This is a genomic window from Geomonas sp. Red276 (genome assembly GCF_054784495.1).
Genome location: NZ_BLXW01000021.1, coordinates 1 through 57671 on the forward strand (window position 1 = coordinate 1; position 57671 = coordinate 57671).

Annotated in this window: 51 protein-coding genes and 1 tRNA gene (1 of these 52 running past the window's edge); 11 read left to right on the forward strand and 41 right to left on the reverse strand. The window is 56.3% G+C overall.

Features of this window, described 5'->3' with window-relative positions; genetic code table 11:
- Positions 1-526: 526 nt before the first annotated feature.
- The 3 genes from ACYVL5_RS14850 to ACYVL5_RS14860 form a co-directional block, all read right to left on the reverse strand.
- Positions 527-1411 carry an ArdC family protein gene (locus tag ACYVL5_RS14850; RefSeq protein ID WP_460596359.1) on the reverse strand — a complete coding sequence of 295 codons (885 nt, stop codon included), beginning with the start codon at positions 1409-1411 and terminating at the stop codon, positions 527-529.
- Between the two features lie 217 nt (positions 1412-1628).
- Entirely contained in the window at positions 1629-2729 is a 1101-nt protein-coding gene (locus ACYVL5_RS14855) for a hypothetical protein (protein ID WP_460596360.1), read from the reverse strand.
- Positions 2730-2800: 71 nt separating this feature from the next.
- Complete coding sequence (locus ACYVL5_RS14860) at positions 2801-3127, reverse strand: hypothetical protein (RefSeq protein WP_460596361.1); 327 nt, start codon at positions 3125-3127, stop codon at positions 2801-2803.
- A gap of 137 nt (positions 3128-3264) precedes the next feature.
- Between ACYVL5_RS14860 and ACYVL5_RS14865 the strand changes: the two genes are divergently transcribed.
- On the forward strand, positions 3265-3600 hold the full coding sequence (locus tag ACYVL5_RS14865; RefSeq protein ID WP_460596362.1) for a helix-turn-helix domain-containing protein: 336 nt from the start codon (positions 3265-3267) through the stop codon (positions 3598-3600).
- Positions 3601-3649: 49 nt separating this feature from the next.
- On the opposite strand, the gene ACYVL5_RS14870 is transcribed toward ACYVL5_RS14865, so the two are convergent.
- From ACYVL5_RS14870 to ACYVL5_RS14880, 3 genes are all read right to left on the reverse strand, one after another.
- A complete protein-coding gene (locus ACYVL5_RS14870) occupies positions 3650-4765 on the reverse strand; it encodes a hypothetical protein (RefSeq protein WP_460596363.1) in 1116 nt (371 codons plus the stop codon).
- On the reverse strand, positions 4758-6206 hold the full coding sequence (locus ACYVL5_RS14875) for a DUF5677 domain-containing protein (protein ID WP_460596364.1): 1449 nt from the start codon (positions 6204-6206) through the stop codon (positions 4758-4760). The genes ACYVL5_RS14870 and ACYVL5_RS14875 overlap by 8 nt, the downstream gene beginning before the upstream one ends.
- Positions 6207-6684: 478 nt before the next feature.
- Positions 6685-8946: a hypothetical protein gene (locus tag ACYVL5_RS14880; RefSeq protein ID WP_460596365.1), complete on the reverse strand. Its 2262-nt coding sequence runs from the start codon at positions 8944-8946 to the stop codon at positions 6685-6687.
- 192 nt (positions 8947-9138) lie between these two features.
- On the opposite strand from ACYVL5_RS14880, the gene ACYVL5_RS14885 reads away from it, so the two are divergent.
- Positions 9139-9915 carry a ParB/RepB/Spo0J family partition protein gene (locus ACYVL5_RS14885; protein WP_460596366.1) on the forward strand — a complete coding sequence of 259 codons (777 nt, stop codon included), beginning with the start codon at positions 9139-9141 and terminating at the stop codon, positions 9913-9915.
- Between the two features lie 82 nt (positions 9916-9997).
- Here the strand turns inward: ACYVL5_RS14885 and ACYVL5_RS14890 are convergent, their stop codons facing one another.
- The 22 genes from ACYVL5_RS14890 to ACYVL5_RS14995 all read right to left on the reverse strand — a co-directional run bounded on the left by ACYVL5_RS14890 (position 9998) and on the right by ACYVL5_RS14995 (position 32840).
- Positions 9998-10537 carry a hypothetical protein gene (locus ACYVL5_RS14890; RefSeq protein WP_460596367.1) on the reverse strand — a complete coding sequence of 180 codons (540 nt, stop codon included), beginning with the start codon at positions 10535-10537 and terminating at the stop codon, positions 9998-10000.
- 47 nt (positions 10538-10584) lie between these two features.
- Positions 10585-11607 (reverse strand): hypothetical protein, encoded by a 1023-nt coding sequence (locus ACYVL5_RS14895; protein ID WP_460596368.1) that lies wholly within the window; start codon positions 11605-11607, stop codon positions 10585-10587.
- 513 nt (positions 11608-12120) lie between these two features.
- Positions 12121-12642, reverse strand: a complete 522-nt coding sequence (locus ACYVL5_RS14900; protein ID WP_460596369.1) for a hypothetical protein — start codon at positions 12640-12642, stop codon at positions 12121-12123.
- A 371-nt stretch (positions 12643-13013) separates the two neighbouring features.
- Positions 13014-13532 carry an HNH endonuclease signature motif containing protein gene (locus ACYVL5_RS14905; protein ID WP_460596370.1) on the reverse strand — a complete coding sequence of 173 codons (519 nt, stop codon included), beginning with the start codon at positions 13530-13532 and terminating at the stop codon, positions 13014-13016.
- 1019 nt (positions 13533-14551) lie between these two features.
- Positions 14552-16003 carry a DNA primase family protein gene (locus ACYVL5_RS14910; protein ID WP_460596371.1) on the reverse strand — a complete coding sequence of 484 codons (1452 nt, stop codon included), beginning with the start codon at positions 16001-16003 and terminating at the stop codon, positions 14552-14554.
- 61 nt (positions 16004-16064) lie between these two features.
- Positions 16065-16760: a hypothetical protein gene (locus ACYVL5_RS14915; RefSeq protein ID WP_460596372.1), complete on the reverse strand. Its 696-nt coding sequence runs from the start codon at positions 16758-16760 to the stop codon at positions 16065-16067.
- A gap of 161 nt (positions 16761-16921) precedes the next feature.
- Positions 16922-17917, reverse strand: coding sequence for a hypothetical protein (locus tag ACYVL5_RS14920; protein ID WP_460596373.1), 996 nt, complete (start codon positions 17915-17917; stop codon positions 16922-16924).
- A gap of 723 nt (positions 17918-18640) precedes the next feature.
- Positions 18641-19291 (reverse strand): hypothetical protein, encoded by a 651-nt coding sequence (locus tag ACYVL5_RS14925; protein WP_460596374.1) that lies wholly within the window; start codon positions 19289-19291, stop codon positions 18641-18643.
- A 271-nt stretch (positions 19292-19562) separates the two neighbouring features.
- Positions 19563-19649 (reverse strand) — tRNA-Leu (locus ACYVL5_RS14930).
- Positions 19650-19671: 22 nt separating this feature from the next.
- Positions 19672-19953, reverse strand: coding sequence for an integration host factor subunit beta (locus ACYVL5_RS14935; protein ID WP_250678456.1), 282 nt, complete (start codon positions 19951-19953; stop codon positions 19672-19674).
- Between the two features lie 52 nt (positions 19954-20005).
- The gene (locus ACYVL5_RS14940) at positions 20006-21760 is read right to left on the reverse strand and encodes a 30S ribosomal protein S1 (RefSeq protein ID WP_460596375.1); all 1755 of its coding nucleotides are present in this window, start codon (positions 21758-21760) and stop codon (positions 20006-20008) included.
- A gap of 68 nt (positions 21761-21828) precedes the next feature.
- Positions 21829-22674, reverse strand: coding sequence for a 4-hydroxy-3-methylbut-2-enyl diphosphate reductase (locus ACYVL5_RS14945; protein WP_460596376.1), 846 nt, complete (start codon positions 22672-22674; stop codon positions 21829-21831).
- 29 nt (positions 22675-22703) lie between these two features.
- The gene (gene cmk, locus ACYVL5_RS14950; protein WP_460596377.1) at positions 22704-23408 is read right to left on the reverse strand and encodes a (d)CMP kinase; all 705 of its coding nucleotides are present in this window, start codon (positions 23406-23408) and stop codon (positions 22704-22706) included.
- Positions 23405-24694, reverse strand: a complete 1290-nt coding sequence (gene aroA / locus ACYVL5_RS14955; RefSeq protein ID WP_460596378.1) for a 3-phosphoshikimate 1-carboxyvinyltransferase — start codon at positions 24692-24694, stop codon at positions 23405-23407. Before aroA ends, cmk begins: the two co-directional genes overlap by 4 nt.
- Positions 24691-25551 carry a prephenate dehydrogenase gene (locus ACYVL5_RS14960; RefSeq protein ID WP_460596379.1) on the reverse strand — a complete coding sequence of 287 codons (861 nt, stop codon included), beginning with the start codon at positions 25549-25551 and terminating at the stop codon, positions 24691-24693. Before ACYVL5_RS14960 ends, aroA begins: the two co-directional genes overlap by 4 nt.
- A 12-nt stretch (positions 25552-25563) precedes the next feature.
- Entirely contained in the window at positions 25564-26643 is a 1080-nt protein-coding gene (gene pheA, locus ACYVL5_RS14965; RefSeq protein WP_460596380.1) for a bifunctional chorismate mutase/prephenate dehydratase, read from the reverse strand.
- 95 nt (positions 26644-26738) lie between these two features.
- Positions 26739-27482, reverse strand: a complete 744-nt coding sequence (locus tag ACYVL5_RS14970; RefSeq protein WP_460596381.1) for a hypothetical protein — start codon at positions 27480-27482, stop codon at positions 26739-26741.
- A 350-nt stretch (positions 27483-27832) separates the two neighbouring features.
- Positions 27833-28990 carry an ABC transporter permease gene (locus ACYVL5_RS14975; RefSeq protein ID WP_460596382.1) on the reverse strand — a complete coding sequence of 386 codons (1158 nt, stop codon included), beginning with the start codon at positions 28988-28990 and terminating at the stop codon, positions 27833-27835.
- A 324-nt stretch (positions 28991-29314) separates the two neighbouring features.
- On the reverse strand, positions 29315-30481 hold the full coding sequence (locus ACYVL5_RS14980) for an ABC transporter permease (protein WP_460596383.1): 1167 nt from the start codon (positions 30479-30481) through the stop codon (positions 29315-29317).
- Entirely contained in the window at positions 30481-31170 is a 690-nt protein-coding gene (locus tag ACYVL5_RS14985; protein WP_460596384.1) for an ABC transporter ATP-binding protein, read from the reverse strand. The genes ACYVL5_RS14980 and ACYVL5_RS14985 overlap by 1 nt, the downstream gene beginning before the upstream one ends.
- 2 nt (positions 31171-31172) lie before the next feature.
- On the reverse strand, positions 31173-32387 hold the full coding sequence (locus tag ACYVL5_RS14990; RefSeq protein ID WP_460596385.1) for an efflux RND transporter periplasmic adaptor subunit: 1215 nt from the start codon (positions 32385-32387) through the stop codon (positions 31173-31175).
- Positions 32388-32558: 171 nt separating this feature from the next.
- A complete protein-coding gene (locus tag ACYVL5_RS14995) occupies positions 32559-32840 on the reverse strand; it encodes a DUF503 domain-containing protein (RefSeq protein WP_460596386.1) in 282 nt (93 codons plus the stop codon).
- Between the two features lie 131 nt (positions 32841-32971).
- Here ACYVL5_RS14995 and ACYVL5_RS15000 point away from each other — a divergent pair, with 131 nt between their 5' ends.
- The 4 genes from ACYVL5_RS15000 (at position 32972) to ACYVL5_RS15015 (ending at position 37843) form a co-directional block, all read left to right on the forward strand.
- Positions 32972-34114 (forward strand): hypothetical protein, encoded by a 1143-nt coding sequence (locus tag ACYVL5_RS15000; protein ID WP_460596387.1) that lies wholly within the window; start codon positions 32972-32974, stop codon positions 34112-34114.
- Complete coding sequence (locus tag ACYVL5_RS15005; RefSeq protein ID WP_460596388.1) at positions 34111-35388, forward strand: multiheme c-type cytochrome; 1278 nt, start codon at positions 34111-34113, stop codon at positions 35386-35388. The genes ACYVL5_RS15000 and ACYVL5_RS15005 overlap by 4 nt, the downstream gene beginning before the upstream one ends.
- Before the next feature lie 90 nt (positions 35389-35478).
- A complete protein-coding gene (gene rdgC, locus ACYVL5_RS15010; protein WP_460596389.1) occupies positions 35479-36669 on the forward strand; it encodes a recombination-associated protein RdgC in 1191 nt (396 codons plus the stop codon).
- Between the two features lie 343 nt (positions 36670-37012).
- Positions 37013-37843, forward strand: a complete 831-nt coding sequence (locus ACYVL5_RS15015; protein ID WP_460596390.1) for an HDOD domain-containing protein — start codon at positions 37013-37015, stop codon at positions 37841-37843.
- 226 nt (positions 37844-38069) lie between these two features.
- On the opposite strand, the gene ACYVL5_RS15020 is transcribed toward ACYVL5_RS15015, so the two are convergent.
- Genes ACYVL5_RS15020 through ACYVL5_RS15030 form a run of 3 tightly spaced genes read right to left on the reverse strand, consistent with a single transcriptional unit; the run spans position 38070 to position 42483 of the window.
- On the reverse strand, positions 38070-38504 hold the full coding sequence (locus tag ACYVL5_RS15020; protein WP_460596391.1) for a (deoxy)nucleoside triphosphate pyrophosphohydrolase: 435 nt from the start codon (positions 38502-38504) through the stop codon (positions 38070-38072).
- Positions 38501-39649 (reverse strand): hybrid sensor histidine kinase/response regulator, encoded by a 1149-nt coding sequence (locus ACYVL5_RS15025; protein ID WP_460596392.1) that lies wholly within the window; start codon positions 39647-39649, stop codon positions 38501-38503. The genes ACYVL5_RS15020 and ACYVL5_RS15025 overlap by 4 nt, the downstream gene beginning before the upstream one ends.
- Positions 39646-42483 (reverse strand): PAS domain S-box protein, encoded by a 2838-nt coding sequence (locus tag ACYVL5_RS15030; protein ID WP_460596393.1) that lies wholly within the window; start codon positions 42481-42483, stop codon positions 39646-39648. Before ACYVL5_RS15030 ends, ACYVL5_RS15025 begins: the two co-directional genes overlap by 4 nt.
- Positions 42484-42865: 382 nt before the next feature.
- Here ACYVL5_RS15030 and ACYVL5_RS15035 point away from each other — a divergent pair, with 382 nt between their 5' ends.
- Both ACYVL5_RS15035 and htpX read left to right on the forward strand, forming a co-directional pair.
- Entirely contained in the window at positions 42866-43438 is a 573-nt protein-coding gene (locus ACYVL5_RS15035) for an ANTAR domain-containing response regulator (protein WP_460596394.1), read from the forward strand.
- Between the two features lie 239 nt (positions 43439-43677).
- Positions 43678-44523 carry a zinc metalloprotease HtpX gene (gene htpX, locus ACYVL5_RS15040; protein WP_460596395.1) on the forward strand — a complete coding sequence of 282 codons (846 nt, stop codon included), beginning with the start codon at positions 43678-43680 and terminating at the stop codon, positions 44521-44523.
- A gap of 16 nt (positions 44524-44539) precedes the next feature.
- On the opposite strand, the gene ACYVL5_RS15045 is transcribed toward htpX, so the two are convergent.
- From ACYVL5_RS15045 to ACYVL5_RS15080, 8 genes are all read right to left on the reverse strand, one after another.
- Positions 44540-45856 carry a hemolysin family protein gene (locus ACYVL5_RS15045; protein WP_460596396.1) on the reverse strand — a complete coding sequence of 439 codons (1317 nt, stop codon included), beginning with the start codon at positions 45854-45856 and terminating at the stop codon, positions 44540-44542.
- A 240-nt stretch (positions 45857-46096) separates the two neighbouring features.
- Positions 46097-46597, reverse strand: a complete 501-nt coding sequence (locus ACYVL5_RS15050; protein ID WP_460596397.1) for a chemotaxis protein CheX — start codon at positions 46595-46597, stop codon at positions 46097-46099.
- 117 nt (positions 46598-46714) lie between these two features.
- Entirely contained in the window at positions 46715-47920 is a 1206-nt protein-coding gene (locus ACYVL5_RS15055; RefSeq protein WP_460596398.1) for a methionine adenosyltransferase, read from the reverse strand.
- Positions 47921-48071: 151 nt separating this feature from the next.
- Positions 48072-48470, reverse strand: coding sequence for an FxsA family protein (locus ACYVL5_RS15060; protein ID WP_460596399.1), 399 nt, complete (start codon positions 48468-48470; stop codon positions 48072-48074).
- A gap of 7 nt (positions 48471-48477) precedes the next feature.
- Positions 48478-49854 carry a sigma-54-dependent transcriptional regulator gene (locus tag ACYVL5_RS15065; protein WP_460596400.1) on the reverse strand — a complete coding sequence of 459 codons (1377 nt, stop codon included), beginning with the start codon at positions 49852-49854 and terminating at the stop codon, positions 48478-48480.
- 48 nt (positions 49855-49902) lie between these two features.
- The gene (locus tag ACYVL5_RS15070; RefSeq protein WP_460596401.1) at positions 49903-51096 is read right to left on the reverse strand and encodes a pyridoxal phosphate-dependent aminotransferase; all 1194 of its coding nucleotides are present in this window, start codon (positions 51094-51096) and stop codon (positions 49903-49905) included.
- A 155-nt stretch (positions 51097-51251) separates the two neighbouring features.
- Entirely contained in the window at positions 51252-51740 is a 489-nt protein-coding gene (locus tag ACYVL5_RS15075; protein ID WP_460596402.1) for a YchJ family protein, read from the reverse strand.
- Positions 51741-51791: 51 nt separating this feature from the next.
- Positions 51792-52082 (reverse strand): Dabb family protein, encoded by a 291-nt coding sequence (locus tag ACYVL5_RS15080; protein WP_460596403.1) that lies wholly within the window; start codon positions 52080-52082, stop codon positions 51792-51794.
- A gap of 191 nt (positions 52083-52273) precedes the next feature.
- On the opposite strand from ACYVL5_RS15080, the gene ACYVL5_RS15085 reads away from it, so the two are divergent.
- Positions 52274-53020, forward strand: a complete 747-nt coding sequence (locus ACYVL5_RS15085; protein ID WP_460596404.1) for a DUF4350 domain-containing protein — start codon at positions 52274-52276, stop codon at positions 53018-53020.
- A 21-nt stretch (positions 53021-53041) separates the two neighbouring features.
- Complete coding sequence (locus ACYVL5_RS15090; RefSeq protein ID WP_460596405.1) at positions 53042-53416, forward strand: desulfoferrodoxin; 375 nt, start codon at positions 53042-53044, stop codon at positions 53414-53416.
- Positions 53417-53705: 289 nt separating this feature from the next.
- Here the strand turns inward: ACYVL5_RS15090 and ACYVL5_RS15095 are convergent, their stop codons facing one another.
- The gene (locus ACYVL5_RS15095) at positions 53706-55283 is read right to left on the reverse strand and encodes a DEAD/DEAH box helicase (protein WP_460596406.1); all 1578 of its coding nucleotides are present in this window, start codon (positions 55281-55283) and stop codon (positions 53706-53708) included.
- 132 nt (positions 55284-55415) lie between these two features.
- The gene (locus tag ACYVL5_RS15100) at positions 55416-56006 is read right to left on the reverse strand and encodes a hypothetical protein (RefSeq protein WP_460596407.1); all 591 of its coding nucleotides are present in this window, start codon (positions 56004-56006) and stop codon (positions 55416-55418) included.
- A 240-nt stretch (positions 56007-56246) separates the two neighbouring features.
- Between ACYVL5_RS15100 and ACYVL5_RS15105 the strand changes: the two genes are divergently transcribed.
- Positions 56247-57671, forward strand: partial view of a sensor histidine kinase gene (locus tag ACYVL5_RS15105; RefSeq protein ID WP_460596408.1) — the 5' portion only. Its footprint extends 90 nt past the window's final position; only the first 1425 of its 1515 coding nucleotides appear in the window; the start codon lies at positions 56247-56249; the stop codon falls past the right edge of the window.

A 57671-nucleotide genomic window follows, 5' to 3' on the forward strand; every position in this document is an offset into this window, starting at 1 on the left:
GGGGGAGTCATACCGCAGGAGGAGCCGCCCTCAGAAGACCACGACAACTTAACTCAGGAACTCCCGCTGACCGCTTAAACTGGAAAATAACTTTGGCGACGGGGGTGGCAAATAACCTTGGCGGTTGACAAATGGGTTTGTCTAGGTCCAACAAAGAAAAGACTCTGTAGGGCAAATGTGGAGTTTGAAGGATGGTCTGTTGTTACGTGGTGCTGTGGATTCGTGCGGGATATAACAGGTGGGAGGTACTTGCTTTATAGGATAATCGGTGAATTGGAGTGTAAGCCTTTAAAGGATGGCAACTTGTTAGAACTACATAACAAATCAGAAAATCCTCTGGGTAATGGTATGGCATACGTACCAACCAGAGTAAACAGTCACAAAGATTACAACTATTACCATTCAGAGATACTACTCAATCTCAAACTTCTTACGCAAATACAGGTAATTACATTCAGAACATCGGCGCGCCGATCTCTTTGGAAGGAATACTACTGGGAGACTTCGGAGATATTTGGTGGGATAATCATACTTCTGCGGTTTGTTCTTCCTCTCTTTTTCTGTTCAATATGTAATCGCTGGCCTTCTGAGCCTGGGCTGCGGCATGGATCAATAGGGTACGGTCACCACGAAGAGCCTTAAGCCAACCACTGATATAGGCAGCACTATTCTCAATGGTCCCATTCTCGATACCGGCGACTCCAGACAGGAAGGCAGCACCCATCTCAGCTACAAGCTCTTCCTTGGAGTAACTGTGGCTTCCAAAGTACGATGGCTCCAGTATCCCTTTCCGCCCCACCCTGCTGGCATGACCGGTACTATGGGACAGCTCATGGAATAAGGTCGAGTAGTATTCTTGAGGGGACACAAAGGCTTCTGGGGCTGGTATCTTGACGTAATCCAGGACAGGGGAGTAAGAGGGCTGATTACCTCCATGGTTGATCCTCGGCTTAAGAGGCATACCGGCTATGATCTGCTCTGCTCGTTCTATGGGAGTGAATGGGTTGGTGATAGCCTCGGTTGTCAGCGGTGAAGGTATCCGTTCTACCTGTTCCCAGTTGAAGACGTTGTAGTATCGCAAGATCGGGACCTTACCCTTGCCATTAGTCTCTTCACTATCAGCAGCATCGGTATCCTTGCGGTCCACCCACTTCCAGAAGATCACCGGCATCGACTTCTCACCCTTGCGGACATGGCCACCTCTTTCCTGCACCTGTTTAAAGCTCAACCAGAACGGTGAGGCATAGGGCATACAGCCAAGCATGAAGACATTGATACCTCTGTACTCTTTGCCACTTACCATGTTCTTCGGGGTGTTGGTCTCCACGTTCCATGTCTTCCTCCATGGGATAGTCCCATTCTCCAGCAGCTCCATGATCCGAGAGTTGACAACATCGTAGACCTTACACATAGTTACTCCTCCTTTTACTGGCTTACCGTAAGGTCCGACTTCTTCGATAGGTCTGACTGGTAGCCTTAAACGCAAAAAGAGCCACATCTGCGATAGACATGGCTCTCTTAATTTGGGGGGTGGGGTGGCGATTACCAACAGTTCGACTTCTACATATTCATTCTATCCTTTGGTCTGAATAAATTAAACTCAATCCTTACAAGGAACATAATGTTAATTATTGCTTGTAACGTTTCTTCAAATTCTTGCAGTAATTGCTTTGTTCTGATGCACCTTCTCCGTTTGGATTATATGTAACTGCTTCTCTGACGCATTTACCGTCTACATACTCGTTATTATTGACCAGAACAACTACATCTGGTTTCTTACCTAATATTTCCTGCAATTCAGCATTTAAAAGCAATACAGATGTATCATGGCTTATTTCTCTTTCGCCCAAATTTAAAATTCCATCTGACCTAAAAGTATATTGCGGATCAGATGTAAGAAAGTCTTTCTTATGCGCTGCATTTAAAATTCCAATTTTAATCTCCTTACATGACCACTTATCTCCCTGCTTGCATGACATATTCATATATGTGTCAGCTAAATCCAAATAATTAGGGTTATGTGTAGACATGTATTTATAAAGGTAACAATAAGATATTATTTTTGTTGAACGTTGGAAGACTATTTCACCTTCCTTGGGATAATCCAGCGCCCACCTTCGCAGTAAATCTAATCCTTTAATAGCATCATCATATTCGCCAACTATAAAATTTTGCCTACCCACCTCAAAACCATCCGCCATTATCGAGATATGCTTCTTATATTCAGGTGACTTGGTATCACTGTTTTTAGCAGGTTTACCACTCCCATCTCTGAGTTGTTTTTTCATTATATCGAAATGCTCAACCTTTTTAGAGTAGTTAAGTTCATCCTTGTATGAACAAGCAGCAGAAGAGCCTCTAGTACACGCAATGCTGACCTCTTTGAGCCCTTTGTTATATACTTTTTTGTTTTTAGCTTTGTTAGACTTACGAATATATAGCTTACCTAAATATTCATGGGCACGCACATTAGCCGAAAGAATCCGTTCGTTGAAGGTATTACCTTCGGTCACCATCATCCTTCCCTTGGAAGAAAAAAACCTGTTAACATCATTTTCAGTTAACTTTATAACTTCCTCAAAATCAGTTATTGCCAAATCGATATAGCCACTCTTTGCATTTTGAACACCACCATCGAACCTATTTCCAATCTCATCAGCTGTGGCACAGGTTATCCCACCAACACATAAGGTAAGAATAGCAAAACAAATAATGACTTTGGATTTCATCAAACTACCTCCAATATATTAAATTCTAGCTATCACCGTAGGAAACAACGGCACAGGCTTCAGGTGGCAATTTAAAATTTCCGAAGCGCCCATGTCCCAAAGAAAAGCAAGCCCATTGCACAGAAATAAGGAACACTCAGGCTAGGGGAAATTAAAAACAGAACAATTCCAACTAAAGTAGCGATGCCACCTAAACAGCCCGAAGGTGTAACATTGCCTTTCCTAGACGTATCATTTAGGTCACATGCCGGACCATCTCCATCAACCATCGATCCATCATCGCAACCCTCTTTTGATACATCTGCCGTCTTTACGTCGAGTGGACACCCACAACCAACGCAAATTGATGCCTTATCGGATATCTCCCTTCCACACTCATGACACTTGATGATCGCCACATCACCCTCCAAGCTCTTCAATTGCAAATGCCGAGGATACTACAACTCTGGTTAGAACTTTTCAAGATATATCTAATCCTCATTGGTAGTCCACCACAACCCTTAGTTGTATTGTCCCCCAAAGGGGAACAGCGGCTATGGCTAACATATTGAGCAGTAAGGAAATAGGCGAGAAGATCAGGTTGTTACGGAAGCATGCAGGTATGAGCCAAGAGCGTTTGGCGGAGATGGTGGAAGTGAGCTACCAACAAATCCAGAAATATGAAGCAGGATCTACAATGTTAAACGTAGACAAGCTTCAACGGGTAGCCAATGCGCTCAAGGTTCCACCGTCTGCCTTCTTTGAGGAAGACACCTATGATAGGCCACCTCTATCTGATCGGGAGAAGAAGCTGATTAAGGCTTTTAGGGGAATTGGGGATGAGGACATACAGGAGGGATTGATAAAGCTGTTGGTAAGGGCAGGAGAGTAGATAAGAACACAAAGAAGGGATTTAAGCCAACCTTACAATAGTACCATTATCATGAGAGATTAAGATCGGATTGTATCATCTCTAGGATTGGTTTTACTGCCTCAGATATATCCGATGGCTTATATCTCATCACACCGGAATGACCACATCGAAGAGTTTCGAGCAATTTAGAGTATGGTTGCTTCTCGTCTATATACTTACTGTAGTCTTCAAAGCTGACATTATTAACGCTTAAACGATCAATACCGTTTGCTAAAAAGTAGGCAGCGTTGGTCTTGGCAATGAAATCGATAAAACCTTCGTTATCTATAAAATTTTGCATCAAGAGGTAAAAATATCTAACGGGGACATCTCCACGATAAAATGGATACAACCCGGACGACAAACAGGAGAGTATAGGGTCCATTGCTTGAGAAAACATGCAAAATAAGGCCAGTACAAACCGGTTATACTCATTCCCTGCTGTCACCTTATCACTTACAGCACGTTGCACCCTTACAAACGCTTCCACCCTTTCCCCAAGGGATATATCAGCATCATCTGAGCTATTAAAATGCAGTACAACACGTGACCAGGGCAATAGCCTTTTTTCTATCAAATCATAGGTTGGATATTTAGCAGGCAATACACTTGAATCATCCTCCTCGAACAAATGCTTTATAAAACCATCGAAGCCAGCATTTATTATCTCCATTTTATCCTCTTCCGAAGGCCAAACTAGTTCCATATTTATAAAGTGAAAATCTGACGGGAATTCCCTTAAAATGCTTAGGGTATCCTGCATTATATACCTAAACTGGGTCTCAACTTCCTCAGTGTTAACAGCTCCATATGGCGCTCTCAACAAGCCTTCCAACCTTAAAAACGGATCATGCAAAACCTGGTAGTCACCTATTGCTCTAAACGCGTAATGGTTATTTTTGTCAATTTTCAAATTTAAGGCTGCCGATAAAATGAAACAATCGTTATCATCAACAACCCTGCTCCAGATGTGCCTTAATATTTCCTTGCGTTCAAGCCAAAAACCACATAACTCATCAACAAACCATAAACACTTCTCGTGAGAAAAGTAATTTAAGTTCAATACCTCAAACCCATGCATTACCAGGTCATGATAACCATACTGGATTTGTGCTAACTCATCAGAAAAAAAGGTTTTATTCATAGTTGTGCTTCTCCCAAAACCACTGGGGAAGGGAATACTGATCAGACAGCACCATAAGCGACCGCTTCATAAGCTTGACCATATCAGGGATAACGTCGGAACAGTTTTGCTTCAACGAAAGATCCGGGACGCTGTGAAACCTATGAGCAGGGTTCTCACATTTTACCATGGCTGCTTCTCTAACGGCCCCCCACAGCCCGTGCGCATAGCTTGAATCATAGTCATACAACAAGTCAAATAACTCCTTTTCGTCTACAAAGATACTTTTCTCTCTTATTCCCATTTGATCGAAATACCTGAGATCAACATCGATAAACTCTTCCCATGTTTCTTCATTCACAAGCACTTCAATTATCCCCGGCACTACATGAGAATCTGGGTCAACTTCAACCTCTCTACTTTTTAGCAATACTAATTTATATTTTCCTATGCCATATTGTTGGTATTCACTCCAGATGTTGGGTTTTTCCTGTGACATTTTTATAAGATACTTTAGCATAATGAAAACTTCAGCAATGATTCTCACTGAGGATCTAGCTGAAATTGATTTACCCATTTTGCTTGTGACCACCTCATGTAAAATTTTGTAACAGTAGGTAGTCAATGACATCATTACGGTAAGCTTTTCATTACTCAATATCTCAACCTTACTCTTGCACCACACATAATCTAGTGCATCGGCAGTATCTTCGAGAAAGGAATCATAATTCATATCAACATCCTCATGCTCTATGAAAAACAGCTTACATTCTGTCCGCGCGCAAACAACCCGCCAAAACCTCTCTAAATATTCTTTATTACTTTCTCCCATTTGCATTTCACTCGCCCGAACCATTGGGCGATAGGAGCGCATTTTTTCGTCTTCATGGCTTGTAATCGGATACTCTGTCAACGCCTCAATTGTCGCCGAGCAGTCGCTGCCGAATTTGATCCTCTTCTGATAGATCATATTCCATACAACTAAAAACCTAACATCCGTGGCTGCATTAGATTGATGGAAATAGTTGTCTTTTAAAATTGATTGTAATTTTGAAAGCTTTTCTTCCAAGGAGTATTTTAAAATATAGAAATATGACCAAAACACTTCGTTCTTTTCCCCATCTATTACGGCTGTCAAGGGGGACAAAACCTCCTTACTTATATTTCTCAAAATCGATTTATATATTTTTTCTTGCTCTTTAACAGGCAGCGATAGTATCTTCGACAATCTTGGTGTGTCCAATGATTCTTCATAAGTTGAAATATCATGTAGAATCGCAGCAGTTAATTCCAATCCGCGCTCTCTTCCGTAATAGTCCAAAATTAGGGCAAGCCAAAGGTATTCAGGAAGCCTATTTAAGGCCCAAGAAGAGAGCTTCATCGTTTTGCCCAGGTTAAAGTTCCAAGGTGAAATCACCCTGCCACTTCTTACTTTGTGATCTTTTATCCGACTTACAGTCATCGTTAAACAATCTCTCCTTGGTGGTCACCTAGCCATCTGATCAGTCGGACATGACTTTAAACACAACACTGGGCATTTGTTCTTAAACACCTATCAGACAAAGCACTTAGCCAATTTGTAAATGGCACACAACGCAACGAAAAAGACCAACACTGCTGCGATCACTATCAGGTGATTAAATGGTTTAAGCGGAATCCTTGCTAGGTTTAACTTGATGTCATACTTACTTAATTTAACTAATATATAGTATCTATCCTCTGGAAAAATTACGTGACGGATATATCCATTTTCGAGCAATGAACCGTTTTGAATGATTGGAGGCAATATTGTGTTATTGTATAAAACAACTTTCATCTTCGGATAGACTTTAATATCCAGGCGCCGATGAGTTTGGTATTTGTAGTAATTACTTGACTGTAAAACCAAAAGATAGATGTAAGCCTTATCTATATAAAATGTTGCCAATTTAAAAAAGGGTTCAGACCATGCCTTTAACTTGGGCCAAAAGGTTTTCATATCTAGTGGTATCCTTAAAGTTTTTTACAATACCTGCAATCCCAATCATTTTCCCTCTTAATTTTTCAGGGAACCGCGCAGGCAAAGCGAACATCACCCGTTCATTGGGGGATATTCTCCTAATTTCATCATTATGCCTGGTTAGAATATGCCTTATAAATACCAGCGATGCTAAGATGCAATTTTCGGGATAGTATTCCCACATTCGAGGAACATTGCTATGGATATCAATATAATTTTTACCGCCTTTATCTGAGAACCTAGTATTCATGGGCGTGTCCAGCGCCAAATTATACATAATATTAAGGTCGTTAAAAATATATTTTATAGTGAATTGAGCTTTTTCGGTGGCTACATAATAGAGATCATTAGAATCCTGAACAAACACACAGTCAATCAAGCCAAAGTTCATCAGATTAAACAATATTTCTTCTATCAGATTCTTATCGTACATAAAATGCTTAGAGAGATACTCCGTAACCTCTTTAACAGTTCGTTTGGTTTTTACGAACTGAAGGATTCGCAGTCCGCACAGCCCGTGCCATGCGTCAACATCTCTATTCTCATCAAAGTAGAAAATATTAGGTATACACTTACCGAAGACCGACATGTTGTTTAGTGAATCCAGATACAACATGCCATTGAGGAATTGGCCTTCAATAATGACATATCCTCTTTCGCTTGAAATTTTAGGTTTATTGTCCTTAAAAAACATTTTATACAGTAATATGTTAACAAAATTATTCAAAAACAATCTCAAGTTATTGTTGTACACCTTTCGAAGGAGGGTTATTTCGTTTATGTTATTTTCTTTGTCATCAATACTTGAATTTATTGCATTTTTTATATTCGTAATAAATCTGTCAGCCTCCTCTATAAATTCAGCAAAGTACTGAGACATTAATTCATCTGTGTTATTTTGCGGTTCATAACCCGGTATTATTTTTTTACGTTCTTGTTGCACCACATCTAGGTAAAGGCGAATTTTTTCCTTTGTATCATTTCTTTTTGAACTAAAATGTTTATTAGCAGCATCAGAAATAGCACTCGCTTTCTTCTGTAATACCTTTAATAGGTTGTGCTCCTTAATTCTATACTCAACCGGTGCATAGTTATTAAAATGCTCCTTTGCCTTATACCTAAGATGGGCGTAGGTTTCATCTCTCATCGAGAGCAACAAATTATATTCATTATTTACAAACTTGTCATCCCTGAAAGCATACAACGAAATTTCGTCTATCATTCGTTCATATACTACTCTGTCCTTATGGTACTTAATATTATCTAAACTATCTACTATAATCAATGTCCTAAACCCACTCGACTCTAAATACTCTATAATTGCCTCAGCCAACAGTCTACAGGTCAAAAATAAATTGTTTGATTCAGCAAATTCATAAATCTTACCTTTCGACAGTTTACGCCTAGATTCTGTTTTCAGAGCATTTGCCACAAAAGCTTTGAACTCATGAAGCAGATCGTCGGGAGCCTTAAACTTCTCCCTGTACTCTTTGTTTTGGTTCCATTTTTCGAATAATAGTTTTATTATTTTTTTGTTCTTCTGGCTCCATATTTCTTTAAAAACAGAATGAGAATTCCGATATTTAAACGTTACATATACAATTTGAACATATATATAATCCTTCACTGTATAAGTCTGCTTTATTTTTATCTTATGTTCATAGACCTTCGCCAAATCCGCTCGATACCAAATAATTCCTTTATCATAGAGGTCAGAAGTGTAGTTATTCAGAATGTAATTTAGATAAAATGTTTTTCCCGACCCCTTCGGAGCCACAAGAAAAATCGGCAATAGGTTTTTCTTTGATATCTCCATTAAAAAACTGGAATGACCTTCTATTGTATTGACAAGATTATAACTGTCTGGCTCTTCTCTTTCACTCCATTCATATACTGATTTAATAGCTTCCCCGAGATTTTTTTTGGTCGGATTAGCCTCTATCCAGCCTATAATGGCTCGAAAAAACTCAAAAATATACTGTATTTCATGTTTACACTTTTTCTCTATAAAACGCTCAACGCCGAGGTGTTCCTGCCCTATAACTGTTCTAGAAGGGGCTTCAAAAGGAGGATTCAGATAAATATCTTTAGAAAACAACTCTGTCAACCGCTCCTCAAACTCTAAATCTGGCTGATTTAAAAGACCATCATCATTCGATAGATTCACCGTAACCACCTCATAACTAGATCTGATCTTTTCCAAACGCAACACCTGCGATCTTATACCACAACAATTCGCTACAATGAAAGCACATTCACACAGCCATGCCTCCATATTTGCCACACAAGCCGACTTTCCTTGCAGACCCAGCCTTACCCATCTAATACTTGCGAATATATAATAAACCGAGTATATTCCTGCAACATTTTTACATCTCAGTTTGGAGGGTGCTCGATGACTGCCGAGAACAAAGAACCCATCTACAAGAAAGGTAAGCTCTACTCTGTCCCTATCAGCGACCTCCACCGAGATCCAGACCAGCCACGCAAAAACATAGAGGTATCGGACATTGATGAATTTAAAACTTCAATTGAGGCACATGGCCAGCTAACCCCTATCCTCTTCAGGAAGGACCAGGACGGACAACTCATTCTTGTTGCTGGCGAAAGGAGATACAGGGCATGTTGCGCTTTAGGCCATACCCACATTAACGGTATTTTCATTGAGAGTGCCAAGTACGATGAAATTGCCTTGGTGGACAACATACAGAGGGTAGATCTTCATCCGATAGATGAAGCGGAGGCCATCTTCAACCTCAAGGAGAAACACGGATATACCCAAGAGCAATTAGGCGACATCATTGGCAAGGCACAAAACACTATCTCGATCATCCTTGATTTGATGAAGATCAAAGAAGAGGTAAGGAATCAAGCTCGGCACAACAAGGATCTGAGTCGGAATGCTTTGCTTGAGATTGCAAAGATAAAGAGCATTAAGGCTCAACAGAAAGCCTACGATGCTTTGATTGCCAAATTGTCTGCACCTAAGAAATCCATCAAGAGGCCCCGCCTTAAGGACACTGAGAAGACTATAAAGGTGGCTGACAGCACAATGGAGCATATCAAGGGGATTAAGGTTGAAGCCCTTGGTGAGGATAGGGAGGCAGTGGTGTCGAAGTTACAGCAACTTTTGCAAGAGATTCAAGATAAGCTTGCAAGTATAGGTAGTTAGCCATATCAGTGCATTGATAGTCGTGGATGTTGATGCAAGAGAAGCCCTATCCTTTGTTTGGGTGATAGGGCTTTCCTTTAAATCATATGCCAATATGGGCCTTTAGGTACTCTTCTATTTGCATCAATCTCAATACAGGGGACCTTAACTCTTCTGTTTTTTGTTTAGCATAAGCCCTTAACTCGCCCATACATTCATAGAATTTCTCATTTACAATACATTCAAGTTCTACCTCATGTTCTTTAAAGATCATACTCTGTAACTCTTCTAAATCTCTACTTTGATTATGCTTGGAGCCTTCCTTGGAACTCTTTACAATTGGTGACCACAACATAAAATGCATATCATAGCCGGGAAAAAATTTCTTAGTATACTTTATGTCTTTCGAGAATTTTTCAAACAGCTTGTTCACATTATTAGGTTGTTTTTCCTTTACGTATCTGAGTCCAGTTGTTAAATGAACGGCAACCTCGCAAACATAAATAGACTTAGGATTGTCAAGCTTAATCCCAATGACGTCTATTTCTCCTTGCACATCTGGAGTATAAACATTTTGTTGGATAAAGTTACACCCCTCAATATGCTCCAAGTATGTAGCGACTAATTCCTCACCTAAATTCATAATTTATATTCCTCTATATTTGGTGCACTTTTCATATGTTTCTACCACTATGAAAGTTCAAGCTTCTGTTTACTAGTCCGAATTAGGGGAATAAAAGATTGGCCATTCACAGACAGTTCCAGGCCCCATATTTGCTGCGGAAACAACGGCTTGCTGTGGTTAAAAACTTCTTCTGACCACGATCTTTCCTCGTTGAATGGGATCTTCATCTCATTCGCTTGAAGAAAACCCAGGTACACTAGTATAACTGGGTAACCTAACTGTGTCAGTTTCCAGGCCCATGCAAATCTATTTGCCATCTGATAATGCGAATCACGAGAAAGATTCCAACATTGTTTAGTTGCGTAGGATAACTCTTTTGATGCTACATCAATACAGATCCCAATATTTTTATGATTTAGCTTACTATTCGGTGAAGCATTAGATTCTAGTTGTTTACCTTTCACTTCATTTTTCAGCTCATTAACATGAGCCTTAGCCTCAATGAGCAAAAAACCTTTTTTACCATTGACGGTGCATGTACTGACAATATCCCAGTTAGGAGTCCTCGTTTTTGGACCACCGGCCTTCAGCCACCAGTTTCGCAGTTCATCTCGGTGTTCTTTACCAAGAAGGTTTTCAGCCTTATCTAACTCAGCCTCAGTTATTTCATCGAAACCTACTGGCATCCATCTGTCTGTGCAGTTGACTGTACCAACGCCTGTGATTAACTGAGCTAACCGCTGTGCAACCTCCCTTTTGCCCCCATGCGTTAAAAGGTGACAACGAGGTTTACTCCCTTCCTGAGCTTTGGCACCTAACTTAAGAAAGTGATCAGAAATCGACATGAAACCATCTCCCTTTATCCGAGGGTTGTTAGGTGGATGCAAACCTTTAAGGTAGGCTTCGTAATCAACTCCTGCCTCAGACAAAAGGTTGTAAAATGCCATGAGTGCACCGCTCTTACTGCCATTTGCTTCTCTGAGCGCCGCTTCCCATATTTGCTTCCCATTGGGAATTTGTTCAGCAATGCGTTTAGCTCGCATTATTTGTAGCCAATCAGCGTTATCCGGGTTCGAATCAATGTTCATAACTCCTCCTCCCGTTTAGGGCGCGGACATTCAAACACTTTACCAATTGTCAAACAAGGAGACGGATTCCTGTTATTTTTTTCTGGTAGAGTATCATGGTGATGCTCCTGGTCTGGCATGGATAGGGTCTTATTGCACAAAGGGATACCTCAAGGGCTGGGCCTAGCAATACAAATATTACTACAAGCCTTATTTTGCATCACCAGACTTGAAACCTTCCACGACCCACGCTATACCCCTTACCAGAAAGTAGGGACCGAAGAAAGTGATGCCTAATCCAAACACCGCGACAAACAAATCGTCATATCCAATGGGCGTCCTGCGCAGAGCGTCCGTCACGAGAACTATGGCAAAAATAGCCCACAGGACACAGCAAATAGTTCCAATAAGCAGTGACAGCCTTCGAACGCCCTCTGATTTCATAGTTTTCTCCGGTATCGGGTGATTATCCCTTCACTGAAGTGGGATCACCAAATTTTACCTATATTTCGAGTGGTGATAGTCAATTAAAGGTTATGACAACCTTGCCTTGGTGAGGTCCATGCAACGGTCATCTACTTTTGAACCGGCAATCCCTTTTCCTGACATATATCTTTTTTGTCTATCTTCACTTATCATTCTTAATTCAACTTGGCCCATGAAATCAGCAAGCATATTACGAATTCGAACAAGGAGAAATTCAGGCTCATCTTGGGCCTTTAAAGCCGCAATTTTGGCGTTAATTCTTTCTAGGTCTTCGAAGTACAATTCTTCTAACTCAATTGAATATTGGCACTGCGTATCCATGTATTTTGTGTTATTTTTTACCGCAACAATATGAGCATATTCCATATCCTCCAAAGCAACTCGTTCACGGTGCAACTGATCTAGAAGGTTAGCGCGCTTCCCCTCTCTACATTCGCCCATCCTTCTTATTTCCAAGGATAATCTCACTAATCTTTTCCGTTGCGATGCTATAAGCAACCTTAGGTCTAGAATATCTTGATCTGACAGTTGGATGTCTGCTGTGAAATCATTTGGCTCTCGTCCATACATTGAACACCTCCTTAGCCTCAACCTATCTTAGCGAATTAAATAAGACCCTCTCATCTTCATTGTGGCCTCTTATATCACAAAGAGATTGCTCTTGGAAGAGGAATGGTCTTAGGTTTATGCTGGAGTCTTTCGTTGATTATAATGGTTCTGCCCTATTCCAAGAGTGAGGCACCATCAAGCTTCCATATTTGACTTCTAGCAGATCTTTACCTGCCCAGCCACACCAAGGCTGGGGTTCGGTTTGGCAACTAGTGGAGCCAACATATGGAATCTGGCTATTGGTCTGACTTGATGGGTTCTTATCGCTATTAGGAACATTATGTTAAACGAAAAGAGGTGGGGATTTTGCTCCACACCTCCTCACGATCTGGCTATGCTGCCAGCCTTAACTGCGCCACTCTAAAGCGGCTAACTAGCGTATAAACACTATTAGGTTTAAGCCCATATATCTCTGCTACCTTTTTTACTGGAACACCTTTAACCACCATATCATAAACATCTTTCTTCTGAGACGGGTGAATCTTCTGCATTGGATATAACCCCAACTCAAACGCATGAAGCCTATTCTCCTCACCAGTTACCCATTCAAGATTTTCCACCCTATTGTCCGTCTTGACCCCATTTTTATGATTTACCATGGGTTTATTTAGTGGATTGGGAATATAAGCTTCGGCTACCAGCCTGTGTACGTAGACCAATTCGTTTTTGCCATTTTTGCTAAGGGCAACCCTGAGGTAATCAGCCTTCATATTCGCGATTGGCTTCATCAGGCGAGGTTTCTTTACCCCTTTTCTTGGTAGGCTATACACCACTCCGTTTTTGGTTATTGCGTACCCTTCATAATCTTTGACTTTCTTCGCTGCATCTGTGATTTGTACTACTTCGTTCATTTTTGTTACCAACCTTATTTATGGATTTCTGATCATTGACCAGTTACCTGTTAATAAGGGGCAATACTGCTCTAGATGAAAAACTGCTCTGGTTGGACACTTGGTCGGGTCTTTCTTCTACATTTACTCAAAGATCCGTGAAATCAATCATCATTTATTGATTCATTTCCCAGCAGCCCAAATTGTTTTCTGGGCCTTAAAACGTAAGACGATTTACAATTTTCACTTCTTTTTTTGCAGGTAGTTATTAACATAACAAGAGAGCGAGCATGGGCAAGGGAACGCGTAGTATGGATATAGGGCATCAGCCTTGAGGAGAAGCACCACCATAGAGGTCAGCGTCGGAGCTGACGTTCCATATCGGGAATAACGACGAAAGGCTATTAGCTCTGACCCGTATAGAGGGCAGCCTCAACGCTGCCAAATCTCCTAGGGATCAGGACAGAGGGAGGATCAAAGTCAGTCCTATCGGTTGCACCCAGGGGGAGAACAGAGAAGGATAGCCATTACCGTAAGAGCATGACTGGTAGCGGCCAAGATGGGCGTAATGGCGATACTAGACCAGGGATAAAGAATGCTCCGGGTTGAACCAGTATTTTGAACTCAGAGCATGGGGTTTTGGAGTAACCATAATTAATAGCAATTTCTGACTTGGCAATATCTCGGTGATATTGCTTTTCCCATTTATGGGACTAGCGAATGTTACATAATAGCTGTTAGCGCAAAAGTTCAAGTTGGGAATAATTCTCAACAATCGCAATATTTGTGGATATTGCTCTCTCAGGGATTATCGCTATCGGGAGAAACAGTATTGGACCCAGGCACTCTTCCGTGAAGGCTGTGAAGGGAATAACTTAAAATTTTAAAAAATTATTACTTCATATAAAAAAATATATTTTTTTCTGACTTTAGCCTTCACAGGGTTCACATAGAGATCAGTAGTACCGGTTGAACAATGAGAAAAGGCTCCGTTGGGGGAGCCTTCTTGTTATCAGCTCTAAGATTTAGCATCCCGGCTGTTACCGTTGGGCTTCTTTTACTGCTGGCTTAAGATCAATACCCACTCGGTAATTGCCATCTCTATCATGCCCAACGGGGATACCTAACCGGCTTAGTTCTGTCCCCATCGCGCTGCTCGCTAAAGGCTGAGTCCCATCACCGATGGTCTGGTGGTACAAGAGATACGTCCTATAGAGATCCGCGTGGGAGACAGTCAGGTTGGCTCCATGGTCACAGCATGTCGCGAGAAATCCCTCTACGCTACATACTAGCTGGACCCCTCCCTCCGGTATTGCCTCAGTTGGAACAGGCCCCAGGCCTTCATTTTGCCACATCAAGCACCCCTTTACGGCCCACGCCAGGATACCATCCGCCTGCTCCATTAGTTTGTCAAATAGCGTCCTGTCCTGTTCTTCTTTCGGGATGGTCACATCAAAGGGGATCATCTTCAATCGGCTATCAAAAGCTCTATCGGTCTTATCGAACCTCGGCATCCGATTGGTCGCAATGACTATCTTCCCAACTGGCGTAAAAGTTATGTAGTCCTTGTACAATGCTCTCGCCGTGATCGGGTCGCTACCGGTCAACCTCTTCACCAGAGCTTCATCAAAGTTGTACTGCCTGTTGGCTTCGGAGCACGATATAAACCGCGCACCTTTAAGTCGAACAATATCATTGCTCTGACTACCAGGCTTCTTCTGCAACAACGTATCAATCGGCATGTTAGTCCCGTACTCCGACAACAGCGACATCAGGACATTTATAAAAACCGTCTTGCCATTATCCCCATTCTCCCCGAGGAGGACAAAGAAGCACTTCTCGCTAACATCCCCGGTCAAACAATACCCAACCATCTTCTGCACAAAACGAATCAGGTCAACATTCCCGGCAAAGATCCGGTCCAAGAAATCCAACCAAACAGGGCTGACAGCATCCTCATGGTACTCAACCTTAGTTATCTTACTGTTAAGATCCTCCCGCCTATGGGGTAAGCGTTTGCCGGCCTTCAAGTCCACCGTCCCGTTGCCAACGTTCAAAAGCCACCCATGAGTATCAAACTGTTCAGATGAAACCGGTAAATGGACATTTGCTGACAGGAGCATCTTCTTTAGTTTGGCATTATCGAGACTCTTCCGTCCCCACTTCTGGAGATCTGATTTATACTTTGGGTCCTTCTGTTTTTCCACTTCAGCGAAGATGCTCTTTGCCGTGAGCTGGGCGTACACCTCGATCTGCTTGTTCTTGTCCGACTGCCACGTCTTTCCGTTCCAGATGTACCATGAGTTCTCTTGGTTGCAAAACAGCACTTTCTCGCCGTGTTGGTGGATAAACCGTTGACCATTCCCATAATCGGTCATGGACTCGTCCTCAGACAGCACGAGCGGTTTAGTTTTTGTTGTAGGTCCCAGTTGCTTCACTTTGTAACCGTCCATTGACGGTATGCCCAACTCGATCAATTTCGAGATGTCCATTTAAATCTCCTATAAAAAGAGAGGAGCAAAATGCTCCCCTCTCCCGTTCCTTATGGATGTTCTACTCCTCGCCAGCATCTCCCGCTTCACCGAATTCCTTTGCTTTTTCAGTTAAAGCTTCGAGGGTTGGCGTTGCTAGAAAGTCGTAATCGAGCGAAAGATACGCCTTGATGTCGGCTTCGGTAACTTGAACTTTTTTCCCTTCAGGAGTACTGGGCTTCTTCAAACCGTAGATGATCAAGTAGGCCAGCACATCCTCATCAGGCGCAATCGCGTCGCAATCAACCCTTCTTAGGACAAGAGTATTTCGCCTTGAAGTGACATCTTGGCCATAAGGTTTACTCAGTTTCGTGATTCTACGGTTACGCTTGTTTGCTTTCCAATCGAGGAAATCATCAGCATCGTCATCAGTCAGTGTTATGACTTGTGTTGCTGCCGTGTTCACTTGGACCACGACTTCGGCGACAGTGGCTGCCGATGCTACTAAATCCGTGATTGGGAGTTGAAGATCATCTTCTTTGGATTCAGGCTGATCTGCCTCTTTCTGTTCCAAACCCTGATGGTCAGGTGAACCTGTGCTTTCGATGCAGTCCTGCTCCTTAAGCTTTTGCAGCTGCTCCTCAAGGGCTACGATCACCACTTTGTCGGTGGGGTCCGTTGATCCCTTCAAGGCATCAAGCTTTTCTTCGATGTCGGCGATCTGGTTTGCGATGGTGGTGGTGCCTACTGCGGGGATGTTGTGTTTTGCGTCATTCATTGTTTACTGCCTCCTGTGGTTTGATTGCTGGCTAACCAGCTTCGTATGAAGGCAGAGTATATTTTTGGAAGGGGTCTGTACGGGGAATTGAGTCTCGGAAGACTGAGTTCCAGCTCAGCGGTCTTAGACGGCATTTGGAAAGGTGGGAATGGGAATGTTCCTTATTCTATATGCGGGAAAGTACCACTCTCAACAGCGGCAATGTAACGCCTTGCATAGCCTAAGTACGACTTAATAATTTTATCACTATCTGACACCACCTTGCTGCCATGGAGTCTCTTGTATATTTCCTCTAGCGACACGCCGCTTTCATTGTAATCATAAGCATCAAGATAACGCTGCCAGGTCTCGAACAATTTTTGAAGATTTTTACGATACTTAAACCTACCATCCACATCCTTGGGGTAGTCTATAAGCGCACCTAAATACTCGAGTTTTTTCATACAAGCTGCATGGCACTCCATAAATAGTTCCAAATCAGCCTTGAAGGCTTCCACTTCTTTGAGAGAAATCTCTAGTGGTTTCAGTGGGTTAAAGTTAAACGTGAAAGGTATAGCTTTTGTAAATAACATATCATTTACAATAGAATCAATATTTTTTGGATCTGCGAGTTGAGTGTAAACTCCTAGTTGCTGACCGGTTATGTTCTTTGTTCGCAAAGCAAACTCAAGCTGGTACTTAAATACATGTTTCAGATAATACAAATATTCATCATTAACATCACCAATTGAATTATGAACAGATGAGTCACCTTCGTTTGTACCAGTTACGAGGGCTAGCTCACTTTCTACCAACATATTGACATGATTTTCCACATCCTTTCGTATTACGTTTATATACTTTTCTTCTTTCCACCTCATAACATCTTTGAATGAAGCTTTGAGCTTTCCTTTTATCGGAATAATATTATCAACATAATTGTATTTTTCTACCAATTCATTAGATTCGAACTTAATCTCACCAAGTTTTTCTATTGACAAAGGAATTGACGATGGCTTTTGCATCAAAGATCTTATCATAAAAGTATATGTAAACTTACGTTTTATAGAGTTTACGTCTTCAATACTATGGTATAAAAACTCACCTGGTTGCAGATCCATTCTAGCTACCAACAAATCCTTTAGCACCTCTTGTATGATCTTATTGTTATCTTTCACTGACATCACCTATTCACAATATAAATAAAGAAGGGAGTATATATCCCTTACAACCAACATAATATCAGGTACTTAACTTCACCTGACGCGAACATTGACGCAAAACCAACCACCTTTCCACAATAATCGCCTACCAGAACATCTCGGAATAAAGCATACTTACCTGTATCTCAGTGGCTCGGACCGAAGGAGATCGTTTGCTTGCAAATGATCGACTGAGGCCGAACAAGGCGATAGCCTTGATAGCCCCTAGCACCATCCTCCAATCGAGACCAACAGGACAGGACACCATTACCATAGTCGAACGATGACATCAACAGCCAGACTAACGGCGACAACGACCACCGACCTATCCAACCATATCCATGCTCCAACCTCCTACCCCAACGAGGAGCGAAGCGGCGTCATAATTGAAGGTGCGCCAAGAAGCAGACAGCCGTCTATATCGGGTAGACCAGTGACGCAACAGCCCCATCTGTTTAGCACATGTTAGCCCAACAGACCATTATGGTATTTAGTTATTTTAGTAATTTAGGGGGAGACACCAAGCCAACAAGTTACTTTTGCGATGACAGGAAGCACCTCTGAGCCAGTTAGAGCTACCCTTTTAGCAAGACAAACCCTAACTAATTGATATTATATACCTACTGGCAACATAGGTAATTGGCAGGATCGGTACAAAACCCGAATGTGTAGTGCTTCGAGGGTAGCCCCGATTGTTCGCTAAACGGCAAGGGTTGACAAAGCGGTCACCATTAAAGCTTCCGTGAGTAAATAAAGGGCTACATAAAAGGTGGTTCGCTTTGCAGTCAACAGAAACGCCCACCGTATTGATATGCCAAGCAAAATGATGGAATACCCAATTGTCGAAAACACCAGAAGGGAAGCCACAGCCGACTGAGTATGATAGAACCGCGTTGGCATGTAGAATTGAATCGGAATAATAAACAGGATATTAGCAGTCCCGAATACATAGCAAAGGATATTCAGTACTTTCTGTACTTTTAAATTTCGATTGGACAGTTTTAGGATTAAGAACATCGGCAGAACTATAACCATCGTTAGTTGCAACGTCTGCGAGGTTATTCCTGTGATACTCAAGGGCTGTGGAAACTCAAGTTGTTGAGTCAAATCCTGATTTGGCGCAATTTTGCGAGCAATATGTTTAATGGCTGCGCTAAATTGCCAAACGAACAAGGCATAGCTAACAAGGTAATAGTATATTGCGTCCTTAGTCCATGAGTCTGGAAATTTTTTGGAGAAGAAGGTTACAGGGTGAAATACGATGTACACAAAAGTCCTAAAAATCGTAATTAGCCGACCAATACTTACTTTGACAATACCTTTATCCTCAGCATTTACAGCATTACCCATCATTCACTCCTGTTGAACCGTAGTTACCCCTCCCAAAGCTAACATATCAATGTCTATAAAGAAACCGTCATCATACGTAGCTGCCGTTTCTCGCTTATGCGGAATCGGTAACCTTCTAGGTTGCTGGGACCTGTAAAGGTCTCGCTAGACCAGGGGACATCACTGCTACACACCTGCGTCAAAATCTGCGTCAACATCTACATCTGAAATAAGGAAGGGCTATGTGGTTAGCATAGCCCTTCCATAACTACTTGTATTTACTTGTATTTTGTGGTGCCCGGAGCCGGGGTCGAACCGGCACGTCCTTGCGAACGAGGGATTTTAAGTCCCTTGCGTCTACCGATTCCGCCATCCGGGCCCGCTAACGGTCTCACGACCGCTTAGAGATTGTTGACGCGCTCGCGAAGGTCCTTCCCGGTCTTGAAGAAGGGGGTCTTCTTCGACGGGATGCTCACGATCTCGCCGCTCTTCGGATTCCTCGCCTCCCGCGGCTCGCGGTCGCGGATGGTGAAGCTGCCGAACCCGCGGATCTCTACCTTGTCACCCGCGGTGAGGGCTTCGCTCATGGCGTCGAAGACCATGGAGACGACGGCCTCGGACTCCTTGCGGGAGAGGGAGCCGCGCACTTCCACCAGCTTGTCAATCAGTTCGCTTTTAGTCATAGTCACACCTCAAATGTCCTGCTGATTAAATTGTACCTGCCGGCGAATTGACCTACTCCTCAGTGCTCTTCTTCAGTTTCTCTTTCAGAAGGTCGCCGAAGCTGGAGGTAGCCTCACCCTGGGAGCCCATGTAGGAGGCCATCTCGGCTTTCTCAATGGCGGACTGCAGCGCCTTGATGCTGAGAGCGATCTTCTTCTCGACGGTATCCACGTTGAGGACGACCGCTTCGAGATCGTCGCCGACGTTGGCGAAGTCTTTCGGCGAGGCGACCTTCTCGTGGGACAGCTCGGAGACGTGGATGAGACCTTCGATCCCCTCCTCGATCTCGACGAAGACGCCGAAGTCGGTGACGGAGGTGACCTTGCCGTTCACGCGGGAGCCGGTCTTGTACTTCCTCGGGATCTCGTCCCACGGATCCGGAACCAGCTGCTTGATGCCCAAGGACAGCCTCTCGTTCTCGACGTCGATGTTGAGAACGACCGCCTGCACGGTCTGGCCCTTGCTGAACAGCTCGCCCGGGTGCTTCACGCGACGGGTCCAGGAGATGTCGGAGACGTGGACCAGGCCGTCGATGCCGTCTTCGATGCCGATGAAGACGCCGAAGTCGGTGATGTTCTTGATCTGGCCTTCGATCTTGGTGCCGACCGGGTAGCGGTCGCCGATCACGGTCCAGGGGTTTACCTCGGTCTGCTTGAGGCCCAGCGAGATCCTGCGGTTGCTGGGATCCACACCCAGGATGACCGCTTCGACCTCCTCACCCACCTTGAGGATTTCCGACGGGTGACGTACGCGGCGGGTCCAGGACATCTCGGAGACGTGGACGAGACCTTCGACGCCGTCTTCCAGCGAGATGAATGCGCCGTAGTCGGTGAGGCTCACCACCTTGCCGCGGACGCGCTCGCCTTCGGTGTAGCGCTCGTTGACGTTGAGCCACGGATCGGGCACGGTCTGCTTGAGGCCCAGGGAGATCTTCCCTTTCTCGCGGTCGAACTTCAGCACCATGACCTTGACGGTGTCGCCCACCTTGACCATTTCGGACGGGTGGCCCAGACGGCCCCAGGACATGTCGGTTACGTGCAGCAGGCCATCCACGCCGCCCAGGTCGACGAAGGCACCGTACTCGGCGATGTTCTTCACGACGCCGTTGACGATGTCGCCTTCCTTGAGGGTGGCGAGGGTCTCGGTCCTTGCCTTATCGCGCTCCTCTTCGAGCAGCACGCGACGGGAAAGGACAAGGTTGCCGCGCTTTCTGTTCATCTTGAGGATGCGGAACTGGTAGCTCTGGCCGATGAAGCGGTCCATGTTGCCGCCGGGACGGAGGTCGACCTGGGAAGCGGGGAGGAAAGCCTCGACCCCGACATCGACGGTCATGCCGCCCTTCACCTTGCCGGTGATACGCCCTTCGATGACACCGCCTTCGCCGGCAGCGGCGATCTTCTCCCAGGCAACCTGGGAGTCGGCTTTCTTCTTGGAGAGGACCATGTGGCCGCGGATGTTCTCACCGCGCTCGAAGTAGACGTTGACTTCGTCGCCGACCTTGACGGTCAGGTCGCCGTTCTCGTCGATGAACTCGGCGATGCGGATGGCGCCTTCGGACTTGTAACCGACATCGACCAGCACCACGTCCTGCTCGATCTGAACGACCACCGCCTTGACGACTTCGCCGCTCTGCGGCTGCCTCAGGCTATCCTGAAAGAGGTCGGCGAACTCGCCGCCCTGCTCGGACTGCTCCATATCCTCGTCGTTATCGTGTAACCGCCTAATCGGCATATCTTTTTTCTTGTACATCTGTTTTTCATCACCCATCAGAGCCTGTACCCCCTAGTTTATTCTCCCTGTAAAATCGGGCTAATTTAGCACATATGAAAAATGTGTCAACCTCTTTCTCGGTCGATTTCTTTAATCCTGTCCATGACCTCGTCGATCAGCCATTTCGGAGTCGAGGCCCCCGCGGTGACCCCGACCTTCTCGACACCGTCGAACCAGGCCGGGTCGAGCTGGCTGGCGATCTCGATGTGGTGGGTGCGCGGCAAAAGTTCCGAGCAGACCTCGGCTAAGCGCTTGGTGTTGGCGGAGTTGTAGCCGCCGATCACGATCATGCAGTCGACCTTGCCGGCCAGGGCCTTGGCCTCCTCCTGGCGTACGGCGGTGGCGTCGCAGATCGTGTGGTAGACGCGGATCTCGCCACCTTTGCTGAGGCAGGCGGTGACCACGTTCTGCAGGTTCTCGAAGGACTGGGTGGTCTGGGCCACCACGCCGATCTTGGCCATGCGGGGAAGCTTCTCGGCCTCCTCGCCGGAGCCGACCACGAAGACGCGGCCGGTGGCGTAGGAGACGATCCCCTGCACCTCCGGGTGATCGGCGTCGCCCACCACGACCACGTCGTAGCCGGCGCGCGAAAGGCTCGCCACGTGCTCCTGCGCCTTCTTGACGAACGGGCAGGTGGCGTCCACCACCTCGAGACTGCGGGAGACCGCGGCCTCCAGCTCCTCGGCGGTGACCCCGTGGGAGCGGATGATGATGGTCCCCTTGTCGACGTCCTTCACGTCCTGGAGGGCAACCACCCCCATCTCCTCCAACCGCTGTACGACCTGCGGGGAGTGGATGATGGGACCGAGCGTGTAGGTTTCGCCACCCTTGTCGGCGGCTTCGAAGGCCAGGTGAGTGGCCCTTTTAACGCCGAAGCAGAACCCTGCCTGCTTCGCGAGAATGACTTCCATGAGATCCTCTTTGCCTTTTTCTGACTATTCTAACTCTGCTCGAGCTCCTGCAGGCGGGCGCGGACGGTCCGCTCCATGAGGTCGAGCACCTCTTCAATCGAAAGGTTGGTGGAGTCGATGTCCACCGCGTCGTCCGCCCTTTTCAAGGGCGCATGCTGGCGAGTTTCGTCCTGCTGGTCCCGGAGGACAACCTTGGCGATGGTCTCCTCGAGGGTGACCTCTTCGCCGCGGGCTTTCAGCTCCAGCCACCGCCGGCGCCCCCGCTCCTCGGCGCTGGCCGACAGGAAGAACTTCACCTCGGCGTCGGGGAAGACCACCGTGCCGATGTCCCGCCCCTCGAGGATGACGCCGCCGAAGGCGCCCATCTCGCGCTGCATGGCCAAAAGCGCGTCCCGCACCGGTTTCCGGGCCGAGATGCAGGAGGTAAGGATGCCGATCTCCTCGGTCCTGATGGCCCTGGAGACGTCTTCCCCGTTGACGATGACCCGGTACCCTTCCCCGTCGCGCTCGAAGCCGATCTTCAGCCCCTTGCAGAGTTCGGCGAGCTCCGCATCCTGCTCGCAGCCGATGCCTGCCCGCCGGGCCATGAGTGCCACCGAGCGGAACATGGCGCCGGTGTCGATGTTGATGTACCCCAACCGCCGGGCCAAGAGCTTGGTGAGGCTGCTTTTGCCCGCGCCGGAAGGACCGTCGATGGCGACGATGACCCCATTCAACCTGGCTGGTGCGCTCAATGCTTTACGACCCCCATCAGGAGATCGCGGAAACCGGGGAACGAGGTGGCGATGCAGTCGACGTCGGAGACCAGGGTCTCGCCCGGGGCGGTGAGCCCGGCCACCATCATCGACATGGCGATCCGGTGATCGCCGAAGCTCTCGGCGTTGCAGGCCTTCAGGCACTCGACGCCGGTGATCTCCATGCCGTCCTTGGTCTCGGCCACCTCGACGCCGGCGCGGCGGAGGTTGTCGGCCATGGCGGCGATGCGGTCCGTCTCCTTGACGCGGAGCTCGGCGGCGCCGGAGATCACGGTGGTCCCTTCGGCAAGCGCGGCGGCCACGGTGATGACCGGGAACTCGTCGATGGCGCGGGGCACCACGTCGCCGGAGATCTCGATCGCCTTGAGCTTCGAGGAGCGGACCAGGATGTCGGCCACCGGCTCGCCCGACTCCTCGCGGGGATTGGTCAGCTCGAGGTCGCCGCCCATCGCCTGGAGGATGTCGATGATCCCGGTGCGGGTCGGGTTCACCCCTACCCCCTTGATCAAGAGCTCGGAGCCGGGAACGATCAGGCCGGCCACCATGAAGAAGGCGGCCGAAGAGATGTCGCCGGGCACCACGAGGTCGCGGCCGGTCAATTCGACGCCGCCGTGGACCTTGACGCCCCCCTCGAAGGTTTCGAGCTCGGCGCCGAAGTAGCGGAGCATCCTCTCCGAGTGGTCGCGGGAGAGATGCGGCTCGCGCACCACGGTCTCGCCGTCGGCGTAGAGGCCGGCCAGCATGATGGCGGATTTGACCTGGGCGGAGGAGACCGGGGAGTCGTAGGAGATCCCGGTAAGCTTTCCGCCCTGGATGGCGAGCGGAGCCTTCTCACCGCCGGCGCGCCCGAGGATCCTGGCCCCCATCTGGGAGAGGGGCCCGACCACGCGCTTCATCGGCCTGGCGCGGAGGTACTTGTCGCCGGTCAACACCGAGAAGAAGTTCTGTCCGGCCAAAAGCCCGGTCAAAAGCCGCATCGAGGTGCCGGAGTTGCCGCAGTCCAGGACGTCGGTCGGCTCGGAAAGCCCGTGGATCCCTTTGCCGTGGATGGTGATGTTCTCCCCGTCGTCCTCGATCTCGATCCCCATGGCGCGGAAGGCCTCCAGGGTGCAGAGGGCGTCTTCGCCGCGCAAGAAACCGGTGACCCGGGTGATGCCGCGGGCCAGGGAGCCGAACATGATCGAGCGATGCGAGATGGATTTGTCGCCGGGGACGCGGATCTCTCCACGGACACCTTTAGCGGTCCGGACGGTATAACTGTTCATAGGATGGCGTCCCGTTTCTCTTTTGAATTATGGAAGAACTCCCGGAGTCCTTCGCCGTCGCCCTTGTCCACCAGGTTCCTCAGTTTCGCGAGGTAGCCGGAGAAGAAGTCCATCATCTCCAGGATGGCGTCGCGGTTGGTGAGGGCGATATCGCGCCACATGACCGGGTCGGAGGAGGCGATCCGGGTGAAGTCGCGGAAGCCCCCCGCCGAGTACTTCAGGAGGTCACCCTCGAAGCGGTCGTAACCATCCACGGCATTGACCAGCGAGTAGGCCACCATGTGCGGCAGATGCGAGATGGAGGCCACCACCAGGTCGTGCTGGACCGGATCCATCAGCGGCACGGTGGAGCCGGCGATCTCCCAGAGCTCCACCACCTTGGCGAGCGCCCGGGGATCGGTCTTCTCGGTCGGCGTCACGATGCAGCGACGGTTCTGATAGAGGCTCGAAAAGGACGCCTCGACGCCGGAATGCTCGGTGCCCGCGATGGGATGGCCACCGACGAAGAAGGTTCCCTCCTTCATCAAAGGCTCGCACCCCTTGACCACGAACTCCTTGACGCTCCCGCCGTCGGTCACGATGCAACCCGGCTCGAGGTGGGGAGCGATCTCGGCCACCACGGCCGGGATCGTGCAGACCGGGGTGGCGATGAAGACCAGGTCGGCACCCTTGACCGCCTCCTTGGCGTCGAAGAAGTAACCGTCGATCACGCCGAGCTCGACGCCCTTTTTCAGGTTCGCCTCGCCGCGCCCTACCCCGATCACCTCGCCGACCACACCTTTCTCGCGCAGCACCCGGGCCAGGGAGCCGCCGATCAGGCCGAGGCCGATCACCACCATCCGATTGAAGAACAGCATGCTAGGGGTTCCTCATGACCGCGCCCGCGGATAGGAGCCCAGCACCTTCACGAACTGGCAGCAGACGGAGAGTTCCTGGACCGCTTGGGCCACCTCGGGATCCGAGATGTGACCGGAGAGGTCGAGGTAGAAGATGTATTCCCACGCCTTGCGTTTGAGCGGGCGGGATTCGATCTTGGAGAGGTTGATGTCCCTCTTGGCGAACGGCTCCAGCATGCGGTGCAGGATGCCGGGCTCGTCTCTGACCGAGAACATCAGCGAGGTCTTGTCGTCGCCGCTCTTGTCCGCCATCTTCTTGCCGACCACCAGGAAGCGGGTGAAGTTGTTCACCTGGTCCTCGATGCGGGCCTTGACCACCTTCAGGTTATAGATGGAGGCGGCGTACTCGCTGGCGATGGCGGCGGCGGTGTAATCCTCGGTGACGATCTGGGCGGCCAGGGTGGTGGAAGCCACGTCGACCAGCGGAACGTTGGGGAGGTTGTCGGCCAGCCACTTGCGGCACTGGGCGAGAGGCTGCGGATGGGAGTAGACCTTCTTGATGTCCTCGAAACGCCCGGTGCGGGAGAGAAGGAAGTGGGAGACCTCGAGAAGCACCTCGGCGTTGATCTTCAGCTCGCTCTCCATGAACATGTCGAGCGTGTGCGAGATCATCCCCTCGGTGGTGTTCTCCACCGGCACCACCCCGTAGTAGGCCTCACCCTTGGAGACCGCCTCGAAGACGGCGGGGATGGAGCGCTCGGGGGAGAGCTGGGCGGAGAGCCCGAACTGCTGCATGGCGGCCAGGTGGCTGAAGGTCGCGTTGGGGCCCAGGAAGGCCACCCGCATCGGTTGCTCCAGGGCCAGCGAGGCCGAGATGATCTCGCGGAAAACCCCGCGGATGGCGTCGGTCGGGAAGGGGCCGGGATTGTTCGAGGTGAGGCGCTCGTAGATCTCGCGCTCCCGGTTGGGAACGTGAAAATCGCTGCGTTTCTCAGTCTTGATGGCGCCGACCTCTTTGACCAAGGTCGCGCGCTGATTCAAGAGCTCCAGGATGCGGTCATCGACTGCATCAATCTCTTGCCGCAGTTCTGCCAATGAGTGCTTTTCTTTCAAGCGGCGGTTACCTTCCAGGCGGGGGTAGTGATGGTCAGCGGAGCCTCTACTTATAAGGCAGCGCGGGCCATTTTGCAATGATTTTCTGCCGTCTTTTAGACCACCTCCGCCCTGGCATTGGGGTCGAGAGGATTCATCCTGACAGCGAGCGAGTACAGGTAGGGATAATCGTCATGCAGATGTTTGAGATAGGCGATCCACTCGATGAGAAGGTGCGTGTGCGCTCTCTTGATATCTCCCGAGAGATGATCCAGATCGGTCTCGGGAAGACCGGTGAGCGAGCGGCGTGCCTGCAGCTCCTCGGCCAGGTGCAAGACCGCCCAGAGAAGGTCGGTGAAGGCATCGTGTTCCAGCAGGTTGGGGTTCTCCAGAAGGGCCAGCATGATCCCCTTTTTCTCGGCGAGGAAGGCCTTCAGTTCGGCCAGGTCCCCCAGGCGGGAGTTGAGATCGACGCTGTGGGCCAGTACGAAGTCGCGGGCCCCATCGAAATCGGCCGCCTTCCATTTGACCGAGGGACGCAGGCGCTGGCAGATCTCCTGTCCGTCGGCGTAGAACTGGAGGATCTTGTGAAGGAGCTCGGTGCCGACCTCGCTGAAGAAGACCCCGATGACCATGTTGAGCTTCTTGATCATCGCCTCGCGCTCACGCTCTTTCAAGACGCGCTCTATCATGAGCGTCACGAAGAGGACGTAGACGGGGAGAAAGGCGACGTTGGAAAAGAAGTTGAAGAAGATGTCGTTGCCGTGGCCGAAGAAGGAGTATTCGGTGAGGTACAGAAGCAGGGAAACGATCAGCAAAAGCCAGACGATCTTGTCAGTCGGAAAACGGAGAAACTTCAAAAGGACCCCTCCTGGATAGAAAATCAAAAGTCAGCTAAGAGAATACCATACCGGATGACACACTTTGCCGCGCGCCCCATCCTCACCCCGTCCCTCCCCGTGAAGTGGGAGTGAACCAACCTATACCCTCGCCCCCGTTGGGGGAGAGGGTGGCCGAAGGCCGGGTGAGGGAAGCCGCAGGCTCCTCCCCGAGTGAACGTGAGTCAGTCAGTAGGTCGCGTTGAACAGCTTCACCGTGAAACGCGACAATCCCCTTCGCCACCTCGTGATAATGTCGCGTTTCGTTCCTCAACGCGACCTACCTCTTCAGATCGTGGGGGCGCGGAGTGCCCACCCTACACTCAACTCCCCTACCCTATCCTTCTCAGCCCCTCCGCGATGCGGATGGTGGCGCCGCGCCAGGTGGGGAAGATGCCGGAGACCACGCCGACCAGCAAGGCGGAGAGGATCTCCAGGGCGAGCGTCTCTTTCGAGACACTGAAATACGGGAAATACTGGGCCAGCTCGATCTCAATCCAGCGCGAGGCCGGAAAGGTCAGCACCGCGCCGAGCATGCCGCCCAGAAGGGAGATGGCGATCGATTCCCCGAAGACGAGCCCCGCCAGGTGGCCGGCCTTGAAGCCCAGCGTCTTCAGCGTCGCGTACTCCCCGATCCGCTCCCTGGCGGTCATGGCCATGGTGTTGGCGGCGACCACCATGATGATGGCGATCACCATGTAGGAGACGACCTGGATGGCGACCATGATCGCCTCAGTCATGGAGACGAAGCTCAAGTGGAAGGCCTTCTCCGTCTCGGTCATCGTCTCGGCCAGCGAGTTCTTGAAGAGGGAGTCCACGGAGAGGGCCACCTCCGAGGTCTTGTCGGGGCTTTTCACCCCGATGATGTAGTAGCCCACCTGGTCGGCCCTTCGGGGGGAGGTTTTTCTGACCGACTCGTTGAGGTAGTCCCAGTGGAAAAGAAGCACCCGCTCCTCGGTGGACCTTTCCGCCCCGTGGTAGATCCCGCGCAGGACGAAATCCCACTGGCCGGGGAAGATGGTCCCCTTGAGGTTGATGAGGTCCCCGATCCTCCAGCCGAAGGTCTTGGCGAGCCTGGCCCCGACGATGCAGCTCTTACGGTCGAGGAGGAAGTCGTTTTTCTCCTTGGGGGAGAGGACGAACTCCGGGTAGAGGTCGAGGTAGCTCTTGGGCTCCACCGCGTGGTTGGCGAAGAAGTGTTTCTCGTCGATGTAGATCCCGCCGAACCAGTTGCCGTAGGAGACCTCGGTGACGCCGGGGATGGCGCGGATCCGCTCGAGGTAGGAGACCGGGAGCGGGAAGATCAGCGAGATGGCGTTACGGGTGATGAGGCGGGTGGCCGAGGAATGTTCCGCACCCGAGTACCAAAGACCGACCAGCGTGCGCAAGAGCCCGAAGGCGAGCACCGCCACCGCCACCCCCACCACGGTGAGGACCGAACGGAGCCGGTGCCGGAAGAGGTTACGCAGGATGTATTTCAGGCAGAACATATGAACACCCTACAAGCACAAACCATTGAACGCGGATGACGCGGATGACGCGGATTGAGCGGATCTAGTAAAGGCCCAAACCTAACAGCAATGGAACGCGGATGACGCGGATTGAGCGGATCTACGCGGATAAGGCAACAACCACAACTAGAAACCTTTGAATCTGGGTTACCCCAAAAGCATTTATGCCTGATCCGCGTTAATCCGCTATATCCGTGTCATCCGCGTTCCAAAGGTTTTGACTCTGTCTTACCCCAAAGATTTTTTGCCTTATCCGCGTTAATCCGCTAAATCCGCGTCATCCGCGTTCTAAAGGTTTTGACTCTATGTTGCCCTCAGCGCCTCGACGATGTTCATCCGCGCCGCCCTAAAGGCCGGCAGTACCCCACCGATGAAGCCCATCACCATCGAGAACAGTAGCGATTTCCACAGTATCCCGAAGGTGAGCGTGAACGAGAAGGCCAGCTCGGAAAACGACTGCCAGTTCATGGTCGATATGGTGATCAGCTGCATGAACGACGCCGCCACCACCCCCAGCACTCCACCACAAAGCCCGAGCAGCAGCGACTCCAGGATGAACACCAGCAGGATGCTCTTCCTCTGGAACCCCAGCGCCCTGAGCGTCCCGATCTCGGTCACCCGGTTGGCCACCGCGGCATACATGGTGATGGTCGCCCCGATCACCGCACCTACCGAAAACACCACGGTCAGCACCATCCCCAGGATCCGCAGAAACTTCGCCATCGCCTCGGACTGGTCGAGATAGTAGCGCGTCTCCCGCTTGGCCTCCACGGTCAGCCGGGGATCCCCCTCCACGCGTGCCTTGTAGCTGTCGAAGGCGTTGGTGTCCCGCAGCCGGAAGATCAGCGACGAGTAAACCGGCCGCCGGAAGGCCTGCATCATCTGGTCGACGTCCCCCCAGATCTCGGAGGAGAACCCGGTGGAGCCGGCATCGAATACCCCGACCACCCTCCAGTCGCGCATCGCGAACCTGATGGTCTCCCCCAGCCCGCACCCCTGGAACCGGCGCGCGATGCTTTTCCCGCTCATCACCTCCGCCGAACCGGGTCGCGGCAGCCGCCCCTCGAAGAGCTTCACCGACGGGCGAAGCGCCAGCGACTCCTCCCCGATCCCCCGGATCACCACGTTGGCCGGATTGTTCCCTCCCCTCTTCTTCAGGTTGATGAGCACCACCAGCTCCTTGGCGAGGAGCGGCTTTCCATCGGTGCCTACGGCCACGGCCGGGTCGGTGGTCAAAAGCGCCGCCTGGTCCCGCTCCACGGCGCTCTGCACCTCGGAGTTGGCGGCCTTGCGAATGACCACCACGTTGTCCGGGGAGCCGGTCTCGACCAGCGTCTTCTGGAGCCCCTCGGCCAGCATGAGGGTGGCGGCGAAGACGAACACCACGAGCCCCATCCCGCTCGCGGTCAGCACGGTGGTGAGCCGCCGGGTCCAGAGGTTACGGAAACTGTAGGAGTAGGGAATGCCCATCAGGTTTCACTCAGTTCGCCCTTTTCCAGGTGCCGGATGAGATGCGCCTTCTCCGCCGCCCGGGGATCGTGGGTCACCATGATGATGGTCTTGTTGAAGCTGTGCACCAGCCAGTCCATGAGCCGAAGGATCTCTTCGGCGGAGACACGGTCCAGGTCGCCGGTCGGCTCGTCCGCCACCAGGATGTCGGGATCGGTCACGATCGCGCGGGCGATGGCCACCCGCTGCTGCTGCCCCCCGGAGAGCTGGGCCGGATAGTGATCCATCCGGTCGGAAAGCCCCACCGCCGAGAGGGCCGCCACCACGTGCTCGCGCCTCTCCGCCCGCTTCAGGGGGGTCAAAAGAAGCGGAAGCTCCACGTTCTCGAAGGCGGTCAGCACCGGGATCAGGTTGTAGAACTGGAAGATGAAGCCGACGCTCGACGCCCGCCAATGAGCCAGCTCGTTCTCGCTTAACCGGGAGATCTCCACCCCGCCGATCTCTATCGACCCGTGGTCGGCCGCGTCGATGCCGGCGATGAGGTTCAAAAGGGTGCTCTTGCCGGAGCCGGAGGGGCCCATGAGCGCCAGGAACTCGCCCCGGGCGATGTCGAAGCTGATATCGGAGAGCACCGGGATGACCTGGTTTCCCCGCCGGTAGCTCTTGGAAAGGTTGCGGATGGAGACGATGGGGGGCTGGGAGGATTCCATGGTTACTTTTCCGGGACCTTCACGCGGGATTGGTCGTGCAGTTTTTCCAGCGGCTTGACCGCGATCCGCTCACCCGCCTTCAAGCCGGAGGATACCTCCACCAGGTCGCCGATCTTGGCCCCCACCGTCACCGCTCGCTCGGCCACCCGGTTCCCGGAGACGACGAAGACGACACTCCTGCCCCCCCGGTTGGCAACGGCCGCCGGAGGTACCGCGATCCTCGGGGTGCCGCCCCCTTTCTCCACCGGGCGCTCCAGGAAGGCGACCTTGGCGCTCATCTCCGGGAGGATCCGTTGGTCGCTGTCGATGAAGCGGACCTTCACCATGACGCTCCCCTTCGAGCGGTCGGCGGTGGGGACGATGGTGTGCAGTTCTCCCCTGAAGCGGGAATCAGGAAGGGCATCGAGCTGGATCTCGCACGGCTCGCCGACCTTCACCTTGGCGAGGCTCGCCTCCGAGACGTCGGCCTCGACCTCCAGCGAGCTCATGTCGGCCAGGGTGAGGACGGCCGCCTTGGCGTTGGCCTGGGCGGCGAGCGGAGAGACGATGTCCCCCACGTCGGCGTTCTTGGTCAGCACCACCGCGTCGAAGGGGGCCCTGATCTCGGTGTATTCGACCCCGGCCTCGGCCCCCTTGAGGCCGGATTCGGCCGCCTTTATCGCGGCGCGGGCGGCGGCGGTAGCGGCGACGTCACGGTCGTAACGGAGCCTCGCGGTATCGTAATCGCTCTTGGCGACGATCCCCTGCGAGAGGAGTTCCTTGTAGCGCTGGAGGTTGGTGAGGGCGTCTCTCTCCTCAACCTGGGCCTGCACCAGCTGGTCACGGACCACCTTCAGGTTGGCGGCGGCCTGGTCCCGGCCGGCGGAGACGTCCTTACTTTCCAGCCGCGCCAGCAGTTCCCCCTTCTTGACCACGCTCCCCTCACCGACCCCGAGCCAGGCCAGGGTGCCGGTGGCCTTGGAGGAGACGGCGGCCTTGCGCTGGGGGACCACGTAACCGCTGGCGTTCAGGAGCGCGACCGCCTGGGAGGGGTAGACGAGCGAGACGGTGGCGACCTCGACCTCCACGCTGCGGAGAAGGGCGATGCGCCAGGCGGCGACGGAGATCAGGAGCACCGCGACGACGCCCCACACCCACACCCGGCGGCGGCTTCCCCCCGGAGCTGCGGCATAGCGCCCCTTGTCGATCGAGAGTTTGCTGAGTTCCTCTTGAGCCATCAATCACTCCAACCAGCTGGATTCGGATCCAGCGGAAGCTACCATATTTTCCCCGGGGTGGGAAGCGCCACCAGCCCCCCTCTCCTTGAAGATCATCGCAAACTTCCGGGAGAGGCGTGTGAACAGGGCTTCCCCCCTTTCAGAAAGGGGGGGCGGGGGGGATGTGCCTCCCTACAGCTCGTCCACCTGGACGTCGGTGATCTCCACGTCGGGGCGCTCCTCCACGAGCCAGCTCTCCAGCTGCTGCATGACACTCCTTCCGCGGGTGAAGGTATCGGTCACCGTCACGAAGGCGATCTCCGCGTCCCACGGCTGGTCGTGCAGCCCCGACTCGCAGCAGGAGACATTGAACCGGTTGCGGGCGCGCCCGAGGATGCTCTTCACGATCGACCGCTTCTCCTTCAGCGTGCGGCTCATGAGGCCGAGCCGTATCTGCATTAAAACCACCTGCATGAATCCCCCCTCCGGCCTTCCCACATGAGAAAAGGCACTTCCGGCATTGTACTACAATACCTCGACATCTAGCCGTTGTCTTGCCGCCCCAATTCCGGTAGACTGGCCCCCTCATGAAAGGAGAGCGCCGCATGTCCTCACACCGCCTGTTCATCCTGTTCCTGCTGCTCGCCGTAGGCACCCTCACCGGGTGTTCCGCCACGTTAAAGGAACTCTCCCAGCTCCCCGAGCCGTACCAGCTTACCGCCATCGGCAAAGCGGATGCGGGCAAGCCGCTCGCGGTCAGCTCCCGCGGCCAGGCGGCCGTGATCTCCGACGGCGGGGTCAAGCTCATCGCGCTCGACAAGGAGAAGGAGCCGGTCAAGGTGACGCCACGGCCGGCCAGCGCGCTCGCGTTCTCACCCGAGGGTGACCGGCTCGCGGCAGCCATCCCGGCCGAAGGAGCGAAGACCGACCTGAGGATCTTCGACACCGACGGGAAGACGGTGGCCGAGACGAGCATCCCGGCCCAGGCGGCGGCGCTGGCGTGGGTAGCCGGCGACCGGCTGGTGGTCCTTGCGCTGGAACTCAAGCGCTACAGCTTCGGGACGCTGGTCAACTCCGTCGTCTTCCAGTGGGACGGGAATAAAGCCCCCTCCGCCGAGATGGTCGGCTCGGTCACCCTGCGTCCCCCGCTGAGCAGACTAGCGGACGAGGCCATCGTGCAAAACCGCAACCTGGCCGCCTCACCCTTCGGCGACGAGATCGCCTACTCGGTGCTGAGGGATCCCCCCATGTTCACGCCGTACCAGAAGGTGATCACCCGGCACCTCGCCACCGGCCGCACCTCGGAGGTCGCCGACATATCGGTCAATTCCCAGACGCTTCTCTACTTCCCGGACGGCGACACCCTCCTCATCGGCAACGGCCAGGGGATGTCGCGGCGGGTCACCATCCCCGACGGGAAGGAGATCTACGCCTGGCCGTCGGCCGGGGCCTTACCCGCCATCTCCCCGGGAGGGAGCTACCTCTACCTGGACGGCCGGCTCTACCAGGACGGGAACCGGACCGCCTACTTCCCCGAGAAGACCAGGGGGGTCTTCCTCCCGGACGGCTCGGGGCTCCTACTCAGCTGGAACGGCACCCTGTACCGGCTGAGCGGGCTCGAGGAGATGAAGAAGGCTCCCCGGCCGGCCGATCCGGCCCGTTTCCTCGAGCTCCGGCGCCTGCGCGCACAGGGGCTCATCGACGAGAAGGAATACCGCGAACGGCGCACCAGGATGCTCGTGAAATGAAGATGACGGCTCCCCTCATGGCCACCCTTTTGGCCGCCTCCATCGGCTGGGCCGTCCCCTCCGGGCTCCTCGCCGCGGAAAGCTGTGTCGGCTGCCACACTGAAAAGACCCCGGCGGCGGTGGAGCAGTGGCGGCAAAGCGCCCACGGCAAGGCCGGCATCGGCTGCGAAAGCTGCCACGGCAGCGACCACGACCGGATCCTCAAGGGAGAGGCCAAGGTCGACCTGACCCGCTGCGCCCCCTGCCACCCGAAAGCCACCCGGGAGCACCAGGCGAGCCGCCACGGGCTGGGCCTCCACACCGGCTGGGGGTGCACCAGGAACCTCCCCGACCGCAAGAAGGACGAGTGCCGGTTCTGCCACCGCCAGGGGGACGAGACCCCCTCCACCCTGGTCCAGTGCGCCCGCTTCCTCAAGCAGTCCTCCGAGATGGCCCATGTCGGCTGCAATGCCTGCCACCTCGTGGAAGGCTCCTGCGACAGCTGCCACTCCAAGCACTCCACCGACCTGGCCATCGCCCGCGATCCCGCCTCCTGCGCGAAGTGCCACATGGGTCCCGACCACCCGCAGTGGGAGATGTGGCAGACCTCCCAGCACGGCATCCTCAACAAGAGCGCCGGCCGCAAGCTCGGGCCGGACTGCCAGAGCTGCCACATGCCCGCCGGCACCCACAACGTCTCCTCCGGCATCACCATGAACTCGGGCGGGGTCCCCTACCCCGCCGAGCAGCGCGCGAAGGCCCGCGAGGAGATGGTGAAGATCTGCAGCGGCTGCCACGCCCCCTCCTTCGCCCGCCGCGAGCTGGAACAGGGGGACGCGGTCAGAACCCAGAGCCTCGCCACCCTCAAGGAGGCCGAGGAGGTGATCCTGGACCTCAACACCCTGGGACTCCTCGACCCGATGCCCGACCACCGCCCTCCCCACCCCTTAAGCGGCTTCCAACTGGTCACCGACGCCCAGATGCTCTACGAGGACACCTCCCACATCGAGCGGCTCTTCTTCAAGATGAAGAAGTACGATTACGCGAAGACGGTGAAGGGCGCCTACCACCAGAATCCGGCCTACACCCACTGGTACGGCAACGCCGAGTTGAAGATGGACCTCATCGACATCAAAAGCGAGGCGAGGCGGCTCAAGGAGCGCAGGAAAGTGGAGCCGGGGCAGACGAGCATCGAGGAAGAGCTCCGCTCCCTCAAGGGGCGTTTCGAGCGGGGATCGCTCTCCGCCGACGACTACGCAAAGGAAAAGGCGCGGCTGCTGGACCGGGGAAATTAGACTTGCCCCCCGGCGGGAAAAGGTGTATCCATGCTCTCCCCCGCAAAACCGGGGAACCAATTCAGCTAACCACCGAAGGAGATTCATTAGATGGGCATTTTGTCGAACACGGTAAGCGTATGTCATTTCAAGGTCCAGGGGGAGTTCCCCCAGGAGAACCTTTTCGATTGGAGTCTTAGGCAGCTGGCGGCCAACCGCTTCAACCCGATCGACCAGGGGAGCGAGGAGCTCTCGGTCGGCTGGGTGCACCTGGACGATCCCCGCTCCTTCGACTTCGATTCCCTCGCCTGCTGCCGCCGTGACAATTTCATCATGTTCACCCTGCGCCGCGACAAGCGCTCGGTGCCGTCCGCCATCCTGAAGGCCCACCTCGAGCGGGAGGAGGAGAAGTTCCTCGTCGAGAACCCGAACTTCACCAAGGTCCCCAAGCAAAAGCGCGAGGACCTCAAGGAGGCGGTGCACGCCATGCTCCTCTCCCAGACGCTTCCCACCCCCTCCACCTACGATGCGGTCTGGGACACCGAGAGCGGCCTTTTGACCTTCACCTCGCTCTCCGCCAAATCGATCGAGCTGTTCGAGGACCTCTTCAAGAAGACCTTCGAGGGGCTGCGCCTCTCCGCCTTCCACCCGTACGCCCGCGCGGAAGGTGTCCTCGACGACGGCAACCGGGTGCTCCTCGGGCAGGCCAACAAGGCGACCAGCGACAACTACCTGGACCTCATCAAGGAGAACCAGTGGCTCGGGAGCGACTTCATGCTCTGGCTCTTGTACCAGACCATGAACGAGGCGTCCGAGTACAGCGTCAACCAGGCCGGCATCCTCGGCGACAAGGAGCCGTTCGTGGCCTACCTGGACGACCGGCTGGTGCTTCTCGGGGCCGGCGAGAACGGCGCCCAGAAGATCACCGTGGCGGGTCCCCAGGACCATTTCAACGAGGTGAGAAGCGCCCTCTTGAACCGCAAGCAGATCACCGAGGCGACACTGCACCTGGAGACCAGCGAGGACGAGCACTGGAAGCTGACCCTCAAGGGGGAGCTCTTCCACTTCGCCTCCTACAAATCCCCCTCGGTCAAGATCGAGAAGGACAGCTCCACCGACGAGGCGATGGAGCGCGAGGCGGTCTTCTTCGAGAGGATGGCGCTCCTTGAGAAGGGGAACCAGCTGTTCGACTCCCTCTTCGCCACCTTCCTGAAGCTCAGGCTGGGAGCCGAGTGGCCCGAGCAGCAGGAGCAGATCAACCGCTGGCTGAACGTCTGCGCCTTCTGCGGGAGCTCGCTGTAACGCAGGCATAACCATCGGGTGGGCACCCCGTGCCCACGCGGTCCTGCACCTTCCCTCACCCCCTCCCCTCTCCCCCAAGGGGGGCGAGGGGAGAGATCAAGATATACCCTCGCCCCTTCAGGGGTGGTGGCCGAAGGCCGTCCCGCATATACCCTCGCCCCTTCAGGGGAGAGGGTGGCCGAAGGCCGGGTGAGGGAGGTTCTCAATCCCCCTCCCCTCCCTTCGACCGTGCGGGAATGACAACGTGAAGAAAGCGTTTGGTGGCGATTCATTTGTCAGATGACCCAGTTACGCTTAAACTTTCAGTAGCGTTCCAATGAGGCAACCTAAGGAAGGGCCCGACATGGCAATCTCACTCACCATACGGCGTCTGCTGACCATCCAGCCTATCGAACTTCCGGTCTTCCATCCCATCGCCATCAGGCTCCAGCACCTCCTGGAGACTCCCGACTACAAGATCGACGAGGTCATCTCCCTCGCCAATGAAGACCAGTCGCTGGCCGGGCAGATACTCAAGATGGCCAACTCCACCGTCTACATGGGGAGAGTCCGCACCGAGACCATCAAGGACGCGGTGATACGGCTCGGCGCGGTACAGGTGTCGAACCTGGCCATGGCCGCCTCCCAGGCAAGCATCCACGTCTCCGAACACCCGGTCATCAACGGCTTCATGCAGACGCTTTGGCAACACAGCCACGCCTGCGCGGTGGGAAGCCGCTGGCTCATCCGGGCGGCCGGCTACCCGCACCACGCCGACCAGGCTTACATGGCCGGTCTTCTGCACGACATCGGCAAGCTCTATCTTCTCAAGGCACTGGAACGGTTGAACAAGGCGGGGGTCGCACAGGCGGCGCTGGAAGAGAGCCTCCTGCTGGAGATCTTCGAGGAACTGCACGTTGAGCAGGGATGCCGGCTGATGCAGCACTGGAACATGCCGAAGATCTACTACAACGTGGTGGCCAACCACCACGACGCGAACTTCGACACCACGGATTCGGTACTTACGGCGGTACGGCTGGTTAACGCGGTCTGCAAGGTCAGGGGAATCGGGCTGGTGAAGGACGATACCATCGATCTGAAGGGGCTGCCGGAGACCGCACTGCTCGAGGTAGGGCCGGAGGAGTTCGAAGACCTCTACGAGCTGATGGACGACTCGCTCGATTTCTCCCTCTAATCACGGCTCTCCCCTCCCCGCAACACCCATCGTTTCAACATCTTACCCTCGCCCCTTCAAGGGGGCAAAGATGCCTGTCATTAGACCCTCGTCCCTTCAGGGGAGAGGGTGGCCGCAGGCCGGGTGAGGGCAGATTTTCAAAACCTCCCTCACCCCTGCCCCTTGGTATAGTCATCCCCTCTCCCCCCGGGAGAGGGGATTAGGGGCCCGCCCCTCTCCTCCTGACTTACAGGCTCCCCCGGTACTCCTCGATGATGGGGAAATCCGCGTCGGCCCAGTCGAGCCCGTGCATCTCCGGGGCGGGGAGCCAGCGGACCTCGGAATGCTCGTGCAGCACCATCTCGCCGGAGAGGATCCGGCAGACGAAGGGGTAGAGGGTCACCGTGAAGGCCGGATAGTGGTGGGTATGGGGGGTGAGGGCTCGCCCGACCTCGATCTCCACCTCCATCTCCTCGGCCACTTCCCGTTTCACGCACGCCTCGGGCTTCTCTCCCGCCTCGATCTTCCCTCCCGGGAATTCCCACTTAAGCGGCAGGTTCATGGAGGCGCTACGGAGCGCGGCCAGCACCAGACCATCGCGTTCGATGATCGCGCAGGCGACGTGGATATGGCGGCGGGGTTTTTCGGTAAGGGCACAAGCGGGGGCAAAGGGAAACGTCACGGGGTCCTCTCAGCGTCGGTTGATGAAGGCTCGCCGGGCTCTTCCGGGAGCACGAGGGGGATCTCGGAGTGGAAGATGGAGCCCGCACCGGGACGGCTCTCGGCCCAGATCCTCCCCCCCATGATCTCGATGATGCGGCGGGCCAGGGTAAGGCCTAGGCCGAGTCCCGGGTAGGCACGGGTGACCGCGCCGTCGGACTGGGTGAAGTCGTTGAAGATCCTCTCCAGGTCCTCCTCGCCGATGCCGATCCCGGTATCGGCCACCGAGAAGCGGATCATGAAGCCCTGGCCGCTGACTTCCCGCCGGGCCGAGACCGTCACGTCCCCCTCGGCGGTGAACTTCACCGCGTTCCCCACCAGCACCGAAAGGACCTTGTGCAGCATACCCTGGTCGGCCACCACGGTCGGGGGAAGCTCCGGGTCGACGTCCACCGTCAGGGCGAGCTTCTTGGAAGCCGCCAGCGGCTGCAGCTCACCCACGATCCCCTCCAGGAAGGGGGCGAGCCGGAACGGACGGGTCTCCAGGCGTACCTCGTCACCCTCAAGCCTGCTCGTCTCGATCAGGTCCTCGATCAGCCCCAAAAGCTTCATGGCCGCCTTCTGGACCAGGGAGAGGTACTTCCTCTTCTCGTCGTCCTGCTCGTTGGTGAGCACCAGGTCGGTCATCCCGATGATCGGGGTGAGCGGGGTGCGGAGCTCGTGGCTCACCCCCCGCAGGAACTCCTTCTTGGTCCGGTCGGCGGCGGTGGAGAGGTTCTCCAAAAGGTCGCGGTAGCGCTTCATCTCCAGGTGGTTCTTGACCCGGGCCCGCACCACCTGCGGAGTGATCGGCTTGGTGATGTAGTCGATGGCCCCCAGCTCGAGCCCCTTGATCTCGTCCTCCTCCTGGATCATGGCGGTCACGAAGATGATCGGGATGTCGCGGGTGGCCGGGTCCTTCTTGAGGATGCTGCAGACCTCGTAGCCGTCCATGCCGGGCATCATGATGTCCAGAAGGATCAGGTCCGGCTTGTCGGCCTTGATGAGCTCGAGGGCCTCGGCACCGCTGGTGGCGAAGATCATCTCGTACTCGTCCCCCAGGCTCTCGCTCACCACCTCGATGTTGGCGGGGGTATCGTCGACGATCAGCACGTTCTGTCGTCTCATGCGGTGTCCTTTCCCTCGGAATCGGGATAACGGGGCTGGACCGGAAGCTGGGCCAGCAGTTGCCTTGCTTTCTTGAAATCAAGCCTCTCCAGGCAGAGCTCGAGGGCCTTCAGCTCGCCCGCGTAACGGGTCCCCGGAAGGCCGGTGCGCAGTATCGCGAACTGCCGCTTGGCGTCCAGGCTGTTGCGGATCAGCATCCGCTCCAGCTTGGTGGCCTCCTCGCTCAGCCGGGCCGTGTCCCAGGGACCCTCCTCCGCCTGGCCGGCCTGGTCAGCATGGTCGCCGACCGGCTCCGGCAAGGCGGGCGCCGGTTGATGGCCCGCAGCCTCCTCGGGGGGGCCGCCGAGGCGGGCCAGGGCGCGGACGATGGCGTCCAGCATCACCGAGGGGCGGGCCGGGGAGGCGATCACCACGTTGAGGCCGAACTCCTCGTGTCTTCCCCTCATCTCCTCGAGCCGCTCCGGGGGGACCATCCCCAGCACCGGAGGGCGCTCCCCCTGCCGAAGCGACAGGTCGCGTGCCACCGCCAGCATCCCCTCCTCGCCCGCGGAGGCGAGATCGACCGCCACCAGGTCGAAGGGAAGCGCCGCCGGCTGGCAGCTCTCCTCCAGGGCCGCCAGCGTCTCCGGCAGGTCGGAGACGTATACCACCGAGAGGGGGAGTCCGTCCACCATCGCGTTCAGGCGCTCACGCGACTCCTCGTCCCGGTCCAATACCAGCATCCGCAGGGACGGTTCCGTCTCCCCCATCGGCTCCGGCCGCTCTCCGGCCGTCTGGAGGGCGAAGGTGACCGTGAAATAGAAGCTGCTCCCGGCCCCCTGCTGGCTCTGCACCTTGAGCTCTCCCCCCATGAGCTCCACCAGCTGGCTGGAGATGGAGAGCCCGAGCCCGGTACCGCCGTAGCGGCGGGTGGTGGAGCTGTCGGCCTGGGTGAAGGGGGTGAAGATCTTGCCGATCTGGTCGGCGGAGAGGCCGACTCCGGTGTCCTTGACGGCGAAACGGACGGAGACTTCTTCCTCCCTCCCCTGGGCCATCCTCACCTCGACGGTGACCTCCCCGTGCTCGGTGAACTTCACCGCGTTACCCACCAGGTTGTTCAGGACCTGGGTGAGCCTGAGCGGATCGCCCAGCAGCCGGGCCGGAAGCTGGGGATCCAAAAGGATCCGGTAGGCGATCCCCTTCTCCTGTGCCTTGACGCTGAAGAGGTCCGAGATGGTGGCCAAAACGTCCGCCAGGGAGAACTCCGTCCTCTCCAGCTCCACCCTCCCCGCCTCGATCTTCGAAAAATCCAGGATGTCGTTGATTATATCGAGCAGGGTCTGCCCGGACGAGCAGATCTTCTCAAGATATTCGCGCTGCTTGGCGGTCAGCTGGGTCTGGAGGGCCAGCCTTCCCAGCCCGATGATGGCGTTCATCGGGGTGCGGATCTCGTGGCTCATGCCGGCCAGGAACTGGCTCTTGGCGCGGCTCGCCGCCTGTACCAGGTCGCGCTCGCGCCGAAGCGCCTGGGCCTCGCGCTTGGCGGTGATATCCTCGACCACCCCGGCCAGGTAGCGCGGCTCCCCCCTTTCGCCGCAAAGAAGCGACTTGGTGAGGTTCACCCAGACGAGCGAGCCGTCCTTGCGCAGCTGCCGAAGCTCCATGGAGTAGTTGTCGATCTCGCGGGCCAGCAGTTTGGCGGTCTGCTCCCGCTCGGCGGCGAGGTCCTCCGGATGCACCGTCTCGTCCAGGGTGCGTCCCAAAAGGTCCGTGGGGGTGAAGCCGAGGATGTCGCAGAAACGGGGATTGACCCGGATCATCACCCCGTTCATGGCGAGGTGGAAGATCCCGACCGCCGCCTGCTCGAAGGTGTTGCGGAAGCGCTCCTCGCTCTCCTTGAGCTGTTCCTCGGCCCTTTTCCTGCGGGTGATGTCGGTGAGCACCCCGAGCAGACCGTACGCCTGCCCGGAGTCGTCCTTCAGGGGAACCAGGGAGGTGCTCACCCAGCTCCCGTCGCGCTCCCGCCGCTCGTCCCGTTCCACCGGGAAGCCGGCCGCCATCACCCGGGCGTCGTCCTCCATCCTCTTGGTAGCAAGCGACGGCGGGAAAAGGTCGTGATCGGTCTTGCCGAAGATCTCCTCCGGCACCCTCCCGAGCTCGCGCGCAAAGCTCGAGTTGCAGGAGAGGTAGACCGAGTTGCGGTCCTTGAGAAAGATCCGCTGGGGGAGGTTCTCGATCAGGGCCCGGTAGCGCTTCTCGAAGAAGAGGGCGTCCTCGGCCTCCTTTCGCTGGGTGATGTCGTGCACCACCCCCACCACCCGGACCGCCGCGCCGCTGCCGTCGTGGACAACCTCACCCGCCTCGTAGAGAAAGCGCTCGGTCCCGTCGGGGCGCACCACCCGATGTTCGACCGCGAAACCGGCGTCGGCGGCACCCAGCGCCTCACGGATGGCGGCGGCGAGGATCTCGCGGTCGTCCCGGGGAAGGAGCGCCAGGTAGGCGGGGTAGTTCTGCGGGGTCCGGTCCGGTTCCAGCCCGAAGATGCGGCAGATCTCGTCGGAGCAGTCGAGCGTCCCGCTGACCAGGTCCCAGTCCCAGCTCCCGATTCGGGCGATCCGCTGCGAGATGCGGACCATTTCCTCGTAGCGGTTGGCGGCGGCGTCGACGTGGCGCCGCCAGCTCAGCCAGGCGAGCTCCGCGGCACCTGCCGACAGGAGGACCACCGATAGGGCCGCGTGGTAGTCGCGCAGCAAGAGGGCCGCGCACCCCCCGGCCAGGAAGAGAAGGAGGGGGAAGAGGATCCACGCCTTGTTGCGCCGCTTATGAAAAGTTGCCGGTGCCGAGCGAAAGCGCATGGGTCCACCTGAAAGAGGAGTGGCCGAAGGCACCGAACCTTCGGCATCATTTAGTTTTCATCGGCACTAGCGCCGAAAACGTGAGAGAAAACCGAGGTTCTACCCTTCCCTTAGCCCCTGCCCCTCTCCCGGAGGGCGAGGGGAGATCGAAAGTACCGGAGGGTGGCCGAAGGCCGGGTGAGGGAGGTTCTGACTCTAACCCCTTCCCTCACCCCTGCCCCTCTCCCCCTGTATAGACTGGGGCGAGGGGGCTAATAAAAAACGGGGGAGGTTTTCCAGAAAGTTATAACACCGCTTTACCCGTTTTGGAACGCTTTGTGCTCCTACACCTGCGTCACGCCCGCAACGAAGCGGTACGAATCGTCGTAAAGGGAGAGATATCATGGGAAAAACGGTCCTGAACATTCGCGACGAGAAGCTGCTGTCCAGCCTAAAAAAGAGGCTGCCGGCCAAAGGATTTGCTGAAATATTAGTCCCCACCTCGGGAGATTTTTTCTCCGAGGCGGTGATCTGCCGACCGGAAATCGCCGTGGTGGAATATCTCCCCGGAGACCGGGAGATCAGCGTCCAGGTCAAGAGGCTGTGGGAAAAGCTCGGCATCCCCATCATCATCGTTGCCGAAACCCAGGACCTCGAGGAGGTCCAGACCTGGGGGGAGCCGGTGATCTCCACCGTCCTGGCCAAGCCGGTCCGGGAGGAAGAGCTGATGGCCGCCATGGTCCTCTCGCTGGCCGCCGCCCGACGGGTGGAAAAGCTCAAGGAGGAGGTCGCCAGCCTCAAGGAGAACATCGAGGCGAGGAAGATCGTCGAGAAGGCCAAGGGGAGGCTTATGGAGCGGGACAAGCTGACCGAGGCGGAGGCCTTCCGCCGGATGCAGCGGCTCGCCATGGACAGGAGGATCTCCATGCGGCAGTTGGCCGAAGCGATCCTCCTGACCGACCGCATCGGCTGCTAGGAACGTGGAGCAGCCCAAAGAAACTGGGGTTGACAGGACAAGGGGCAGTAATTATATTTCAGCTGTGATGTAAGGGGAGTAGCAATCGTCCCACCGGGGCCGACCCGCCGGTTCGTCATGAGGGGCTTACGGCCCGGACGCGGGGCAGGGACTCACGTCAGTGCATGCAAGACCTTTGTCCGGAACCGCTTCCCGGGTAAAGGTCTTTTTTGTTCCCCTACCAAAGCTGGAGGAAAACGATGAACAGAGTGAAAACTGCCTTCCTGTTGACCGCGCTGACCCTTATCCTGGTGGCGATGGGGCACGCCCTGGGAGGCCGCGGGGGGATGATGATCGCCTTCGTGTTCGCCTGCGGCATGAACCTCTTTTCCTACTGGTTCTCGGACCAGATCGTGCTGAGGATGTACGGCGCGGTAGAGGTCACCGAGGTGGAGCAGCCCGCCTACTACCAGATGGTGAGAAGGCTCACCTCCCGCGCGGGGCTTCCCATGCCGCGGGTCTACATCATCCCCTCCGACAGCCCCAACGCCTTCGCCACCGGGAGAAACCCCGAGCACGCGGCGGTGGCGGCCACCCAGGGGATCATGAGGATCCTCTCCCCCGAGGAGCTCGAGGCGGTGATGGCCCACGAGATGACCCACGTGGCAAACCGGGACATCCTGATCTCGACCGTGGCGGCCACCATCGCGGGGGCCATCTCCATGATCGGCAACATGCTGCAGTGGGGCGCCATCTTGGGCGGATCGCGAAGCGACGACGACGAGGGGGGCGGAGTGGCCGGTGCGCTGGCCATGGCCATCATCGCACCCATCGCCGCCATGCTGATCCAGCTGGCGGTCTCCCGCTCGCGCGAGTACATGGCCGACGAGGGGGGTGCCAAGCTGTCGGGGAGACCGCTTGCACTCGCCAACGCGCTCAGGAAGCTCGACGCCGGAAGCCGCATGCTCCCCATGCAGGACGCCCGTCCGGCCACCGCCCATCTCTTCATCGTGAACCCGCTGACCGCGGCCGGACTCGCCCAGCTCTTCTCCACCCATCCCCCCATGGAGGAAAGGATCGCCCGCCTGGAGCGTATGGCGCGCTAAAAAAAGAGGAGGAGGGCTAACCCTCCTCCTCTTCCTTTTTCACCCGTTTGATCCTGACGGTGGAGATCCCGGTGCGGGTCACCTCCTCGCAGGTCAGCCGGTACTCCCCGAGATCCAACGTCTCCCCCTGCTCCGGGAAACCTCCCAGCCGGTCCAGGATCAGCCCCGCCAGGGTGTCGTAGGGAAGATCCTCCCCCAGGTCCATCTCCAGAAGATCCTCCAGGTCGGAAATCGAAATGAGGGCATCGACCAGCAGGGAGCCGTCCGCCATCACCTGCACGGTGCTCGGCTCCCCGACGTCGTGCTCGTCCTGGATCTCCCCCACCAGCTCCTCCAGGAGATCCTCGGTGGTCACGATCCCGCTGATCCCTCCGTATTCGTCCACCACGAACGCCATGTGGACCCGGGTTTTCTGCATCTCCTTCAAAAGTTCGCTCACCTTCTTCCCCTCCGGAACGAAGAAGGGGGGGCGCACGATGGAACGGATGTCGAAGTCCGGCTCCCGCACCATCCGTCCCAGGAGATCCTTGCCGTGGATGAAGCCGACGGTCTCCTCGATACTGCCGAGGTAGACCGGGTAGCGGGAGTACATGTTGTCCAGCACCCCCTGGAGGATCTCCTCCTTGGGGAGGTTCAAGTCGAAGGCGACCACCCGGGTACGGGGGACCATCACCTCGCGGACCGAGGTATGGGTGAAGTCGAAGAGGTTTTCGATGAAGGTGTGCTCGGTCTCGCTGAAGATGCCGCTCTCGTGCCCCTCGGCGACGATATGCTGGACCTCCTCGCGGGTCATGAAACCGCGCCTCTCCCCCTTGAGGCGCAAGAGCGCGAACACCGCGCGGCTGGAGAGGCTCAGGAGCCAGACCAGCGCCCCGGCGATCTTCGCCATGAAGGTGATCGGCTTGGCCACCATGAGCGCCATGGTGTCGGAGTACTGAAGGCCGATGTTCTTGGGGACCAGCTCCCCCAGGATCAGCAGCAGGTAGGAGATGGCGGCGACCACGATGGTGACCGCCAAGGGCTCGGCGGCGTTTCTGACCATGGCGATCGAGGAGGCCTGCAGAAGCGGCCGCAGGTAATCGACGGCAATGACGCCACCGACTGTCGAGGCGGTGGAACCGATGACGGTCATGCCGATCTGGACGATGGCGAGCAGGCGGTGGGGATCTTTCTGCAGGGCGTCGACCAGCATGGCCCGCCGGTCGCCCTGGCTGACCAGCTGTGCTATGCGGCTCTTGCGGACGGAGATGATGGCGAACTCGGAGCAGGCGAAGAAGCCGTTGAAGATGATCAGTACGAAGATTACGAAGAGCTCGAGGAAAACGGTGTCCAAATACACTCCCCCATAGTCACAGCAAACAGGCGTGAAGTCACCCGTCCAAAATTCATTGATTCATTCTCAACGGTAACGGCAAAGTTGTCAATGATTACTAATCAAACAGGCCGATTTCGGCAGCTACAGACAGCACGATTCGTCGCCGAAAAGACGCGCAGGCAGCAGAAGGTCTCACACAAAAAACCGCCGTCATGGACATTGACGGCGGTTCAGTGAGTTCCGGTGGAAGCCTCTTCCTTACTTGCCGATCTTGAAAGTGAGCAGGAAATTTTCCCCGTCGCAACCGAACGGGATGACCATCGCCTCGGAAGTGGAGATGCTTTCGAGAACGTAGTCGGAGCCGTAAATGACGGTCGGGATGGAGAGGTTGATGTCCCCCCCCTTGGGGGAGAAGATGTGCTTCACGTCGCCGCCGATCATGTTGGCGATTTCCCCCATGGCGTCGTTGACGTCGTCGTCGATCTCGAACATCTCCATGCCGAGCATGTTGCCGGTGACCTTCAGCGCCAGCGCCTTCGGGCAGTGGATGGCCAGGATGCCGGAGTGACTGCCGGCCAGGCCGACCATGCTGGTAAGGGTATCGTGAAAGGAGACCACCGGCTCTTCGAGGGGCTGCTGGTCCTCCACCTCCAGCATCACCATGGTGGAGAAGACTCCCCGCGTTATCTCGGCAATCTTGGCCCAGACATCCTCTTCGGTCAGGTTAATTTCGCTCAGTATCGCAGGATCCAGACCCATGACAGCCCTCCCTGTGGCCATAAATGGATTACAGTGTACCCAACATCTCCTAAAAAAAAAGCGCGGGGGTGAAAAAAGCCCCGCGAAACCGGCAGTGGCAAGGGGGGGCCCGGCGGATCAAGACACCGGATACTCGCCGCGGGCCAGGGCCAGGCAGAAATCGCCCATCCCCGCCAGCGCGCGCTCCATGATCTCGGTGGCCTGGGGCGTCACCTCGCCGATCCCCCTCCCCTCGGCCAGCAAAAGCTGGGCGTTGGCCATCAGCGGCTGGTCAACGGGGTGACCGATCCGGCTAAGAAGGAGCACGATCGCCCCCTGCACCCCCTCGACCCCTTCCACGATCTCCCGCGCCATTCGATGGGAGAGGACGTTGTAGATCTTCCCGACGTGGCTGACCGGATTCTTACCCGCCGCGGCCTCCGTCCCGATCGGCCGCCCGATGGGGATCAGCCCGTTCACCCGGTTCCCCCTTCCCACCTGGCCGGAGTCGGCATCCTCGGCCGAGGTCCCCAAAAGGGAGAGGTAGACCCCGCCCTGGCCCCGACCGGGGCAGTCGAGGGTGTTGAAATGGACCGACATCCGCCCGAAGGGGCGCCTGCCGGCGGCGAGGAACTCCTCCATCTCCGCCCGGATCGCCTTTTTGCGGGCGAAGTACTCCTCCTCGGAACGGATGTCGGCGGCGATAAGCGGCATCGCCACCGTCAGATCGAGCTCGTCGCCCCGCCTCAATCCCATCACCTTAACGTCCTCGCCGGTATCGGGATTGCGGGCCTTGAAAGATGCTCCGTTCAACTCCCGCTCCAGGGCAAGTACGGCCTCCTCGGTGGGGCTCAAGGGATAGTAGCCGACCGCCGCCGAGGTGTCGTTGGCCACCCTCACGGCGCCGGGACGCTCGAAGATGTCGGTGAGCTCATCCGACCCGGGAGCGAGCTTGAAGCGGATCCCCAGGTGCCGGGCGGGATCGACCCGGTGCAGGTTGCGGCTTACCCAGCCGTTGATCGCCTCGCGGGCGAGGTCGTGGACGGGGATCTCCCTGCCGAAGGCGCTGAAGGTGGCCCGGTCCCCGACGGTAAGCTCCATCGGCTCGATCATCTCGCCGCCGCCGAAGCGTTTTTCGACCCGGCCGGCGGAGAGGAGCCCCTTGTCGATGTTGTGGTGGAGGATGGTGCCGAACTCACTGAGGTAGGCCTGGGAAAGGGCGACCGAAACGGCGTCCATGACGCAGTCGCAGATCTGGTCCGGGTGACCGGTCCCCTTGCGCTCCACCATCTCGACGCCCTGCTCGGTGATGCTTACCCCTTTGTACCGTTCGACCTGGATCATGGCGGCCAACCTTTCTGCGGTGTGAATGGGCAACGGTGGAGAGAATCAGGCAATATCTCGATTTTAGCCCAAACAAGGGGGGGTGCAACGAAGGGGCGAGGGGTTATGGGGAGGGAGGAGAGGGTGGCCGAAGGCCGGGTGAGGGAGGTTTTTAGAACTTCCGCCCCACCACGATAGTCCCCCCCTTCATCAGCCGCTTCTGGAGCCAAAGCCCCACCCACATCTTGATGAGGGACCGGGTGACCGGAACGAGGAAGAAGATGCCGAGAAAGTCGGTGAAGAAGCCGGGCGTCATGAGGAGCACTCCCCCCACCAGCACCAGCGCGCCGTCCATCAGCTGGGAGGCGGGGAGCCTCCCCTGGGCGAGTTCGCGCTGTATCTCGGCGAGGATACGGAACCCCTGGTGGCGGACGAGCCACGCACCCACGAGGCTGATGGCCAGAAGGAGCGCCACGGTCGGAAACCCGCCGATCAGCGAGCCGATCTTGATCAGGAGATAGATCTCGATGACGGGGATGATGGTGAAGAGGAGGATCAGGCGGAGAAACATGATAGACCTACTTCTTTATGTCGATGCCGTAGCTCTTGATCTTGCGGTGGAGGTTACTCCGCTCGAGCTCGATCGCCTCGGCGGTGCGGGAGACGTTCCAGTCGTTCTCTTCGAGTTTCTGGATGATGAACTCGCGCTCGAACTCCTCGCGGGCCTCCCTCAGGCTGGAGAGCTCCAGCACCGAGTCGAGCTTGCCGCCGCCGGGCTCGTTGGAGCGCACCTCCGTGCAGAGGTAGTCGGGGAGGTGGTTGAAGGTGACCGTGCCGCCGGGGGTCATGATCACCAGGCGCTCGACGATGTTCTTCAACTCCCGGACGTTCCCCGGCCAGTCGTAGCGCTGCATGGCGGCCATGGCCTCGGGGACCAGGCGCTTTAGCTCCCTCCCCTCGCGGCGGCAGAAGGCCTCCAGGAAGTAGTTGGTGAGAAGCGGAATGTCGTCCCGCCGCTCCCTCAAGGGTGGGACCTTGAAGGGGACCACGTTCAGGCGGTAGAAGAGGTCCTCGCGGAAGCTCCCCTGCTTGATCTCCTCTTCCAGAAGCTTGTTGGTGGCGGCCACGATGCGGACGTCGACCTCCATGGTCCGGGTGCCCCCTACCCGCTCGAACTTCTTCTCCTGGAGGATCCTGAGCACCTTGGCCTGGGTCTTCAGCGACATGTCGCCGATCTCGTCCAAAAAGAGGGTCCCGCCGTCGGCCAGGTCGAATTTCCCCTTCTTCTGGGCCACCGCGCCGGTGAAGGCGCCCCGCTCGTGGCCGAAGAGCTCGCTCTCGATCAGCTCCTCGGGGATGGCCGCGCAGTTGATCTCGATGAACGGCTTGTCCTTTCGCTGGCTGTGGAAATGGACCGACCTCGCCACCAGCTCCTTGCCGGTGCCGTTCTCGCCGGTGATGAGCACCGAGGCGTTGGAGGGGGCGACCATGCGGATCTGCTCCCTGAGCCGCACCATGGCCGCCGAGGCGCCGATCATCTCGTGCCCCTGGGTCACCATGCCGCGCAGGGAGGCGTTCTCCTCCTTGAGACGGGTCATGGCCAGGGCGTTTTCGATGGTGACCACCACCTTCTCCAGGGAGAGCGGCTTCTCGATGAAGTCATAGGCGCCGAGCTTGGTGGACTTGACGGCGGTCTCGATGGTGCCGTGGCCGCTCATCATGATCACGTTGAGGGAGGGATGCTGTTCCTTGAGCTTCTTGAGGGTCTCGATGCCGTCCATCTTGGGCATCCAGATATCCAGCAGCACCAGGCTCGGGAGCTCCCGGCCGCAGATGGTGAGCGCCTCCGCGCCGTCCGCCGCGCACACCGTCCGGTACCCCTCGTCCTCGAGGATCCCCGCCAGCGACGAGCGGATCCCCTCTTCGTCATCGACTATGAGAATGGTTTCGGTCATTTATGGTTCCCGCGTTTCCGCCTCAAGTTACTCGACGAATGACCGCTTTTACCCCTTAAGTCCCAGCTCGAGGGCGAGCGATCTCCAGGCGTCGAAGCTCCGCTCGATCATCCCCTTGTCCACGCAGTAGGCGATCCTGAAGTAGCCGGGAGCGCCGAAGCCGGCGCCCGGCACCAACAGGATGCGGTGCTTCTGGGCCGCCTTCACGAACTCCACGTCGTTGGCGATCGGCGACTTCGGGAAGAAGTAGAAGGCACCGTCCGGCTTCACCATCTCGAATCCCATCCCGGTCAGCTCGTTGTAGATCAGGTCGCGCTTTTGCTGGTAGGCGGCGATGTCCACCGACTCGTGCTGCAAACCCGCCACCAGCCGCTGCATGAGCGCCGGGGCGTTCACGAAGCCGAGCACCCGGTTGGCGAAGATGGCCCCTTCCATGAAACGGTCGGTGTCCTTCATGCGGGGGTTGGCGGCCAGGTAGCCGATCCGCTCGCCCGGAAGCGCCAGGTCCTTGGAGTGGGAGGTGACGATCACCGAGTTGGCGACGTGCGGGAAGATGTTGGGGACCTGCTTGCCGTCGTAGGCGATCCGGGCGTACGGCTCGTCGGAGATCACGCAGATCTGGGTGCCGAACTCCTTCTCCTTGGCGCTCACCGTCTCCCCCAGGCTCTTCAGGCTCTCGGCCGGGTAGATCACCCCGGTGGGGTTATTGGGGGTGCAGATGATGATGGCGCGGGTCTTGGCGGTGATGGCCGCACCGATCTTGGGGACGTCGAGCTGGAAGCTCTCCGGATCGGTCCAGACCTCCACCGGCACCCCGCCGTGGTTGTCGATGTAGAAGCGGTACTCGACGAAGAAGGGGGTGAGGATGATCACCTCGTCCCCGGGGTTCAGGATGGTCTTCAGCACCACGTTGAGAGCCCCGCCGGCGCCGCAGGTCATCACCACCTGCGAGCCTTTGACGTCCAGACCGGAGGCCTTGCTGAGGGCGGCACCGACCGCGTCGCGGGTCTCCGGGTAGCCGGCGTTGTTCATGTAGCGGTGCATTCCCGGGATCGGCTTTCGGGCGATTTCCAGGAACGCCTTGTGGAAGGCCTCGGGCGGCTCGACGTCCGGGTTACCGAGAGTGAAGTCGTACACCTTGTCCGCGCCGAACTGGCGACGGAGCAGCTCTCCTTCCTCGAACATCTTCCTGATCCACGAGGCGCGCTCTATACAAGTGGCAACCTTTTGGGCGATTACCATTTAATGGCTCCTTTGCATTTGCTGATGAGCCCCCAGCCCGGTCAAGAACAGTACCAGCCGTCGAGGGACGGGACCGTCTCCATTTCCGTTACCCGCTCGCGCAAGGTCCCCCCTTTGACAAAGGGGGGACAGGGGGAATTGCCGTCGAATCGTCTCTACTTACCGCAGCACTTCTTGTACTTCTGACCGCTTCCGCAGGGGCAGGGATCGTTACGGCCGACCTTCGGAGAGGTCCTCACGACCGGCTGCTGGCCGGCGGGCTTACCGTCGGTGAAGAACCACCCCTCCTTCTCCTTCTTGAACAGGGCACGCTCGTGGTGCACCCGGTCCTGTCCCTTCTCGGCGAAGCGGGCGATGAACTCGACCTCGCCGACGGCGTCCTCGGGACCGCCGTTTCTGGTCGAGACGATCTCCAGGCCCAGCCATTCGGCCCCTTCCGCCCACTCCTTGGTCCCCTGCACGTCGTAGCCGGCACGATGCTTGGGGTGGGTGGTTTCATATATGTAATCGGTCTCCACCTTGACGTAGGCGGAATAGCGCGAGCGCATGAGGGTCTCGGCGGTCTCCGCCGGGCGCACCCCCTTGATGATCGGCTCGCAGCACTCGGCGTAGGCCAGACCGCTTCCACATGGACACTGCTCCATCAGTCAATCCTCCTTGTATCTAATCGATGATGCGTAATGGTAATGCGTTTTCTACCCCTCGTAGTCCGCGGCGACCACCTGGGAGCTGACGCTCCTCATGTAGGCGGCGACTTCGTTGGCGTGGTAGGGATGAACCTGGTAGGCCTGCAGGTCGGCGAGGGAGTCGAACTTGGTGACCAGGGCAATATCGGCGGAGCGCTCGGAACGGATGACATCGACGCCGACCTCGAGGTGGCGCAGAAGATCGACCTTGCCGTCCATGCTGAGCAGGATATTGCGAGCTTTCTCGATGTTTTCAGCGGTAGGTTCTTTCAGCTTGAAGAGAACTATGTGAGTAACCATTCATGTCTCCTGACAGTATTGATTTCCAGCGAATAACATGTAATACATCGGCCTTCGCCTCTCTGTCAACGACGGCAAGAAAAATGTTTCCCAAAATCTGGTATAATCTGTTGCGCTCTCCCGGGATTGCTGCTATAAGACAAACACGACCCGAATGGTCCTATTTAAAATTTGAGATGCGGGGGATGCAGATGAATCGTGTAATGTATTGTCTTTCTGTAGTTTTTGTTGTCACCCTCTTCACCGCCCAGGCCGCCTTGGCGCAGCACGTCGCCTTCGACAACGGCCACGGGGAACGCTTCATAATCGGGGATGCCGGCCCGCTCCAGCTCTCCAAACTCGCCGAGGCCCTCCGGGTCCGGGGGGCGAAAGTCTCCGCCCTCGACCGCAAGATAAGCGACGCCAGCCTGGACGGCATCGATGCCCTGGTCATCTCGGGGGCCTTCGCCCCGCTGCAGCCAGACGAGGTGGAGGCTGTGCAGCGTTTCATGGCAAGGGGAGGTAAGCTGGCGGTGATGCTCCACATCGCGCCCCCCTTGGCCTCGCTGTTGGACAGCCTCGGCATCGACTACACCAACGGGGTGATCCGCGAGAACGAGAACGTGATCGCCGGCAACCCCCAGGATTTCCGCTCGACCCGGCTGGGTGACCACCCCGTGATGAAGGGCATCAAGGAATTCAGCCTCTACGGCGTCTGGGGGCTGAGAACCGTGAGCAACCGTAGCCGGATCGTCGCCTCCACGAGCCCCAAGGCCTGGATCGATCTCCACCGGGACAAGGTCCAGCATCCGGACGAGACCGCGAGCTTCGGTGTCGCGGTGGCGGGTGAAGTCGGCAAGGGGGGCTTCCTGGTCTTCGGCGACGACGCTATCTTCCAGAACAAGTTCATTGACGGCAACATGGCCCTGGCCACCAACCTGGTGGGCTGGCTTAAGTAGAAATCAAAAAGGAGGGAGTAAATGGCACAGGCATTAGAGATCTACAAATGTGAGAGTTGCGGCAATATCGTTGAAGTCTTCCACGCAGGCGCAGGCGAGCTCGTCTGCTGCGGGAGCCCCATGACCCTTCAGACCGCCAACACGGTCGAGGCCTCCAAAGAGAAGCACGTACCGGTGATCGAAAAAGGAAACGGCACCATCACCGTCAAGGTCGGCAGCGTTCCCCATCCGATGGAAGCCGTCCACTATATCGAATGGATCGAACTGATCGCCGACGGTAAGATCTACCGCGCCCAGTTGAACCCCGGTGATGCCCCGGAGGCGACCTTCAACGTCACCGCCGACAAGGTAACCGCCCGCGAGTTCTGCACCCTCCACGGTCAGTGGCAGGCGTAATTACCCCACCCTCACCCTGCCCCTCCCCTTGAAGGGGAGGGAAGGTAAGCAGGCAAAAGTAAAAAGGCCAACTCACACGAGTTGGCCTTTTTGCTTTTAATTTTAAGACCCTTCCCTCACCCCGGCCCCTCTCCCCCAACGGGGGCGAGAGGAGATCAGTTATACCCTCGCCCCTTCAGGGGAGAAGGGGCCGAAGACTGTCAATTTATACCCTCGCCCCTTTAGGGGAGAGGGTGGCCGAAGGCCGGGTGAGGGAGGTTTTTCGAGGGCGAGGGGAGCCTGCCTCTATTCACCCGCGCCGGGGGGGGGTGGTTCCCTTCTTTGCCGCCGGCTGCCCACCGCCCGGTTGTCCCTGCCGGGCCGCGGGGTGCCCTTGACGGACCCCCACCTTTCCCTGGCCGCCGGCGCCTTGGCCTGGCCGACCCGCGCCATGAGCCTGTCCCGGGCGCCCCGCCGGCTGCTCTCGGCGTGCATCAGGGCGAGCGTTCCCGCCCTGCTCCGGCCGCGCGCCCTTCTGTTGCGGAGCCGCGCCGGCGGTACCCTGTGCCCCTTCGCGTCCCCGTGCATCCTTCGCCGGGCGCCCTCCGCGCCCCTGCTGCCCCTCGCCTGCGGGCCGCGGAGCTGCGTCACGGCGTCCCGCCGGCGCCTTGCCCCCGGCCTCCCCGGCAGGCTTGGCCACCGCCGGTTTCCGGCGCTGCGGCTCGCGCGGCGGACGGGCGAACTCCACATCCTTCTGGGGAGCCGGCACGGTGTAGTCGAATCCTTCCACCCGCCGCCTCTCGATCTTGGTCCCCAGGATCGTCTCGATCCGCCGCACCATCAGGTCGTCCTCGGCGGTCACCAGCGTGAAGGCGTCCCCCGTCCTGGCCGCCCGGCCGGTTCTCCCGATCCGGTGGGTGTACGCCTCCGGGGTGTCGGGGATGTCATAGTTGATGACGTGCGAGACCTGGGAGACGTCGATGCCGCGCGCGGCGATGTCGGTCGCCACCAGGATCTGGTAGCTCCCGTCACGGAACCCGTCCAGGGCGGCCTGGCGACGGTTCTGGGAGAGGTTACCCTGCAGGGAGGCGGCCTTGTATCCCGCCTTCTCGAGCTGCTCCCCCACCCTCTTGGCCCGGTGCTTGGTGCGCGTGAAGACCAGCACGCTCTCGGTATCGGTGTGGCGCAGGAGCTCGAGCAGCAGCGGGGTCTTCAGGTGCTGGGCAACCGGGTAGAGCGCGTGGGAAACGGTCGCCGCCGGTGCGATCCGGCTCACCTGCACGGTCACCGGGCGGCGAAGGGTCTCGTGGGCCAGGCTGTTGATGTCCTCGGGCATGGTGGCGGAAAAGAGGAGGGTCTGGCGGGCGCTCGGCAAGAGCCTGAGGATCCTCCTCACGTCGGGGAGAAATCCCATGTCGAACATCTGGTCGGCCTCGTCCAAAACCAGCATCTCGATCTTCGACAGGTCGATGCTCTTCTGGGCCACGTGGTCGAGGAGCCGCCCCGGGCAGGCCACCACGATCTCGGGCCGCTCCCTGAGCTTCTTCGCCTGGGTATTGATGTTGACCCCGCCGTACACCGACACGCTCTTAAGACGGGTGAACTTCGCCATCGCGTTGAGAGCTTCGTTGATCTGCTCCGCCAGCTCGCGGGTGGGTGCCACCACCAGGGCGCGCAACTCACCCCGGGGCCCCTGCATGAGCCGGTGCAGCATCGGCAGCCCGAAGGCGGCGGTCTTGCCGGTGCCGGTCTGGGCGAGCCCCATCACGTCCTTGCCTTCCATGACCGGCGTGATGGCCTGCTGCTGAATCGGGGTGGGGGTGGTAAAGCCAAGGGCATCGACCCCGGCCTTGACCTGGGGGTGCAAATTAAACTGTCCGAAATCCACTCTTTCTCCTATTGTCTGTTCTGGTACACAAAAAACCCCAAGAGCCGTTAAGGCCGATGGGGTTCCTTGCCTAATGAAGAATAGACTATACCACGGTTAAGGAAAAAGGTGGCCCTTATTTTTTGGCCGCCGCTAGCGCCCCCAATCCCGGCGCTCCTCGCGCCGTTCTTGCTCGCGGTGCTCCATCCGCTCCCGGTGCTCATGTTCCCGGTGCTCCATCCGCTCGTGCATCTCCCTGCGCTCGGCCGGGCGGTACCAGGTCCCGCGGTAGCGATCGCGGTCGCGCAGATAGATCCGGTACTCGCGGTCGCGGTAGGCCCTGATCTGCTCGTAGCGGTACCGGCGGATCCCGATCGGCAGGCCCCTCCGCGCCACGAAGGTCCACGGCCCCCAGTAGTTGGAAGCGACGTACCAGTACCCGCCGTTGAAGAGATAGTAGGCGCGGTTGACGTAGACGATGTCGTAGGGTGTGTCGACCGCGACGTAGTAGCCAAGCTCGGGAGCGTAGATGAACTGGGGGGCGTCCTGGATGACCACCTGGGGAGGCGCCTGGTAAACCGGAGCCGGAGGAGGAGGCGCCGGAGCGGGAACCACCACCGCCGGCGGCGGGGCCGGAGCCGGAACGACCGGCACGTCAATGTTAACGTTGAGATCCACTCTTGCCTGGGCGGTAGCCGCACCCGCGACCACCAGGATGGCCGTTGCCAGTAGAACCTTCTTCATATCTTCACCCCTTGCCGGCCTTGGCCGGCGCTGCTAGTTTGCCGGGCATCGTTGCCCGAGTCACGTCCTGCTTTTGGTGCCAAAGGTACCAGCGAATTGAGGACCAAATGTGAACGAATTGAGGAATTACCCTTTCCCGGACAGGACGCCGTAGCGAATCGACTGCGGGTATGTTACAAAGGAGCTGACTCGGTATTCATTATACAGATCACCGCAAAAGTGGGAAGCGGAGAGTTACTCATGAAGATGAGGATAAAATACCGCCTGTTTTTCGCGATGCTGGCTGCCACCGGTGCGGTGGTGATCGGGATGTTCCTGATCGTCCAGTGGAGTATCGGGCGCGGCTTCCTCACCTACGTGAATACCGTCGAGAGGGACCGCCTGGAGCGCCTTTCCGAGGTGCTCGAGCAGACCTACACCGCGGAAGGTGGCTGGGACTTTCTCCAGGAGGACCGCGATGCCTGGCCCAGGCTGCTGGCCTACACCATGCCGCGCGAGGGGAGCGAACTGGAACGCTTCGAGAGGAGGCAGGGTCTCCGCGCGGGTCACCCCGGTCAACCCGGTAACCCCGGCTATAGCGGCCAGGCCTCCCGTCCCGGCCATCCGGCCCAGTTCTCCAACATGAGCGCGGGGAAGATCCCCCCCTGGTTCGCCCACCGCTTCGAGACTCGCGTCTTTCTCCTGGACGCCTCCCGCCGGCAGATCGCCGGGCCTCCCGGACTCCTGCAAAGCCAGGTCGACTTCAAGAAGATCCTGAGCGGACACCGCACCGTCGGCTATCTCGGTATCCGCCCGCGCCAGCGGCTGACCGACACCCACCAGCTCCTCTTCGTAAAGCAGCAGAAGGTCGCCCTCGTGATGATTGCCGCCGTCATGTTCCTGGTCTCGGCCGTCATCTCGCTCCCCCTTTCCAACCGCCTGGTCTCCCCGATCCGGCGGCTGGCCGCCTCGATGCACCGGCTGGCCTGCGGCGAGTACGGGACCAGGGTCCAGGTGGGGACTGAGGACGAACTGGGGCAGCTCGCCCGGGATTTCAACACCCTGGCCCTCGCCCTGGAGAACAACGAGCAGGCGCGCCGCCGCTGGGTGGCCGACATCTCCCACGAGCTCCGCACCCCGCTTTCCATCCTCCGCGGCGAGATCGAGGCGATCCAGGACGGCGTCCGGCCGGGTGGGCCCGATTCCATGCGCTCCCTGCACGCCGAGGTGATGCACCTGAGCCGCCTGGTCGAGGACCTCTACCAGATCTCCCTCTACGACATCGGGGCCCTCTCCTACAGAAAGGAGCTCATCGACCTGCGCGAGATGCTGGAGCAGGCGGTGGAGGCCTTCGAATCCGAATTCGACCAGAAGAATATCGAGCTTACCGCCGACTTCGGCGGGACGGGGGAGCTGCCGCTCTTCGCCGACGCCGGGAGGCTTCAGCAGCTTTTCGACAACCTGCTGGAAAACACCTTGAAGTACACCGATGCCGGCGGGAAGCTCTCCGTGCGGCTGGAGGACGACGGCGACCGGGTGGCGCTGAGTTTCGAGGACAGCGCGCCGGGGGTGCCGCCGGAGGACCTGGAGAGGCTCTTTGACCGTCTTTACCGGGTAGAGAGCTCCCGCAACCGCTCCCTGGGCGGTGCGGGGTTGGGACTTGCCATCTGCAAGAACATCGTCGAG

Bases quoted from the DNA above. Each gene is read 5' to 3' on its own strand.
- ACYVL5_RS14850 (WP_460596359.1), bottom strand. From the start codon at position 1,411: ATGTGTAAGGTCTACGATGTTGTCAACTCTCGGATCATGGAGCTGCTG.
- ACYVL5_RS14855 (WP_460596360.1), bottom strand. From the start codon at position 2,729: ATGAAATCCAAAGTCATTATTTGTTTTGCTATTCTTACCTTATGTGTT.
- ACYVL5_RS14865 (WP_460596362.1), top strand. From the start codon at position 3,265: ATGGCTAACATATTGAGCAGTAAGGAAATAGGCGAGAAGATCAGGTTG.
- ACYVL5_RS14870 (WP_460596363.1), bottom strand. From the start codon at position 4,765: ATGAATAAAACCTTTTTTTCTGATGAGTTAGCACAAATCCAGTATGGT.
- ACYVL5_RS14875 (WP_460596364.1), bottom strand. From the start codon at position 6,206: ATGACTGTAAGTCGGATAAAAGATCACAAAGTAAGAAGTGGCAGGGTG.
- ACYVL5_RS14885 (WP_460596366.1), top strand. From the start codon at position 9,139: ATGACTGCCGAGAACAAAGAACCCATCTACAAGAAAGGTAAGCTCTAC.
- ACYVL5_RS14890 (WP_460596367.1), bottom strand. From the start codon at position 10,537: ATGAATTTAGGTGAGGAATTAGTCGCTACATACTTGGAGCATATTGAG.
- ACYVL5_RS14895 (WP_460596368.1), bottom strand. From the start codon at position 11,607: ATGAACATTGATTCGAACCCGGATAACGCTGATTGGCTACAAATAATG.
- ACYVL5_RS14900 (WP_460596369.1), bottom strand. From the start codon at position 12,642: ATGTATGGACGAGAGCCAAATGATTTCACAGCAGACATCCAACTGTCA.
- ACYVL5_RS14905 (WP_460596370.1), bottom strand. From the start codon at position 13,532: ATGAACGAAGTAGTACAAATCACAGATGCAGCGAAGAAAGTCAAAGAT.
- ACYVL5_RS14910 (WP_460596371.1), bottom strand. From the start codon at position 16,003: ATGGACATCTCGAAATTGATCGAGTTGGGCATACCGTCAATGGACGGT.
- ACYVL5_RS14915 (WP_460596372.1), bottom strand. From the start codon at position 16,760: ATGAATGACGCAAAACACAACATCCCCGCAGTAGGCACCACCACCATC.
- ACYVL5_RS14925 (WP_460596374.1), bottom strand. From the start codon at position 19,291: ATGGGTAATGCTGTAAATGCTGAGGATAAAGGTATTGTCAAAGTAAGT.
- ACYVL5_RS14935 (WP_250678456.1), bottom strand. From the start codon at position 19,953: ATGACTAAAAGCGAACTGATTGACAAGCTGGTGGAAGTGCGCGGCTCC.
- ACYVL5_RS14940 (WP_460596375.1), bottom strand. From the start codon at position 21,760: ATGGGTGATGAAAAACAGATGTACAAGAAAAAAGATATGCCGATTAGG.
- ACYVL5_RS14945 (WP_460596376.1), bottom strand. From the start codon at position 22,674: ATGGAAGTCATTCTCGCGAAGCAGGCAGGGTTCTGCTTCGGCGTTAAA.
- aroA (WP_460596378.1), bottom strand. From the start codon at position 24,694: ATGAACAGTTATACCGTCCGGACCGCTAAAGGTGTCCGTGGAGAGATC.
- ACYVL5_RS14960 (WP_460596379.1), bottom strand. From the start codon at position 25,551: ATGCTGTTCTTCAATCGGATGGTGGTGATCGGCCTCGGCCTGATCGGC.
- ACYVL5_RS14975 (WP_460596382.1), bottom strand. From the start codon at position 28,990: ATGTTCTGCCTGAAATACATCCTGCGTAACCTCTTCCGGCACCGGCTC.
- ACYVL5_RS14980 (WP_460596383.1), bottom strand. From the start codon at position 30,481: ATGGGCATTCCCTACTCCTACAGTTTCCGTAACCTCTGGACCCGGCGG.
- ACYVL5_RS14985 (WP_460596384.1), bottom strand. From the start codon at position 31,170: ATGGAATCCTCCCAGCCCCCCATCGTCTCCATCCGCAACCTTTCCAAG.
- ACYVL5_RS14990 (WP_460596385.1), bottom strand. From the start codon at position 32,387: ATGGCTCAAGAGGAACTCAGCAAACTCTCGATCGACAAGGGGCGCTAT.
- ACYVL5_RS14995 (WP_460596386.1), bottom strand. From the start codon at position 32,840: ATGCAGGTGGTTTTAATGCAGATACGGCTCGGCCTCATGAGCCGCACG.
- ACYVL5_RS15000 (WP_460596387.1), top strand. From the start codon at position 32,972: ATGTCCTCACACCGCCTGTTCATCCTGTTCCTGCTGCTCGCCGTAGGC.
- ACYVL5_RS15005 (WP_460596388.1), top strand. From the start codon at position 34,111: ATGAAGATGACGGCTCCCCTCATGGCCACCCTTTTGGCCGCCTCCATC.
- rdgC (WP_460596389.1), top strand. From the start codon at position 35,479: ATGGGCATTTTGTCGAACACGGTAAGCGTATGTCATTTCAAGGTCCAG.
- ACYVL5_RS15015 (WP_460596390.1), top strand. From the start codon at position 37,013: ATGGCAATCTCACTCACCATACGGCGTCTGCTGACCATCCAGCCTATC.
- ACYVL5_RS15025 (WP_460596392.1), bottom strand. From the start codon at position 39,649: ATGAGACGACAGAACGTGCTGATCGTCGACGATACCCCCGCCAACATC.
- ACYVL5_RS15030 (WP_460596393.1), bottom strand. From the start codon at position 42,483: ATGCGCTTTCGCTCGGCACCGGCAACTTTTCATAAGCGGCGCAACAAG.
- ACYVL5_RS15035 (WP_460596394.1), top strand. From the start codon at position 42,866: ATGGGAAAAACGGTCCTGAACATTCGCGACGAGAAGCTGCTGTCCAGC.
- htpX (WP_460596395.1), top strand. From the start codon at position 43,678: ATGAACAGAGTGAAAACTGCCTTCCTGTTGACCGCGCTGACCCTTATC.
- ACYVL5_RS15050 (WP_460596397.1), bottom strand. From the start codon at position 46,597: ATGGGTCTGGATCCTGCGATACTGAGCGAAATTAACCTGACCGAAGAG.
- ACYVL5_RS15055 (WP_460596398.1), bottom strand. From the start codon at position 47,920: ATGATCCAGGTCGAACGGTACAAAGGGGTAAGCATCACCGAGCAGGGC.
- ACYVL5_RS15060 (WP_460596399.1), bottom strand. From the start codon at position 48,470: ATGTTTCTCCGCCTGATCCTCCTCTTCACCATCATCCCCGTCATCGAG.
- ACYVL5_RS15065 (WP_460596400.1), bottom strand. From the start codon at position 49,854: ATGACCGAAACCATTCTCATAGTCGATGACGAAGAGGGGATCCGCTCG.
- ACYVL5_RS15070 (WP_460596401.1), bottom strand. From the start codon at position 51,096: ATGGTAATCGCCCAAAAGGTTGCCACTTGTATAGAGCGCGCCTCGTGG.
- ACYVL5_RS15075 (WP_460596402.1), bottom strand. From the start codon at position 51,740: ATGGAGCAGTGTCCATGTGGAAGCGGTCTGGCCTACGCCGAGTGCTGC.
- ACYVL5_RS15080 (WP_460596403.1), bottom strand. From the start codon at position 52,082: ATGGTTACTCACATAGTTCTCTTCAAGCTGAAAGAACCTACCGCTGAA.
- ACYVL5_RS15085 (WP_460596404.1), top strand. From the start codon at position 52,274: ATGAATCGTGTAATGTATTGTCTTTCTGTAGTTTTTGTTGTCACCCTC.
- ACYVL5_RS15090 (WP_460596405.1), top strand. From the start codon at position 53,042: ATGGCACAGGCATTAGAGATCTACAAATGTGAGAGTTGCGGCAATATC.
- ACYVL5_RS15100 (WP_460596407.1), bottom strand. From the start codon at position 56,006: ATGAAGAAGGTTCTACTGGCAACGGCCATCCTGGTGGTCGCGGGTGCG.